A 43,953-nucleotide genomic window follows, 5' to 3' on the forward strand; every position below is an offset into this window, starting at 1 on the left:
TATATTTATTTTGTTTTAAAAAAAGAAGAGAAATTTTTATTTCTCTTCTTTTTTTAAGTTTAATTTTTGTATTTTATTGCCATTTTCAATTTATAAGGTGGTTGTTTTTGTTCTGTCGTATCTTTTATGCTGCCGACTCAAGCGAAACAACAAGTTCTTCGCCATTGTAATCTACAACAAATGTTGAAAATGGCTGAACTTCTTCTGCAATCAACTTACGTGCAATTAATGTCTCTACTTTACGTTGTAAGAATCGTTTAAGTGGTCTTGCACCAAATACAGGATCAAACCCTTGCTTTGCAATATAATGTTTTGCAGCATCCGTAAGCCTTACAGAAAGCTCTTGATCTTTAAGACGTTTGTTAAGATCTTTTGCAAGTAAGTCTACAATCTGTATAATTTCAGTTTGATGAAGTGGTTTATAAAGTACAATTTCATCTAATCGGTTTAAAAATTCTGGTCTAAAGTGTGTTTTTAATAAATTATTAACATTTTCTTCTGCTTCTGCACTAATGTTACCCTTTTCATCAATTCCCTCTAATATCATTTGTGAACCAATATTAGAAGTTAAAATAATAATTGTGTTTTTAAAGTCTACTGTACGTCCTTTAGAATCTGTAATACGTCCATCATCTAATACTTGAAGTAATACATTAAACACATCTGGATGTGCTTTTTCAACTTCATCAAATAGAATAACTGCATAAGGTTTACGTCTTACGGCTTCTGTTAATTGTCCACCTTCATCATAGCCTACATATCCTGGAGGTGCGCCAATGAGTCTTGCCACAGAATGTTTCTCCATATATTCACTCATATCAATACGAATCATACTGTGTTCATCATCAAATAATGCTTCTGAAAGTGCTTTAGCCAGCTCTGTTTTACCTACACCTGTAGGCCCTAGGAATAGGAATGAACCAATTGGCCTTCTAGGATCCTTAATACCAGCTCTTGAACGGAGGATTGCATCTGTTACCTTTTCCACTGCTTCATTTTGACCAATCACACGTTTATGCAAAATATCATCAAGATGAAGTAATTTTGTACGTTCACTTTCCATTAATTTTGTAATAGGAATCTGAGTCCATCTTGCAATAATCTTTGCAATTTCTTCTTCATTTACCTTATCACGAAGTAATTTGTCATCGCCATTAGCATGTACTTTTGCCTCTGCTTCTTCTAATTGTTTTTTTAGTGATGGAATTGTACCATATTTAAGTTCAGCAGCTTTATTATAATCATATTCTCTTTCTGCCTTTTGCATATTTGCTGTTGCTGTTTCAATTTGTTCTTTTAATGCACGCACATTAGTAATCATCTGTTTTTCATTTTCCCACTGTGCTTTCATACTTCTAAATTTCTCACGAATTTCAGCCAGTTCTTTTTGTGTTTCAGCTAAGTTTTGTTTAGAAATTGGGTCATCTTCTTTTTTTAGTGCTGCCTCCGCAATTTCAAGTTGTAATTCTTTACGTGCAATTTCATCTAATTCTGTAGGCATAGAATCAATTTCTGTACGGAGCATTGCACAGGCTTCATCCACAAGGTCAATCGCTTTATCTGGTAGGAATCGGTCTGAAATATAACGGTCTGAAAGAGTTGCTGCTGCAATAAGGGCATTATCTTGTATTTGTACCCCATGATAAATTTCGTAACGTTCTTTAATACCTCTTAAAATAGAAATAGTATCTTCCACAGTAGGTTCATCTACCATAACGGGTTGGAAACGTCTTTCAAGTGCTGCATCTTTTTCGATATATTGACGGTATTCGTTAAGTGTAGTTGCACCGATACAGTGAAGCTCACCTCTTGCAAGCATTGGCTTTAAAAGGTTACCTGCATCCATAGAACCCTCTGTTTTACCTGCACCTACAATAGTATGAAGCTCATCAATAAAAAGTATAATTTTGCCTTCACTCTTTTTAATTTCCTGAAGGACTGCTTTAAGACGTTCTTCAAATTCACCACGATATTTAGCCCCTGCTATAAGCGCTCCCATGTCTAGTGAAAAAATACGGCGATCTTTTAAGCTTTCTGGAACATCACCTTTTACAATACGTTCAGCAAGACCTTCAGCAATAGCAGTTTTACCAACCCCTGGCTCACCAATTAATACAGGATTATTTTTAGTTTTACGAGAAAGAATACGAATCACATTACGTATTTCACTATCACGCCCAATAACAGGATCTAACTTATGCGCTCTTGCACGTTCTACAAGATCATATCCATATTTATTAAGCACATCATAAGTACCTTCTGGCTCTTCACTTGTTACACGACTACTTCCTCTTACTGCACCTAAAACCTCTTTAAATCCCTTAGTTGTAATATGATAGGCCTTAAAGATACTATCTAACTGCGAATCCGCCTTTTCAATAAGGGCAAGCATGATATGCTCTACAGATATATATTCATCTTGCATTTTATCTGCAAGCTTTTCACTATAGTTTAAAGCAACATCTACGCTATTTGAAACATATATCTTATCTATCTCACGCCCAGGTCCGCTTACTCTTGGAAGTCTACTTACAACATCTGCTACAGATTGTAACATTGCCTCTAAGCTAACATTCATCTTAGTCATAAGTTGAGGGATAAGTCCCTGTTCTTGTGTTAGAAGGGCATATAAAAGATGCGCTTGTTCAATTTGATTATTTTGATGTTCTACGCCGATTTGTTGTGCACGGCTAATTGCTTCAATAGAACGTTTTGTAAATTTTTGTGTATTCATAATGTATGCCTCCTTTTATTTATTACTCTATTTTTCGCTTATTATTTTTTAACTTAAAATCTAAATGAGTATTTTAAGGGATTTACAATAACTTTCATATAAATTAACGATTTCTTCTGGTGATTCAATACCTTTTTCAATTTGTGTAAAGAAAATACGCAAGCCTTGATCTAAAAGCTTTATATAATCAGATAAGTAACCTGCTAAATATGGATAATTTTGAGGTGTCATAAAGCTTTCAAGATTTAAAGTGCGTAACCACTTTACACCTTCTTCTTGAGACCAAGAAACTGGATGTGTGCCATTTTCTAATGCTGCCCAAAAATTAAAGAATGTCTTAAGATACCCCGAAAGAACTGGACTTTGTGTACGTGACACAATTCGAAGTTGTCCTATAAGTTTCCCTTGCTGCTGATTAATATAGAAGCTATAACGAATCGTTGGATTATATTTGTAACGTAATGCACTTTTTATGCTATACATATGCTCTGCTGCTTGATTTTGAATCTGAAATTGTTCATGTGGCATTAAATATGTTGAAATTTCTTCAAAAAGCTGCTGCAAACGTTGCTGTGGTGTACGCATTGCTACCTTCTCAGCAAGTATTTCATTAATAAGTTGCGAACGACTTGTTCCCATCGAATACGCCAGTTTATCAATGGCATCTACCACTTCATCCATCAGAACTAAACTGTAAACACTTTTCTTCATCTCTTCACCTCTTTTCTAAAATTATTGTATTCCTATTTTAATAATTTGTCAACGTTGTTATATAATCTTTTTTACAAATTATTATATCATACTTACATTTTATTATTTCTCTTGCTAGTTATTTTATTCATACTTAAAGTTACTAAGGATTTTCTGATTCTCATATTTTCTAAAAAAAAGGTAACACTAAAAATAAAATCAATACAAAGGATGAGTATAATGTTTAAAAAGTTTTTTTACTTGATACTATTAGGTACATTTATATGTTTAACTTCTTACTATGCACCAACGCTTCTTGCAAATTCAAATTTAAGTAATACCAAAATCGATTGGTGGCTTGTAAGGGGAAAAAATCATCAAACACCCGGATTTAATGATAAACTAAGTTTTAAACTCTCAGATTATGATGCAATTTGCTTAGGTGATACTTCAAGGCCTGTTATCTATCTTACATTTGATGAAGGCTATGAAAATGGCTATACACCTAAAATATTAGATGCTTTAAAAGCCACTGATACGAAAGCTATGTTTTTTGTAACACTACCTTATTTAAATCAAAATCCGGATTTAATAAAACGCATGCAAGAAGAAGGACATCTTGTTTGTAATCATTCCAACCATCATAAGTCCATGCCTACTTTAACCGGAAACCCTGAACAATTTAATGCAGAATTCACAACCGTAAGTGATGCATATACTGCTATAACAGGTGCAGCTATGCCTCATTTTTTCAGACCGCCTATGGGGCATTATTCTGAACGCTCCCTTGCTATGACAAAAGCACTAGGCTATAAAACTGTCTTTTGGAGTTTTGCTTATGGCGATTGGAAGCCCGAAGCACAACCCGATCCAATAAAGGCCAAACAACTCATGATTGATAATCTTCATAACGGTGCTATTTATTTATTACATGCTGTTTCAAAAACAAATACTACCGTCCTTCCTGACTTTATTAATACTGCCAAAAGTATGGGCTATACTTTTGAACTTCTTCCTGAATAAAACAAAAGAGTGTAACTTATCTCACACATAAGTTACACCCTTTACTTCATATGAATTACATATTCTCAACAAAAAATCCAACATCCCAACTTTCAATATAACTGAAGTTAAAACCTTGGTCTTCAAATAATTCATTAACACTCTCTATAAAATCATCAATGCCACCCAAAGCTTCATCTAATGCTTCAAAAAGTCGTTTTAACCGAATACTTTTATAAGCTGCCTCTATAACATACACATAATTTTCATGCATTTCTTCAATGTATTCTATTGCTTCTTCTAAAAGTCCATCTAATGGCTTATGGAAGGTCATAGTCTTTCGTACTGCTATTATCTTGTTCATTGTAGCAATAACTTCTTCAGCCGTTTGAATAAGTATGTTACAAAACTCCTTTTCGACTTCTAAATCACCTATCTTTTTATTTTTAAGTGCGATGATGTCATTTTGTAACGTTAATAATACTTCCACACTTTGCCTCCTAAATTATACTTTTGGGCTTATTATACCCTTATTTATACTTTTAAACAACACTGCATATCTCAAGTTGTTCAGCCACAGCCATAATATATGCTGTAACAGATACCTTTTGATTAAACACAAAGAAGTGTCCACCTTCATAATGCTTATAATGACACTTCTTTCCAAGTAATGCTTCCCAGCTGGATACATCACTTACAAAATGATCTTGTGTTCCATTTAAAATGGAAACTTCACAGTCAATCATCATATCTTTAGAGGTATAAATATAACTTTCCAAAGCACGTACATCCTTACGCAATCTCTTAAATAAATGATAACTCATTTTTTCATCTTCTAAAACACTGGTACTAATGCCACCAAGTTGCACAAAATAATCCCTAAACTTTGCTTCTTCTAGTTCTGACATCTTACTATCTTTAAGGCACTCCTTAGGGGTACGATTACCTGAAAAAAATACATGGCATGGTAGTTTATAGCCATTTTCCTTGAGCTTAAAATACAATTCATATGTAAAAATACACCCCATACTATGCCCAAATAACATATATTCTTGTCCATCCTTTATATTTAAAATCACCTGCTTATAAATATCTTCTAGAAGCACATTAAAAGTTGTGGCACATGGTTCTTCACTACGCTGACCTCTTCCTGGATATTGAACAGTGATTAGTTCTAAACGATCTCCTATTAATGCTTTCCAAGATTTGAACTCATTTCCCATTCCACCCGCAAAGGGTAAAGCGATAAGTTTCATTATAATTCCTCCAAAATTTATTTCAAAATTTTAAAAAATATTTTTTGTTTTATGATATCATAATCTTTTAAGTAACCGCAAGTACATCTTAGACAAATCTCCTATAGAAAAAGCAAAAATCTCTTATAGCCATTAAAGACCATAAGAGATTTTTAAACCTTAAACACCCTCATTATTAAATTTAGGAATAAAACTTTCAAGCGCAGTCTCTCCTTCTTGAATAAAGCCATTCTCAATTCCTAATTTAATCGCATAATTTACAAGCTTTCTATAAGCTATTTTAGCTACCTTACGATTAAGTTCTGGATAAGCATTAACCTGTGCTAAAGGCGTATACTGATTCATCATACTAATATAAATTTTATCGCCATACGTCTCATATAAGTAGCGTATAATATTTTTAGAATCTTGTAAATACCCTGGTAACATAAGATGGCGTACAATAACACCTTTTTGCATTATACCCTCTTCATTAAAGCTAGGTAGCCCTACCTGACGTACCATTTCTTCAAGTGCCTTGCTTGTTACTTCAAAATAACTTGGTGCATTTGAATATTTCTTTGCTAATAATGAAGACTTGTATTTAAAATCTGGTAAATAAATATCAATTAGTCCATCTAACAGCTGCAGACTCTCTACTTTTTCATAGCCACTTGTGTTATATACAATAGGTAGATGTAAACCTTTTGCCTTTGCTATTTCTAATGCTTCTTTGATATGGAGTATGTAGTGACTCGGTGTGACCAAATTAATATTTAAAGCACCTTTATCTTGAAGCTCTAAAAAAATCTCTGCTAGTCTATTCACTGTAATCACTTTGCCCACCTTACCTGATGCAATACATTGGTTCTGACAAAAAACGCACCCCATACTGCATCCCGAGAAAAACACTGTCCCTGACCCCGAGGTACCTGATAAACAAGGTTCTTCCCAAAAATGCAGCCCAGCTCTTGCTACGATAAGCTGAGCATCTACCCTGCAATACCCCCTTTGCCCATCCCTACGATTTACTTTGCAATTTCTTGGGCATAATTTACATTCTTCTAACTTTTGCATATCTAACAAAATCTCTTGCCTCCATTATAAACTACTTAGTATGAAAACGACGTATAAATTCATTTTCTACACGTTTATCACCAAAAAGAATTGTTCCCAATAAAATAAGAGCTGAAATAATAACACTAACTGTTGCTAATAATGGCCATTCAACAACCTTACATATAATAAGTATAATCTGACCTAGACTTAAAACAGACATAGAAAGTTGATACATAATATACTCTTGCCAGTTCATTCGATTCACAATCATTAACAGCATAATAGCTAAATTGGCAATGAGACAAATACATGGTAAAACGTAATTAACTGACCATCCCGTATAGCCTATGGCATAATCAATCAGTACAATTAATACCATTGCCCCTATAGTTTGCACCAATATTTTAGCTGCCAAATTTGCTCTATGTAGCACCGAATATCTTACAGTGATTGCAAAATAAAATGCACTTGCAATCACGATGATATATCCTACTAGATTATTATACAGCAAGTAATTTCCTATACTAAAAAGTGCTACAACTACAACAAGTATAAAGCTAAAAATACGTTTTAACATATGATAACGTTCTACATTAAATTGCACTGTAGGATACATTTTTGTGCCTACTTCATCTTTATTTTCTTCTAGTACATGTAAACAAAGTGGACAAATATAAGTATCATCTAATATTTCAACTTGACATTTAGGACATCTTCTCATTTAAAACACCATTACTTTCTATTTTTACTCGTACACCTTCCTGTGTAAGCTGACGAAATACACTACGTTGTAAATAAGGTTCTTTTAAAACAGTTGCAAAACTTAAAACAAGCTCACTACCATAACTACACACGCTACATTTCATCTTCTGCTTCTTAGAAACACCTATAATGAAATGAAAACGTTCAATCTCTTCTTTAAACTCAGGTAATACATCAATAGCACCTAAATTTGAAAGTGTCGTAGTCGTAGCCTTGTTGCTTTGACTAAAAACATATTTAAGTGCTAAATATTTAAAGGGAAGCGGTGCAAAGCGCAAGTAGAATTTCTTCTCATTTGATACATTATAGGAAATTGTTTTTTCAAGTTTTTCCTTTGTAATTTTTTCATCCATTTGTGAACTTACAATTTGCAGGACCTCTTCAAATGTATAAGATGCCTTAACTGGCAAAAATTCAATCATTGATACTGCAAAAAAATTCCTTGTCGTTGTAGATTCAAAAAATTTTCTCAGATTAATAGGTATATTAATCGCAATAGGATTTTGGGATGCTTGTCCATTTAAATATTCTTTATAAATTCCCCAAATAATTAATGCCGTTAAATATTTAGTAACGCTTACACCTTGTGCCTTACAAAGTTTTTTTAAATCTTCAATGTTAATGTAACCATGAATAACACTTATTCTTTCAAACTCTAATAGTTCGCCTTGAAGCTGATAAGCTTTTTGCTTACTATATCCTTTTACTTCTAGTGACTTATAATTTTTAATATAACTATCTTCTGTATCTAAATAGCATGCACGGCTTGGTTTTTTAAAATTAATTTTCTCAGATTTCACGCCTTCATCTTGCTGTGCCTTTTTTAATTTTAAATAATGATATGTTAATTCTTTTAAGAAATTCATTGCCCCCATACCATCTGTAATGGCATGAAAAACCTCTAAATTAATACGTTTTTCATAATAACTTACACGAAATAAAAACATTTGATGACTTCGCGGATCTATATATTGACAAGGATACGTACTTTCTTCTTCAATCATAGGCTGGCGTGTATTCATTTCAAAATAATACCAAAACACACCCCTTCTAAGTCTTACACGAAATCCCTCAAACCATGGTAATACTTCTTCTAAAGCTTGCCTTAAAATTTCAGGTAGGACTTTTTCTTTGAGCGTTACGGATACCCGAAATACATTACTTAAGTTTTCATTTGCAATGACTGGGAATAACTTTGCTGTATTATCTAATCTTTTCCATCCAAGTTGTTCATTGCTTGTTGTCACCTTTATTCCTCGTTTCTTTAAGTATACTAACCTATTTAAGTATACCATATATTAGCTTTTTTTACCCTTCTTATTCTAGTATTGGTGCTGAATAATTTCTATGATTTGCATAATAGCTTGCTTAGCTTCTGGAATAGGATAGGTTGTAAAAATATGATTCATATAAGGATATTCAAAATAGTTAATTTTTACACCAATCTCCTCTAGAAGCACTTTAAGTTTTCTCACATCTGGTAAAAATATTTCATGTGTTCCCACAAATAATGTAAGCGGGGCAAGCCCCTTAAGTTCTCCATTAATAGGACTTAACATATAGTATCCTAAATCCATTCCACCAGCATAACTTTCTCCATCTGCTCTTAAAGCAGCTACACTTAACATTGGATCTAAACTTACATACTGTTTGATTTCCGGATTAGATAAGGTTAAATCTAACCAAGGTGACATAAGGATAATCTGCTCCGGCTGTGGCAAACCTTTTTCTAATAAACATTGTGCTAGCCCCAAAGCAAATCCACCACCTGCGGAATCTCCCATAAGAATAACATTTTCAGCTCCTACATCACTAATAAGCTTACGATATACTAAAAGTACCTTCGCATAAGACTGTGCATAAGTATAGCGAGGTGCTTTAGGATAAATAGGTACTGTAACAGAAAGAGGCATTTCTTCTGTTAGTTGATGTACAAAGCGCCAGTGAAACAAATTCGGCGGATGAATATATGCCCCTCCATGCAAATATAATATATGCTTAAGGGGCATTTTATCTTCTGTTTTTAAAAAATAAACAGGCATATCCGCATAGACGGTTTTCGTAATATTATATTTTTCTTGCAAAAAGTTAGGAATTTCATACGTATCTTCATTTTCTTCCATATTCTTCAATGCAGCAACTTCTGCTGCATGGCTTTTATGATGTTTAAATAACGCCATTCCTTTTTCGATAATACGACTTTGTACGCTAGGATTTTGATACGCTTTAATACCCTCTTTATTTTTACGTAGTTGACCAAGTTGTTTATGATGCATATTATGTTTCCTTTCTTTATAACAAAGGTGCCCTTTACTTTGTTAAACCTAATTTAATGAATAATTATTTGATAACATATTCGTTGACATTCACCTGGTAACAGTTTATTTCCCCACTCACGTTCTTCTAATGTGCCATTAAAATCTGTACGATCACAACGTCCATACCAAGGTTCAATACAAATAAATGGTGCTGATTTTTGTGCTGGGGACCATATACCAAAAAGTGGTGCATCAAAACTTACTGTTACATAAGGCTTTTTATCTTTATCAGCTAACCAAACCTTTTGTGCCTGATAATTTTCAATAACTAATGCATCTTTATCAAATAGCGTAGGTGTCATCTTATAATAGCCATTTTCTAAAGATAATATATGGCTTTCATTTGTTAATAAGCCTGCTTCATTAAGAAGTCTGTAGTCAATAAAACCCTTATCTGTTTCAAAACCAATATAATAATCTGTTTGCAGCTCATCACGGCGAAGCGGACAGTTAAACGCTGGATGTGCACCAATACTATAATGCATTATCTTGTTATCTAAATTCGTTATTTCCCAAACCACCTCTATTGTCTTTCCCTCTAATATATAACCAATCTCTAACTTAAACGCAAAAGGATAGCACTTATTAGTTACCTCATTGGCAGTTAAAACTTGCCAAAGACTATTATAAGTTTGTAACTTTTTTTCAAAGTTTAAGTCTCTTGCAAATCCATGTTGCCCCATAGCATACGTTTTTCCTTCGTAAATATATTCTTTATTTTTAAGGCTTCCTACAAACGGGAATAAAACAGGTGCATGTCGCTTCCAATAGGTAGGGTCCGCTTGCCATAAGTATTCCAGGTTATTCTCAAGATTAATAATTGAACTTAATTCCGCACCCAATTTATTAATTTTTACTTTTAAAAATTCATTTTTTAATTCATATATCATTATTTTCCCCTTTATCTCTATGTATTTATTCCCCTAATACTTTTAACATAATTTCCATAGAAGTTGTAAACTCTTCATCAGAAGAATTCTTAAAAGTAAGTAAGCCATCACTATTTTGTGAGTCCCCTAATAATTCTGGGATTTCAAAATTCACCCCACTAATGTATTCGTCCCAATGTTCAATTTTCCAGCTATCTCTGTCACTCGCTCTTTCAATCATACGTTGCTTGCAAATCTCAGGTGAAGTCTCTACCCATATGATAACTAACTTTGCACCTTTTTCTCTTACTTTTTCTTTTAAGTTTTGCATATATTCCGGATTTCTAATCTCCCTAGTAAAAGGTGCATTGATGAGTACTTTATCTTCATATTCAAGGGCTTCTAATGCTAAATCTACTGTAGCCATATATTCATAATCTCTGATATTCTCTTCAAAAAACTGCGAACTACGATTATAGGGTTCCCCTGCCACTTTAAAAATCTGTTTAGAAAGCACAATGAGTGTATCTTTATCTAAGTACACTACATGCTTTAATGCTTTAGCAAGTTCCTTTGAAATAAATGTTTTCCCACAAGCTGGTGGGGATGTGACTAAGATTAAGCTTTTCATTTCATATACCCCTTTTCTCAATGAATGATTGTTAAATTTTTATTAAACATTACCTCTTTATTGTAGTATCTTTTTTATCTTTTTTCAATTATATTCTTTACCAAAGTCTATCGTTAAATACAACTATTTAGAACATGGAAAAACAAAAAGAACACAAAGTAAATTCCTTTTACTTTTGTGTTCTTTGACTATAATCTATTAATCACGAAATACAACGCCGCCCTCTACGCTCATTTCATCAATGATTGCTAAGGATTCTAATCGTACACCACTTTCACGAATCATTTCCCCACCTACTTGGAAGCCTTTTTCAATGACAATTCCAGCACCTACTAATGTGGCACCAGCATCTTTTACAAGCTGACTAAGTCCAAGAAGTGCTTTACCATTTGCTAAAAAATCATCAATAATCAAAATGTGGTCTTCTGGTTTTAGAAACTCTTTTGATACAATAATATCATATACTTTTCCATGTGTAAAAGATTCTACTTTGCTTGTGTAAACATCGCCAGCAATATTTTTAGTTTGTGTCTTTTTAGCAAATACAACAGGTACATTAAAGTGTCTTGCTGCAATACAAGCAATAGCAATACCAGAAGCTTCGATTGTTAAGATTTTTGTAACCTTTTCACCTGCAAATCTTCTTTTAAACTCTTCACCAATTTGCTCAAATAAGTTAATATCTAATTGATGATTTAAGAAAGAATCTACCTTAAGCACATTCCCTTCTCTAATTTTTCCATCTTTTACAATACGTTCTTTTAAAACTTTCATAAGAGCCCCCTATGCTTTTTATATAATCTATTATTTATTTCATCAACTATTCAGTTTCCATACTTTTTGGTAAAACTAAATTTAAAATAACTGCTGTAAGAAATACTACCGCTACACAGTTTTCAGCAAATACATTCTTTATCACCTCAGGGAAGATTAGGAAGATATCTGGCACTTGTGTAAATCCAATTCCTACACTTAATGATAATGCTGCTATGAGCATATTTCTTTGATTGTAACCGCATTCCGCCATCATATGAATACCACTTACAACAATTGAACCAAACATAATCAGTGTACAACCACCAAGTACTGGTTCTGGAAGTGTTGAAAGAATATTACCAAATATAGGAAACAATCCTGCCATAATCATAATTAAGGCACCCATTAGAATCGCAAAGCGATTCACAACTTTTGTCATTGCTACGAGGCCTACATTTTGGCTAAATGATGTAATCGGCATACAACCAAATAACGCTGAAATTGAACTAATGAAACCATCACATGCGATTGAACCACTAATCTCTTCTTCAGTTGCTTCTCGGTCTAATCCTGTTGCTGCAAGAGCTGATGTATCACCAATCGTTTCTGTTGCAGATACTAAAAAAATCAGCACAACTGAAACAATTGCATTTAAATTAAACTCTGGTTTAAATGGTAAAAACTGTGGTAATGCAATAAAATTACTACTTGCTACATTGCTAAAATCTACTTTACCCATCAGTATTGCGACTATATAACCTACAATAAGTCCAAATAAAACAGCTAACTGCTTATAATGTTTCTTTGCAAAAATAGTAAATAATAAACAACTTAATAAGGTAATACTTCCTAAAATCAGATTTGAAGCTGAACCAAAGTCTGCACTACCATTTCCGCCGCCAAATGAATAAGCACCTACATTTAAAAGTGAAAATCCAATAGCTGTTACAACACTAGCTGCTACAATTGGTGAAATGAGCTTACGCCAATACTTAGCGAATAAACCAAGAACGCCCTCAATAAGACCACCAATTAATACTGCTCCTATCACAGCATTATAACCATATGTACTTCCAATAAAACATAATATAGAAACGAATGTAAAACTAATCCCCATAACTATTGGCATTTTTGATCCAATTTTCCAAACAGGATATAGTTGTATAATTGTACCAATTCCTGCAACTAACATAGCACATTGAATCAGCATAGCACTCTGAGCACTTGAAAGTCCAGATGCCCCCGCTACTATAATAATAGGTGTAATATTTGCCACAAACATGGCCAAGACATGTTGAAGTCCAAAAGGAATTGCTTGTCCTAATGGTACTCTTCCATTTAATTCATAAACATTTGTAACTTCTGCCTGCATTTTACGCTACCTCTTTCTTATACCTCTCTGATAGCATGACAGTATAAAGTGTCCCTGTAGATATGAGAAGGCCAAGCCTTCTTAAAAAAATCATATCGTAGTCAAATCCTTTAAGGTGATTTGGTAGAAACTGTCGAACCATATCTTCAACGCTATACGATGTCTGCTTTTAAATTATGTTACTTATCTTAATATAAAAATGTCGTTTTGTCTACTATAATATTTCATTTTTATGTATACATATGTAGAATTATATTGAATTATGTATTTTTTTATACATTCTGTCTAATCCTACATATTTATGGAACTAATCTAACCCTCTCAAATTATTTTTAAAACAAACTCATCTGTTCATTTTTATTAATGCTTTCTTCGGTATTTTGCTTCACTTCCTGAGTTTTTTTAACAGCTGCAATAAACTCTAATTCTGGTTCAGAAAACTTCATTTCTTTAACTGTTTTCTTTACACTTTTTTCTTCTTCATCTTGCACTAATAAACTGTTAAATTCATAACGCTTACATTGAACTCTTAGAGCTTCCTCATCAATATGCGTTTTAAAATCATCTAATGTATAATCTAATGGAATATCTCTCTTGATGCGCCCTAATGCTTTACTTTCAAAGGCTGATGCCTTACCAGACTTTTTATCTTCACTTTCCTGTTGAAGCAAGAACTTAAGTGGAGAACGCGCAATGCCTAAGTCTACCTTCCAAAACTCTTTTAAAAACTTTTCTTCTTCTGCTGTTAGCCCCTCAATATGCGCATAAAGATTTTCAATTGTTTTATACTCACGTATAAGTGGTACCGCCGACTTTTCACCTACTCCTTTTACCCCACTAATATTGTCACTTGCGTCACCACAAAGTGCTTTAAGATCTAAGCATTGCTCCGGTGTAACACCCTGATAAAGTTCCACTAAAGGTGGTGTAAGCTCTACCACCCCCTCTGGTAACACTCCCGCGCAATCAGGATAAAAGCGCTGTACAAGCTCTTTGCTTTTAGATGTTACAAGCCAAAGTCTTGTATGATTGGAAACAAGCTGTAAGTAATCGTTATCCTTTGTTAAAAGATATACTGGTATTTCTTCTTCAAACTTAGCAGCCATAGAGCCTAAATAATCATCTGCTTCAAAAACTTCTGAAATAGATGCATTGGGATCACTCATAAGTTGTTTAATCCCAATAGCACTTAACAAATCTTGCATATTTTTAAATTGCTCTTTAAGTGGTGGATCAGTTTCTTTACGTGTCCCCTTATAATCACTAGCAATCTGGCGTCTAAATGTATTACGACTCACATCCCATGCTACTGCAATATGAGACGGCTGTTGCTCTCTTATAATCTTTAAAACTGCCTTTAGCATCCCAAACATGGCATTTGTGTATACTCCATCTGAAGTATGTAAAATTTTCGGAAATAATGCTTCACGTTTAGCCATATCTGACACACCTTGAAGTTGTCTTGGCAAGTTGCCATGGTAATGGGTGCTTAGCAAACTACTACCATCTATTAATAATAACTTTCGACTCATGTTAAAACCTCACTGTGTAGAATATAGTCTTATTATACGTCTTATTATACTTTGTTGTCTACTAATCGATTTTTTGACTGCATTTTTAACTGCATTTAACTATAGTACTACTTTCAATCTTTAGTATTAAGTTTTCTTTACAGTAAAATAGGCACCAATCGGTGCCTATTTTCGTTTGCTCTAAAACTGCTCTGTGATTTCAAGTAATTTAAAGAGCATCTTAGCTGTTTCTGCTCTTGTAGCCGTTTGCTTTGGTAAGAAACTATTATTTGGTGTCCCATTGATAATCCCTAAACCGCAAGTTTCCTTAACGCTATCTTGTGCCCATAGGGCTATACTACTAGCATCTTTAAATTCCAATTCTATTTCACTACTTGAGTTTTCTTTCATCAAATAATTATACGTTCTTGCAATAAGTACAGCCATTTCTTCTCTTGTAATCTTTTGATTTGGTTTAAAGCTATTGTCATTATACCCTGTCATTAAACCTAATTCCTTAAGCTCACTGACATAACCTGCATACCAGCTATCTCCCTGAACATCTTTGAAGCTATTTTGGATATTTGTACCTTTAAGATTTAAGGCCCTGCCCAACATAGCTGCCATTTCAGCTCTTGTAACAGCGGCACTGCCATCAAACTGTTTATCTGTTTTACCTTGTAAAATATGCCTTGCAGCAAGTACTTCAATATATGTTTTCGCCCAGTGCGTGCTGCCGATATCTGTAAAGCTCTTTTCATAAACCATTAGAACATAATTTCCTGTTTGTGTGACTGTAAAGCTTATCTTATCTCCTTTTAATTTACCACCTACATACTCTAAGTTGCCAGATGCATCTACATAATAAGCCCCTAACTTTCTACTATCACTGATTTGTGCCAGTTCTTCTTTTGTAAGTGTAACTGTTACTGTAATAGGTTCTTTTGTAACCTCTGCAGTTTGTACTTTTCCAACTTGTATATATCCTTCTGGGCTTATGATATTTTGTGGTGCTTTATTTGTATCCTCTGAGGGTTTTGTCGTTGGTGTTGTACCACCCGAACTACTTCCGCTTGAAGTAGTATCATCTGAACTACCTGAGTTACTTTGAATTTCCCCTGTTAAGACAACAGTTCCCCCCTCTTTAGCAGCTGGTAATTTGGCTGTAACCATGCCATCTTTTGTAACTGTATACGTTTGTGCACTATAGGCATCTTTTACTATACTTCCAACTTTAAATGGTACTTTCAGTGTAATCTCCTTGCTCTCGCTAGTTTGATTAACTGCAATTACAACTGCTTCGTTTTGATAAGCTCTTGTAAAGGCAATAAAGCCTTCTGCATCACTACCTGCAATTTTTTCTCGGTTACCTTTTGCAAAAATCTTAGAATACTCTTTTCGGATATTCAATACTTTTTGATAGTGGGCCAAAATATCATTTTCAGCTGTTGCAAGCTGCCAATTCATATCGTATCGATTATCATACTGAGGATAATTGTTAGCACCACTTAAACCTAGTTCTTCACCATAATAAATAACAGGCTGTCCTTTTGATGTTGCTTGAAGTGTAATGGCATTTTTAAGACCACCTACATTATCTTTGCCAATTATATATAAGAAACCATCTTCATCATGGCTACCTAAGAAGTTACCATAAGTTGCACTACTACTGCCCTTTTCATTTAAAGACTCTAAAGCTGTTTCTGCACTCTCCAAATTTCCCTTTACAAAACTCTTTGCAATCTCTTTAAAGTCAAAGTTTAATACACCATCAGCAAGGCTATTATTTAAATACGCATCTAATTCACTACTTGAATACCATGCCTCTAAAATATATTTAAAATCTGGTTTTACTTTAGTTGCTGCTATTTTAAGTGCCTGTAATGTTGCTTTATCTACATGCTTTGCTGTATCGATTCTAAAGAAATCAATGGTATTGCCTTTATCGGTTTTACATTTTTCAATCCAAGCTGTTTGCCAGCTTAAAACTGTATTACGAATAGCTGGGTCTTCTGTAATAAAATCTGGAAGCCCTGACACTTCACCAGTAACTGTATCTGTACTACCATCTGTTCTAAACATACCAGCAAATCTTAATTGATCTGCAAGACTTGGAAAATTAGGATCAGTACCTGTTTCTCCTTCTTTTAAGCCATAGCCAGCGTGATTAATAACCACGTCTACCATAATTTTTATACCCTTATCATGGGCTGCATCAATAAGTTCTTTTAAATCTTCTAAAGAACCAAAGTGTGGATTAAGCTTTTCGAAATCTTTTGCCCAATAGCCATGATAAGCATAATAACAATTGGCACTATCGCCTATATTTTGACCAATCTGATCAACAATTGGTGAAATCCAAATTGTATTAATGCCTAAGTCCTTTAAATAATCAAGTTTTTGCGTAATTCCTTTAAAGTCACCACCATGATAACTACCTGATGCTGTTTTATCATAACCGATACCTAACGGATCATCATTACTGCTATCACCATTATTAAAACGGTCTGTAAGCATAAAGTAAATCACAGCTTCATCCCAATCAAAGTCTTCTGTTTTAGTAGCTGTTGTAACCTCTACTTCTGCCTCTGTCTTATACACATTCCCATATATATCATATACCTTAACAGGGATATTTTTTATACCTGCTGTAATGTCATCATTTACTGACAGTGCGATAGATTTCAGTGTTGGATCAATACTTACACTATTACTACAACCAAGTGCAGATAAATCTGCAATAATTTTCTTTATTTCAACATCTTCTTTAGCTGCTGCTGTTACTTCTAAGACACTGCTTTCTCTGTAGTTAAATAGACTTGGATTTGTCTTAGCTGTTACTGTTAAATCATACTTTTGATAAGTTATAACAGATTTGTTATTTTCTACTCTTGGATTATTTGTATCTAGACTAAAACTTGTGCTGCCATCCTTATATGTTATATGATAGCAATAATAATAGTTTCCCACTTCTAAGCCTTTATAACTATAGCTAAATCTTTCATTATCACTGTCATAAATCATATCATATAACACATTATTGATTTCAATCTGCACTTTTTCAATAGTGTCCATTGTACCTGCTTTAAATAATGCATTATTACGATAATAGAACGTAATATTATCCTCTTCTGGATTAATTACAGGTGCTGTAGCAGCTTTTAATGTTTCTATATCTTGAACCATTTCATAAATTCTTACCTTTGTAATGGTTTGATCCACCTCTGTATAAATATAACGATCTGTTGTTATATCTTGCTTACAATTGCTCCAATCTGTGCCTTTTCGTACAATGAATCCTACGCCTTGTGTATCAGGACCAATCTCAATATAAGCAAATGCCTTGCCATCTTTAATCGTTGTAAAGTCAACTTGACCATCATTAGCCCCTGTACTCCACGTCCATAAGTTCCAATCTGTGTAATCTTGATCTGCTCTGATATATTCAACTACAACATATCGCGTTTCATAAGGCTTTACATAAACAGCATACTGCGCAGTTACTTCACCAGCTGTCGCTGTAATTGTTGCTTGCCCCTCACGAATACCTGTTATTTTACCATATGCATCTACTGTCGCAACAGATAAATCACTAGATTCCCACTTTACTTTTGCATCTAGCATTTCTTTTTTAAATTGGTCATATACAAGGGCACTGAGCTGTAATGTCTTAGATTCATAAACATATGTTTTGCTGCCTGTAATTTGAATATCACTTGGAATGAGTTTATCAACCACTTGTACTTTAAGTGTTGCCACAGCCTTACCACATGTCAATATTACTTCCGCTGTCCCTTCAGCTTTTGCAGTCAGCCTGCCACTTGCAGAAACACTTACAACATCTTCATTTTTTGAAGTAAAACTTACTTTTTGATTTGAAAGTGTTGCACCATTTTGGTCTTTTACAGTAACTTTTAAAAGCTTACTTGTATTTACTGCCATACCAATATTTTCTTCTTCTAAACTAATAATTGTAGGCTCTGGACTATAACTTGTAGCTTCATCATAAAGTACCATCATAGAAAGCGGCGCTACTTCTACAGCACTTGCGTTCTCTAACGTTTGCAAAACGCTTGTTCCTGCTTTTGTATCATTTACAACAACATTCCAATTAGCTGTATTTGGTAATGATACTACTTGTTCACTATTATTGGCATTATAAATCACCACAATGTTCTTCCAACTATCACCATTTGCATAATTTTTCAAAGTAAATGCCACAATATTATTTTCCTGTATATAAGCTTCAAAGTTTTTACTAACCTCACTATTTGTTGCCATTCTAAAGGCTGGATGTGCTTTTCTAAGGGCAATTAGACCTTGATAATAATCAAAGACTGGGCTAAAAGCATCCCTATTTTCCCATCTAATTTGATTAATTTCATCACTACTCTTATAGCTATTTGAATCACCATATTTTGTACGGAGCATTTCTTCGCCTGCATGCATAAATGAAATACCTTGTGAGGTAAAGACAATACCATTTGCAAGTAAATCACGTTTCACCGATTCATTTGCCAAAAGATTTTCCTTATCAAGATGTCCATATGGATCCTTTGTATCTAAATGCATTGTTGTTAAAATTTTATCCCATAAGTTTAAGTTATCATGAGCTGTTACATAAGTTACCATCTCTGTAGGATTAGTCGCAATCGTATGAATAGCACCTTGTACGCCTTCTACAATATCTTTTTCTTGTCCTGTACTACCTGTTGCAAACCCTGCACCATCATTATCACTATCACCTTTTATAGCACTTCTGATATTATCATTAAACACACCAAAATCTGTTCCTTTTTGAGAACCTTTTAATGTTTGAGACTCAGAAGCTAAACCACTACTGCCACCTGTCCAAGGTTCACCATAAATAATAATATTAGGATTTACTTCTTCTTTAAGCTCTTTTGTAATTTGTTTCATAGTCTCTGTATCAATAAGTCCCATTAAATCAAAGCGGAAACCATCCATGCCATATTCTTTAGCCCAATATTTTACAGAGTCCTTAATAAATTTACGTACCATCGGTCTTTCAGATGCCACTTCATTGCCACAACCTGAACCATTTGTATACTCTCCATTATCATTACTACGGTAATAGTAGCCTGGTACAACCTTTTCAAAAGGTCCTGTAGTGATATCGTATGTGTGATTATATACCACATCCATAATCACTCCAATGCCAGCATCATGAAGTGCCTTAATCATAGCTTTTGCTTCTATAATACGACAAGTTGGATTCTGTGGATCCGTTGCATAAGATCCTTCTGGTACATTATAATTTTGTGGATCATAACCCCAGTTATAACTGTCTATTTTTTCTTCATCTACTGTAGCATAATCATAAATTGGTTGTAATTGCACATGTGTGATACCAAGTTCCTTTAAGTGATCTATCCCTATAGGCTTGCCATCCTTTGTCTTTAGACCAGCTTTTGTAAAAGCTAAATACTTACCTTCATATCCATCAAAATCGTTGCCAGTTTCACTAGACATATCCCTTACATGAAGTTCATACACAATAGCATCCGTTGCATTTGTAAGTTTAGGACCATCATCTGGCTCAAATCCTTCAGGATTCGTTGCCTCTAAATCTATAATAGCTGTTTTACCACCATTAACAGAAACTGCTTTTACATAAGGATCTACAACATAATTTGTCGTACCATCTGCAAAAGAAATCGCATACGCATAATACTTACCTTTTAAGTCATCATTTACAGTTAGGCACCATACCCCACTACTTAAACGTGTCATAGCTGTTTCTATACATTGTTCTTGATCTGGCATGTCATAAATCAATAGCTTTACATCAGTTGCTGTAGGTGCCCATAATTTAAAGGTACTTTGTTCTTTACTATAAGTAAGTCCTAAATCATCACCTGCATAATAATACTGCGTATCATCTAAAATACCACGCATCGTTACATCAGCTGCTTTAAATGTTGGACTTTCTACCGTATAGACACTTTGTACATCAATTGCTGTTCCGTCTGTAATAGTTAGTTTAATCCGTGTGTCTGTTATATGAGTTGTCTTTATTGGAATGGTTTTGCCTGCTTTATCCTTTAATGTTAACTCATCTAAGTTAGAAAGGGGTGCAGATAAATTCACTAAGACATCTTTTTGACTATCCATAAAAGCATTTTTTACATGTGCTGTAAGATCTGGTTTTGTATAATAAATATTCGAATCACCTTGTACCAACCATACTTCTACTTCTTTCTGACCTGTTGGCATTTGAATAGTACGGTCTGTTGCAATATCCTTTTCTGCCCAATCTCCTTTTTTAACAATAAAAAGAATCTCTTTTGATTCTGTTTGGTAACTACACTGATTATATCCTGCAATAAGCCCTTCATTAAACGTATAGGTAGCGCCATCTTTTTCCTTTTCCCAAATCCATAAACCCCAATCCGTATAATCTTCATTAGGTCTTACATAATTAATTTTATATGTATACAGTTCTTTAGAAACTGTTACAAGTAGCGTACCTATGTGTCCCCCCGCTGAAATATCTATTGAAATACTTGTTTCCTGACATTCACTAGAAACATTTAACGTCTTTCCAACTAGCGTTACATTTTGTATACTTGCTGGTAAGCTATAACTTGCGGATACAGACTCCGTTGTACCATCTTCTTTTAAGATAGCCACTTCATCTGGTAAAGTATAACTCTTGCCTACTTCTGCTGTTAGGGTTTGATGTAGAATCCCTGGTACAAAACATTTAGAATTCCCATCACTTGTCCCCTCTGCATTAAAGCTATTATCCCAATTACTTGCATTAGGTTTAAATTTATAATCATAACTCCCTGGTGGAATAGCTGCCTCAGTCGTATAGGTGAAAAGGTTACCATTTTTTATCATAACCTTCTGCTGTGCATCCCACCCAGTTAAACTACCTACGTAATATAATGTATCCCCACTATAAATTACATTGAAGGTAATCGTTCCATCAGCATTTATCACATATTTTGAAAACGATTCCGATAAAACGTTTATTTTCAAGTCTGTACTTACATTATTATAAGTTCCCTTAACAATTACCTGATTTCCTATAAAGTCATCTGTAATACTTAGTGTGCCATTTTCTAATGATACACCATTCATTTGGGCCGCTAAAGTATAAGCAATCTTAGAAGCTTCTACTGTCTCTTCTTTTTGATTTGCTTCATCATAATAAGTAGCACCCGGAAGTTCTAAGCTTTCACCTTTTACAACACTTAAGTCACTAACGTTGATTACTAGTGCCTCACGATAAACCGCATGATTAGGATCATCTTCCCAATGAGCCTGGCCATTTGCTTCGCTATAAGTCACAAACTTATACGCATTTTTGTTATTCTTAAGCATTGGAAATTCATCTGTACTTAAAGTAATCTGCCATAAATCATTTTCCTGCTTATCTAAAGCAACTGCTTTATTACCATCCTTATCATCAGGTCCTGGATTCCAACCATTAAAAGTTCCTGCCAAATACACCTTATAAGCATTTGGTGTGGTAAAGCTAAATGTTACACCCTCTTGTGAAATGATTGGTTTTCCAGCACCTGTTGCGGCTTGCAGTAAAAAACCAGTAGGACCTAAACCAGTTAATACGCTTAAAGCCATACAGAATGCTACAAAGCACGTCACCCACTTTTTCCTTCTTAAATCCATTCTTAAAATCCCCCCTTTAGTATTAGAAACGTTACCAGTAACGTTTTTTATATAAGGAGAAAAACTAAGTGTTTTTATTAACACCTTTTTCCTCCTAATATTTGTTTATATAATACATTAATATTTTATACTTTTCAATAATTTTATTTATTTTTTATAAATTACATAAAAGTCTTTTCGATTTTATATAAATTTAGCCCATAAAAAAGTGCTGAACTAAAAAATATCTAGTTCAGCACAAATAGCAGAGAGGATATTAAAATGAAATATATTTATTTCATCTATTGAGGTCTAACAGTCTTTATTTCTCCAAGTGTAATTGTTCCATCAAGTGCTACGAAGATACTTACTGTTACAATATCTACAAAGCAAGTTGGTCCAGGGACTGTTGTTTTAGCAATAAATAAATAGTTTCTTCCTGCTACCACTTGTGTAGAAACATATAAAGGTTCATATAAAACGCCTATAAGTCCTCTAATAGCCTGTTCAAATATAGCACTATCTTGTCTATTAGGTCTTCTAAATGAACTCCAACTACCTGGTGTTGTTCCTGTACATTCGCTTTCTTCTGGTGAATAATATGATGGCTTTCTACAAGTACAATGTTGTGCTACATATTCTGAATATCCTTTTCTACAAGAACATGCCATATACATTCCTCCTTTAAATTTTAAGCACTCCTCTCTTCATTTATAAGATATGACAAGTCTGGACAAATAGTGTCATAATTACTCTAAAAACTTATACACCAGAAATATAAAGTTCATCTTCATCATAGTAATAATAGCCAATCTGACTTGTACCACTATAAACATAAACCTGTATATCCTCATAATCTGTTTCACGATAAATACGTTTTGCAAAGTCCTTTAAATAACTTTTCAAATCACTATCTTTATTATAACCTGTATTTGAATTCAATGCTGTTTTCATATCATCTGTTAAATCCAAATACACATTCAACTTAATACGCTCTTTACTTTCATTCACATCAGCTGTTTTGTTGCTAATAGTGACACTACCACTATAATCATCGATTGTAATACTTGTAAGGCCGCTTAAAGTCCTTAACACATCTGATTCTGTCACATCTTCACTATCATAATCATCATCTGAACTGCATGTTAATTTATCTTTCTTAGAATAGTCAAAGTAATATTTCGTTGAATTATTGCCTGTGTATTTAATAGTCCCTTCAATGGCAATGTTATCATGACGATCTCTTACTGTTTCACAAACTTCTTCTACAAACTCTTTAATTTCTTTATTAGAAAGTCTACCAAACTCACGATTTTCTGAACTTGAGTCATATGTAATATTAACCCTTAATCGGCTAGATGAAAGCCTTACTGTAAAATCAAATTCGATATCGTCAAAGTAATCCTCATATTCCTTCACCAGAGCCTTAGCCGTTGCTGTTAATTCTGTTCCTAAGATATCCGTGCCTTCCGTTTGTTCATATGTGTCACGTATTGTACTACTTGAGCTTGTCGTAGTACTCGTTGACCCTTTCAGTGCTTCAATTTCTTTTTTTAAAGATGCAATTTCATAATCTTTGGCTTGCAACTCCATTTGTTCACTTAAATTAGTTGTACTTGTCCCATTAACTGTAAGTGTATTACTCCCTGTATTCCAGCTTAAATCCATGCCTAATGCATTCGCAAAACTTCTTGCTTGTACATAAGTTCTACCATCAATCATAATAACAGCATTATCTAAAGATTTCTGTACGCCGTTATAATAGAATATTGGTGTATAATATTGTACATTTTTATTATATGTTGCTGCTTGAATTGGCATACTACATAGTAATGCACAAAGTAGTACTTGGACGACACCTGTTTTTCCCCTCATTTATCTCGCTCCTTTATAAATATAATAACAAAATATTCTAAATTATTATAACATATATAAAACACCTTGTTCAATATAATTACATCTTCTTCTTCCTTTCGGCTATCCTATCTCCTAACTATTTTAATACACACTATTAAAACACTAAAAAAGATAAAAATAGTACCTTAAATCACATACTCAAAAATCGGCACTCCTAAGTATATTAGGTGTGCCGATTTTTAATTACATATATCTTCTGATTTATATGTAAGACCATATGATATATAAGTATGAATAACCACCATAATATTAGGATCACTTAGAACTTCAAAGCCAGAAAAACCATTCCGATCACCATAACAGCTCTGCCTTCTGCATCTCCGTCACTCCACTCATTACTGCACCTACGATTCTTGGCCATTCCTTCCTTCAAAAAATTAATAGCCTCCATAATCTTTAAATCTTTCTGCGATTTGTATCCACAGTACGGCTAATTCTTATAGACTAAATATTATTTTTATACTGATTATAGGCAAAAGATTATTTTTGCAATAAAAACGGTAATATCCATTTGTGTAGCACTAAAATTAAGTTTGTAAATTTAGAGGCTCTAACGCTTGAAAATACGTTAGAGACTTTATTTTTATTTGTAAGCATCATATCAAGCACGCCTACTTTATTTACTAATCTTTGAGTATACTGTCCTTAAAGTATTTTTAAGGAGATAGTATGCTTTTGAGCTCACGAAAGATTACAACAAAACAAGAATGTTTTGATCTCGTTTCCTGCTTTCTTAAAAGTGGGCAATCTCACATGGCCAAGAAAATGGCATCAAACCAAATACTCTCTATCGCTGGAGAATGGAATACAAAACTATGCAGCAAGATGTTTGTTTTGTACCACTTGAATCTAAATCATCTAAACGTGTTCATCCAGTACATAAAGAAGAAACTATAAATAATGTTTTGATCGAATTCGGTCCTTGTAAAGTTCATGTACCAGAACATAAAAGAAAAAAATCAAAAAGAGGTTCTAAATTCGATACACTTTCTGTGGAAACGATTGAATACAAGCTTTCAGAAGAAGAAAAAGTATGTGCCACTTGTGGTTCACCTTTGACGGAAATGAAAAAAGAGATAAGAAAAGAATTGGTCATTATACCAGCAGAGGTAAAAGTCATTGAACATATTACTTATGTATATAGTTGTAGAAATTGTGATAAAGAAGGAACAGGAATTTAAGCGTTATGATATTCACCTAACCAAACAAGACCTTTCAAACTGGACTTTAAAAGGTGCCGCACTATTAAAGCCACTTTTTGAAGAACTCAAACAAGAACTTCTTACGAATGAGTTACTTCATGCAGATGAAACCACTGTTGAAGTACTTAATGATCCAGGAAGAAAAGCGACTTCTAAATCTTACGAATGGCTTTATAGGACCACTAAGAATGCTGAAAGACCAGTGATCATTTATGATTATCAAGTAGGTCGAAGTGGTGAATATGTGAAGACATTCTTAAAGGACTGGAAAGGAACCTATCTTCACTGTGATGGATATAGTGGCTATAAAAAGCTTGAAAACGTTACATTATGTGGCTGCTTAGTTCATGCTAAACGAAATTTCCACAAGGCATGGCAGGCATGTCAGAATAATGAAGACGCTAGGAAAGGTGAAGCTTATATCCAGGAGCTTTTTACAATAGAAAGTGAAGCTGATAAGTTAAATTATATAGCTGAAAAAAGACTTGAACTTCGACAAAAGAAGTCAAAAAAGAAGTTAGATGAGTTTTATACTTGGGTAGATGAGGTCAATTCAAAAACTTTGCCACAAAGTTTATTGGGGTGTATGAAAAAATCTCTGTAAATTGCTTTCTATGATAATTATATGAGGGCAGAATGGCATACTTGACCATTTCTGCCGTGGCTATAATATAGCCTGTAGAAAATAGGCATGTCAAGGGCACCCTCGTAAGAGGGTGTTTATTTTACCCTTGATATCCTATTTTGGGAAGGCTACAGAGGGAGTCTCCCTTCAAACATAATACTCAGTTCACCGTATACTTTGCCCCAATTTCTAAGAGGCATGGACCACTTTTTAGTCGCCTCAAAGGTAGCCAAGTATAATGCTTTAAGTAAAGCTGTATCACTTGGAAATACACTTCTTTGATGATTTAGTTTACGGTAAGTGCTGTTAAGGCTTTCTATAGCATTAGTCGTATAAATAACTTTTCTCACATCAGCAGAAAACTTAAAAATCGGACTAATTACATCCCAGTTGATTTCCCAGCTTTTCATTGCATGTGGATATTGCTCAGACCATTTTTCCGTTACTTCTTGCATCATTTGATAGCCTTGTTCTTCACTAACGGCATGATAGATTTTCTTTAAGTCTGTTGCAAATGCCTTTTTATCTTTCTCAGAAACGTACTTTAAGGTATTTCTAACTTGATGCACAATACAACGTTGATATTCTGTATTTGGAAAAGCTACGTTAATGGATTCCTTGATCCCTGAAAGACCATCTGCACATAAAACTAAGATATCATTAACACCTCTATTTTTTAACTCATTGAGTACACCAAGCCAATATTTACTGCTTTCATTTTGACCTACTTGAATGCTCAGCACTTCTTTATGCCCATCCATTGTAATCCCAAGGATTACGTAAGCTGCTAACTTACGAATTACATGATTATCCTTCACTGAAAAATGTACAGCATCAATAAATACAATAGGATACACAGATGCAAGAGGGCGATGTTGCCAATCTTCAATTTCAGGTAAAAGTTTATCTGTTACATCCGATACAAAACCTTCACTTACTTCAAATCCATATATCTCTTCAATTTGATCTGAAATCTGCCTGGTTGTAAGACCTTTTGCATACATAGCAATAATCTTTTCATCTATTTGTGAGATATCCTTTTGTCTTTTACGAACAATTTGAGGTTCAAATGAGCTTTCACGATCTTGAGGTACATCAAGTTTAACTTCACCATAATGACTTCGCACTGTCTTAGATTTATATCCATTACGTGAATTAGTATTCTCAGAACGTTGATAATTCTCATAACTAAGGTGATGATCCATTTCCGTTTCCATCATTTCTTTAATGGTCTCACCAAGTAAATCTTTAAGTGCATCTTGAATGTCTTGATCACTCTTAATGTTATACTCATTAATTAGTCCTGTTATAATATTTTTCTTACCCTCACTTAATCTTTCTCTTTTTCTTCTTCCCATAAAAAACAGCCTCCTATGAATTTATTTTATCATAGAAAGCTGTGTTAGGATTTTAATTTACAGACTTTTCTTCACATCCTCAATAAGGGCTATTTCTCCCATGTATTTGGATCCATTATCTATTTCTAAAATATTTTTTAATGCATCCATATTTTCTTTTGCAAAAAATCTACAACCTCTTCATTTTTAAATGTAAATTCAATATCTCTAATTAGCTTACCTCTAAAATATACAGGTTTCACCACGTGGATTTTTTCGTTTACACTATATTTGATAGGTGCAGTAAAGACTTCTTCAGTAGGAATATTGGGTGTAAAAATCGTTCCTAATCTTGACTTTACTGTTGCACCTATCCAAACATGATTTTTAGGTAATTCAAGAGTAAAATTTGTACCAAGCGAATTACTAAATTCTAAATACCTTATCTTTAGGAAATTCAAATAATCAGTCATTTTAGTAAGAGCGTCCCTATGTGCATTCCAGATTTCAAGAGAATTATCTTTATCCAAACGATTAATATTTATAAAAATATCACATAGATTTTTATAAGCCTCCGAAGTTGATAAATCAGGAAACATTTTAGTAGCCCAGGTTTCAGATGGTAAATCAATCATAACCCATTGCAGCATGAATTTATTAATAAGATCTCGATGATTAAATAAAAACTTATTATTAGCTTTCTTAGAAAGATTTAATTTATTGCTTGAAATATCACTAAACATAAGGGAATTAGCACTATTTATTCCAATATAACAAGTATTTTTACTGTCTAGTTCATCAAAAAAAGCAACTCGCCAGTTTGGTATTTTACTAAGAACATCATCAGTACAATGCAAATATTTATAATATGAGATAAAATCATCTTCTATAAACTTCTCATAAATATCACTCATATTTAAGTTATTTTTCTTAAAATAGTATTTCTGTAATGCAATGTCTATAAGTACATCAATTTCTGGTGTTACATTTCTTCCTATTACTGGATTACCATCTTTATCTGGATTACGTGGACGCCCTACTTTGTTATTACCTAAATCTCTACTTTTCCCTCTTCCTCCACATTTCTCATATCTTGTTGCAAAAGCATCATCCCGCATTCCTTTTTGCATATATGTTGAAAATATACGTTTTATTTTATGTCTTTTTATCCCGGAAGCTGCAACAATTTTTTTCAAGGCTTCATTCTGATTGGTAGGTTCTAATAAATCGATTTCATACGTTTTCCAGTACCGATTCACTACCTGCCATTTTTCATCTATCTTAGCCTGTACCTTTTCACTTTCTTCTCTCATCGGTATACAGTCTAAATAAGGGTCAACTATTAATTTTATAACTTCTCTAAATACTTCATCTATAAAACTACTAAGTTTATATCTTACAGGCATTGCTTGATCCTTTTCTAGTTCTATAAAATATATAGCATCTATCTCTTGGCTCCACTTTAACACTCTGATTTTTAGTCCCTTATATTGACCTTCTATATATTCATACACACAATTAGGCATTAATACGTTATCCATCAGCAATACTCCTCTTCATACTTTACCCTATTAAGTGTTACAGGAATAACTTTACTTACATCTATCTCTTCTCTTAAATTAATCTTAATAATATTATTTGCAACTAAATATTTAAATAAATTTAAGCATGTATACGCTTCTAATCCTGCATCCTGATCTAATTGATGACATATATCTCGCATACTTTTGCCCTTTTTATAAATTCTGCTACAAGTTCTTTAGTCTGATTTGGTAACCAATCTGGTAGTCCTATTCTATCTATGAAATAATAGTCATATATGTTGTCTATATTCTTACATATAATAGGTTCTAATTCTTCTTCTGTAATAATTCCCCAATCATAACCATTACGTTCGCACCATACCCTCTCTATCTCAAATTTTTCAAGTACTCTTCGATTTACTAAATCGTTTTTCAGTTTAAATTCTCGTATTACTCTATCAGAAGATCCTTGATGATTCTTTACTAAAAGATAAAAATCTGGAACTAATGGCTCATATTTTTTAGTTGTTGGATGACTTGGGTGTTTAATACCTAGTTCTTCTGCAATAACAAGTGTCTCATCTAACGGTAACACAAATTGCTCTAACGGATCTGATATTATACTATTTGATAACTCAAAAATCATACTGCAAATCGATTCCTTATCCGACAGTGTTGTATGTATACGATTTGCCTCTATACCATTTTTACGCAATACTCTTCCTTTAGACGGAATATCTTGCACTGTATAGTAAGGCACATAGTCATCCCCTCTTCCTTGACATCTCCCTTGTTCTATTTTTTGTTCATAATCAGCTTTACTTCTTCTTTTACCCATAAAAAATACTCCTTGTAAAATATTGTTTTTTGAACTAATGTCCAATAAACAGTATTTCACAAAGAGTGCTATTTTATACAAACTTTATTCTAATTCTACATTTGAATATTACCGTTTTTATTAATTACTCTACAGTAACTGATTTCGCTAAGTTTCTTGGTTTATCAACATCATTACCTCTTGCAATTGATACATAATAAGAGATAAGTTGTGTTGGAATTACAGAAAGTACTGGCATTAATAAGTCTTCTGCACCTGGAATATAGATGACATCATCTGCTACTTTTGCAACTTCTGTATCACCTTCTTGTGTAATAGCAATTACGAAAGCACCTCTTGCTTTTACTTCTTTAATGTTAGAAATCATTTTTTCCTCTAATGTTTTTTGTGTCACAATGCAAAGAACTGGTGTGCCTTCTTCAATAAGTGCGATTGGACCATGTTTAAGCTCTCCAGCTGCAAATGCTTCTGTATAGATATAAGAAATTTCTTTTAATTTAAGTGCTGCTTCTCTAGCTGTTGTAAAGTCAACACCACGCCCTAAGTAGAATGCATTATTTGTATCCTTCATATCATGTGAGCACTGTTCAATTATTTCTTTATTTGCTAAGATTGCTTCTACTTTTGGTGCTAATGCTTCAATATTTTTAATGAGCTCATGATATCTTTCTAATGTTACTGTTCCTTTTTTATAAGCAAAATCTAAAGCGATCATATAGAATGCAATCATTTGTGCTGTATAAGCTTTTGTAGAAGCTACAGCAATTTCCGGCCCTGCCCATGTATAGAATACATCATGTGCTTCTCTGGCTACTGATGAACCTACCACATTAGTAATCGCAAGAACTCTTGCACCTTTTGATTTAGCAAGCTTCATAGCTGCCAATGTGTCTGCTGTTTCACCTGATTGAGAAACAACGATAAGCATTGTGTGCTCGTCAATAAATGGATTACTATATCTAAATTCTGATGCAATATCTACTTCTACTGGTACTTTTGCAATCTGTTCAATTGCAAATTTACCTACAAGCCCTGCATGATAAGCTGTACCACATGCTACAATATACATTTTTGTAATACCATCTAAGTCTTCTCTTGTAAGCTTGATATCATCTAGGTGAATCATACCTTCATCATCAAGTCTTCTTAAAAGTGTATCACGAATAGCTTGAGGCTGGTCATAAATTTCTTTCATCATGAAATGATCAAATCCACCTTTTGATGCAGCTTCAATATCCCATTCTACTGTTTTAAGCTCTTTTTCAACTACATTATTATTACCATCATAAATTGTGAGCACACCATCTTTAACATGAATCATTTCATCATTTTCCAAGTAATAAACATTACGTGTATACTTTAAGATAGCTGGTACATCAGATGCAATGAAATATTCTCCTTCACCTACACCTACAATAAGTGGACTTTCTTTGCGTACTGCAATAAGCTCATTTGGATGCTTTGCTGAAACGACACCAAGTGCATATGCACCTCTAAATACACTAACTGCTTTACGTACTGCTTCAAGTAAATCACCTTCATAGTATTTATCAATAAGATGTACAGCCACTTCTGTATCTGTTTCAGATTTAAAATGATAGCCTTCTGCTGTAAGCATTTCACGAAGTTGCATATAGTTCTCAATAATACCATTGTGAACAACTGCAAGTGTTTCTGCTTCATTTAAATGTGGATGTGAATTGACATCTGATGGCGCACCATGTGTTGCCCATCTTGTATGCCCAATTCCTACTGAACCTGCTATTGGATTTGCCGCTAAAATTTCTTCAAGACCTGCTAAACGTCCTTGTTTTTTAGCCCAACTAATCTTTTCACCGCCATTTACAATAGCAATACCTGCTGAGTCATATCCTCTGTACTCAAGTTTTGATAACCCATCTATGATGATTTCTGATGCTTGTTTGTTGCCGATATAACCTACGATTCCGCACATAGTTATATACCTCCTGATATTTTCAATTTTTAAGGTGCTAAAAATCTTAAAGCTTATACTTTAAAAATTTTTAAATCAGGGAAATTCACGATAAGCCTGTTGTCCTAAAAATCACTTTTTAGTTTTGTGAGCTTATTAAGGTTGTGATGCCTCTAGAGTATCCGCCGAATTTTCGATAACTCTAGTCCTCGTCAACTTGAAATATTCTCATCAAGTTCTGGCGCTTGCTTGTTTCTATTTCCCATTTGCTTATTATAGCATATTTTTTTCTGAATGCTAGTGCAAATTTTTAAGTCGGTATTTTTTATTGTTTTTTTAATTTTCTTTAAATGGTTAAAAAAGAGAACTCCTTTCTTAAAACCTTTAATTTTGCAAGATTTTTTCGAGTCCTCTTTTTATAATTTTATTGTATGCAATCAAATTCTTTTTGTTGCATAACTCATTTAATTATTTTTTAGGAAGCCAATTTTTAACTGTATCTTTAATAGCTTCTTTAAGTTGTGCACCTTGTTCATTAGTAAGTTCTCCTGATTTAACAGCCTCATTAATGACTCTGCAGTATTCCTTAAGTACACGTTTTTTAAATTTACGAACAGAAATATTTTCTGCCTTTAAAACATCTTCAAGTTTTTTACCTTGTTTAATATATGCAGCAAGTTCTTGTTCATCTACACCACAACTTGCAAGTGTTGCCTGAATAACTTTGAAATTATCAAGTGCAAATGGTTTTGGCTTATTTGGACATTCAGGTTTTTTATTTGGGCAGGTACTTGGTTTATTTGGGCAAGTACTTGGCTTTGGTGCTACTGGTGTGCCTGGCTTTGTACTTGGTGTTTGACTTGGCACTACTGGTTTTGGTGCTACTGGTGTACTTGGTTTTGTACTTGGTGTTTGGCTTGGCACTACTGGTTTCGTAACTGGTGGTTTTGGTGTACCTGGTGTTTGACTTGGTACTACTGGTTTTGCAACCGGTGGTTTTGGTGCTATTGGTGTACTTGGCGTAGCTGGTGCTTTACTTGGTGCCACCGGTGTACTTGGTGCAGCTGGTGCTTTACTTGGTGCCAACGGTGTACTTGGTGCAGCTGGTGCTTTGCTTGGTGCTACTGGAGTACTTGGCTTAGCCGGTGCTTTCCCTGGCGCACCTGTTGAAGGTGTTGATGAGGTTGTTGGTTCTGGCTTAGGTGTACCCTTTCGTGTGACATTTGCTGCTCCAAATATTGTACTTCCCGCCATACATACAAGTAATAAACCTGCTATACTTTGAGTCAATCTGCGTTTCATGATGTTCCTCCTTAAAATCTTTCTATATATATAGATTGTGGAAATTCTTTGATAATATACTGTCAAAATTAGGTACTTAAATTTTTTTAATGTATATTTTACCCATAAATGGACATATTAATTTTAGCCTATCTCTTTTATATTTTAGGTGTGTTTGGAGGTATAAGTATGGTAAAACATTTACTTTGTACAAACTGCGGGTATGATATGGTAGGTGCCGAATATATTGCAAATACTGTAGAGTCTTCTTTAGCTATAGATGGACCTATGTACAGCAATAACACCTTACTCGAACTCAATACAAAGCCCTATAACCAGATTGTTTGTCCTTACTGTAAGAGTGTAGGTAATTGGACAACCTAAAAAACAAGCAGTGCCACTCATTTGCTGAGTTACACTGCTTATTTTTCTTTCCTTTATTCACCCTCAAGCCATAACTTTTCATGCTTCAAACTTCATTATTTGCTTTTCCCATCTCACTTCACCTGATATCCCACAATCAACGTATCATACTTATTTTCTGTTGTATAACGAATTCCTTTTCCCAATGTACTACTAAGATTTGCAACTACCTTATCTGTTTGCCACTTATTTGAATTTAAATTTAATAATACTAGTGTGCCATTTGTCATTTTCTCACTTTTAATTTTACTTAGTGTACTACTTAATTCATTCATACTTTGTACCTTGTAAAGCCCTTTCGTTTGAAATGGTGCAAATGGTCCACAATATGTATTTTGAGAAGTTGATGGATATAGAGTATGATCCCATTGATGAGACTTTTCCATAAAACTATCTAATTCATTAAAATAACTTGGAAGCACACCAATTGTATTTTCATCTTGATCTGCCCATGTTAAATCTACATGATAATAGTCATCCTCAAGCTTTACAAGATTCCACGCATGGTCCTCTCCAGCTGCAGTTCCCATTATAATTTTATTAGGAATACCTACTATATTTAAACTATACATTAAACTTTTTGCATAGCCATCACATACAGCTTTGCCATCTACTATACCGCCCCATAGTGTATGCGATAAAGGTGTCGCATGAGTAATATAAGTTCCATTCACTAGTTTCCTTGAATATGTAATTCCTTCCATAAGCCCATTAAATAGTGCCTCCTCTCGTTCAAATGTATTCATATCATTTTTAATCTCGTTCTGAATAAGATTTTCAATAGCTATAAAAGCCTTTTCATCATAAATCAGCATATTTTCAGCTGATTTAATAGGATATTTTAACTTAACTGTTACTGTAGGGTTATTATTACCAATCTGTTCAATAGTTCCTCCTGTATAAGTTAACGCCGGATAAGTTAACATTAAATCTTGGATATGATCTTGAATAAGCTTTTGCATGGTATTAATCGTAAAATTTCCGTACTCGAAATTTAATACCACTTGTTCCTCATGGTTTTCTAAAGCATATTTTAAAATTTCATCTAATGCTCCTTCATTTTTAACTTCCCATTTATCTTGCTTAGCTGCTTTACTAATTGTAAAAGTCTGAATCTGGACACCCTGACTTGCCTCAATACAAATATAATACTTGCCAGGTAATGTAACCTTTGCACCATTTTTTACCGGCATTGCAAAGCTCCCATCTCTACTTATCGTTGCCTTGGCACCTGTAAAGTTAACTATATAGCTTATGCCTTGATCTCCTAGCTGCGTAATGTGTACGCTCCCTTTAGCATACACATTGCCTAAACTACAACACATGATAAAGCTAAATAGGATACATTTTATAGCTTTTCTTAACATAGACCTCGTCCCCTTTTCACTTTTACAGCAGTACAATTATCAGAATTTTTAACTTATTACTAATATAACACAAAATAAAAAATCGGCTCAAGCCCTTTTAGACTTTTACCGATTTTATTGTTAATCGTTATACTTATTAAACAGCTTGTACTTCTTTTTGATTTGCTACTTCTAACATATGTTCTTCAATAGCTACGATACTTTGTTCAACGCCCCAGAAGAAATATTTTTCTCCTATCTGCTCTACAAGACCACCACGTGACATCATTTCTTTAACTTTAGGTTGTACCCCTACAAATAATACTTTTGTGCCTTGTACTCTTAAGGCCATGCTCATTTCTAAAAGCATTTGTACTCCTGTTGTGTCAATAAGTGGGACCCCACGCATAGATAAAATCATATAATGTAAATTGTCTAGATTTTCTATTTCCTGTGAAATCTTTTCAGTTGTTGCAAAGAAAATTGGACCTGATAAATAAATAACTTTCGTACGACGATGATGATATTGTACACTGATTCCATTTGCTGTAAGTTTATCTACATCAATATCACTTAAATTAATTTCAATATCTGCAATACGTACAACAAATAAAACAACTGAGACAAGTACACCTACTAAAATTGCTGTTGTCAGATCAAATAATACAGTACAAATCATTGTAATTAAAAATTGTGCAATAGCTGTCTTGAGCTTTTTGGTAAATATATACTGTATACTTTCCCATTCATTCATACGCCATGCTGTTACCATTAAAACACCAGCTAAAGCTGCAAGTGGAATCTGTGACATTACGCCACCTAATAAAAACATAGAAGCTAAAAGTCCCACAGCATGAAAAATACCTGTAAGTCTTGTTTCTGCACCTGATTTAATTGCAACACTTGTACGTGCAATAGCAGCGGTAGAAGGAACGCCTCCAAAGAATGGTATTAACATATTTCCTATTCCCTGTGCTACAAGTTCACGGTCCGCATTAAGCTTTTCATTTTTCATACGTCCAGCAGATGCCCCACATAATAAACTTTCAATCATTCCTAATGCAGCAATACTAATTGCTGGGACAATGAATGGCGTTAGGCTTTGCTCTCCAAGTGTTCTAAGTCCAAGCCTTGTTTCTGGAAGTAATGTTTTAGGAATATTTCCCACTACCGCTACATCCAACTTAAATCCCATACTAATAGCTAATGCAATAATAATTCCCACAAGAGAAGAAGGGACCTTAGCATTCCACTTTTTGGGCCAAATTATCATAGTTAAAACAACAATCCCACCTAACAATACGGCTGATGCATTAGGAGAGAATCCTAAGTGCCCATAAGAAATTAGCTTCTGAACTGCACTACTTCCTTCTGAAGTAACGCCAAAGAAATTATCAACTTGTCCTAATGCAATAATAATTGCAATACCTGATGTAAATCCTGTAATAACTGGTGCTGGAATTAGGGTTACTAATTTACCTACTTTTAAAATACCTGCTATAAATAAAATAACTCCCGCAAGAAGTGTGGCAATAAATACGCCCTTCATTTCATATTGATGAACTAACCCTATTAAAATAGCTGTCATGGCACCTGTTGGTCCTGAAATCTGATAAGATGCTCCTGATAAGGTACTCATTATAAATCCTGATAAAATAGCTGTAATTAGCCCTGCTGCTGCATCTGCACCACTACTTACTCCAAATGCAAGGGCTAAAGGTAGTGCAACAGCTGTTACTGTAAGCCCGGCCAAGAGATCTTTAGAAAATCTTTTTCCATTATAACCTGCAAACTCATTTTTCATGTCTAAAATATACTGCTTAATCATGATTCTCCCACCTTATTTAATTTTTCCTTTAAAACGTTTTTTATTATACGCCTTTAAATTCATACTTTCTACATATATTGTAATATATTTTTTATTTTCGTAAAAATATACAATTAAAAATAAAAGTCCCATCTTTTTATGTGAAAAAGAATGAGACTTTTATTTTTAATTTTACCACTTACTTCCTTAAACTCAAAATAAACTTAAAATTTTATAGTATAGATAATATAAATTGTTTTGCTGTACGTCCTGAACGGCCACCATGTAAAAGTTCCCATTGAATAGCTTTTTCACGTAGCGTGTTTTCATCTAATGTTACTTTATAATGTTTAGCGATGGCATATACCATTTCTAAATATAAATTTTGATTTGGCGAAGTAAAAGTTAATGAAAGCCCAAAACGATCTGCTAAAGATAATTTTTCTTGTCTTGTATCTGTAATATTAATTTCTTGTCCCTGACGATCATCCCAAGTTTCCTTTACTAAATGACGTCTGTTTGATGTAGCACAAATAAGTACATTTTGCGGTCTCACCTCAATGCCACCTTCAATAAGGGCTTTCATATATTTATATTCTACTTCAAATTCTTCAAAAGATAAGTCATCTAAGAATAATATGAACTTCAGACCCCTTTCCCTTAAAGTATGTAAAATGCGATTAAAATATTTAAAATCTGCCTTAGAAAGCTCAACGACACGTAACCCCTCTTTACAATAAGCATTTAAAAGCGCCTTTATAGAAGAAGACTTTCCTGTTCCTCTATCACCAAAAAGTAAGACATTGTTAGCTTCCTTACCTTGTAAAAAGGCTTCTGTATTTTTTATAAGTGCCTTTTTCTGATAATCACATCCAATAAGCTGATCAAATGTAATAGGGTCACATTCACCAATCCCTACAAGCCCTATTTTTTCATCCCACTTAAAAGCTTTATATCCATTCATTATACCTGCACCAAAGCGTTTATAATAACCTACTAAGTAATCTACTATCTCTTCTGCTGAGTGTGCATTTTCAAATACTTCATATAAAGGATCTAAAAAAGTTGGCGCTCCTTTTGCAAGTTCGATATCAAATGGCGAATGATGCCATAAGTCTAAAACTTGTGCAATGTCTTTTACAGCTAATGTACGGAGCGCCTCATCAATTTTTTCCCCGTCTCGCTCACAACTTACTGAAAATGCATTTTCTGAACGAGCTACTAAATATGTTAAATACATTTTAAACAAATGTTGTTTAAGTCCAGCTGCTACTCCCACCTCTAAAAGTTCACTTAGTGTTTCCTCATAAATTTTTTCTCTTATTTCATCTGCTTGACCTAACTGATGTTTGCAACTATTTGTGCTATACCCCAATCCTTCGTTTAAAGCATATACCCCATTTAAAATCTTATTTTCATTGAAATTACGATAAAATACAAATGACATATGTTTTCCTCCTGTTGTCTCTATATAGGAGTAATTATAATATATTTTAAATTTTTTTCAATTATTATTTGTTTTTTGATGTTTTTAAACGTTTTATCAACGAATCCATACTGTTGTACCAATAGGAATATTTTTATACAGCCAAGCACTATCTTTTTCTGAAAGACGAATACATCCATGAGAAACTTTACGTCCCAAATCATATTGACCAGATTTAATATAGGTACCACTTTTGTCAAATAAAACAGAGTGATACATGTAACTTGAGAAAAAAACAAGGGCATTTTTACAGCGAAAGTTTTTATCTACACCAAAATAAGGCATGCTATATTCTATTTTAAATACGCCTGTAGGTGTTGCATTGTTTACCTTTCCTGTGGAGCAAACAAAAGTTTTCTCTAAATGCCAACCGCTAGGCGTCTTTTTCAGAACATGCGTACGCTGTCTATATAAATCTGTCCAGATTAAATAATCTGTCTCACTATGCATTTCATTTAAACTTACAAAATCCTCAACATCTTTTGAATCTACTGTCGGATTCAAACTTCCTGGGTCACCTTCTAAAATAATACTATTCCAAGGAATACGCACTTTTTTTCCATCTTTATCTTTAACAATATAATAGTACGTTTTCTCAGAACGCCAAATTTCTACCTTCTCTTTTTCTTTAAAAGGACCTACATTGTAGCGCATTGTCCCCATGACACGAAATGGTGGGAAAAGTTTAGAAAGATACTGTCTGCGCTTTTCATTTTCATAACGCTTAAGGAGTATCTCATTTTTTTGACCATATAATAAACTACTTTGACACTGCGTAGGTAATCCATTAATTTGCAAAATTAATGTTGTCATATACTCACCACTTTGTGTTAAGCTTTTAGGATATTTTTCTTTTGCTTGACCAGGATCTAAGGCATATCCCATTTCATAATGATCAATAAATGTCTTTCCATCCCAACAAATATGAAGTAAATCTAAGGAAATAGGAATTTGTGAAATATTAGTAATTTTTTCTTCATCTACTTTTACAAAATGATTCATCTTAAGCCAGCTATGATTCGTGATAAAAGCACCCTGATGCGTATCAATTTGCCACAATACTTTTAAGGCATCTAAAGGTACTAAAATTTCTCCATCTGCTTCAATAGTATACGTACGAAGTGGCCCTATATAAACAATCTGATTACTTATACTGACTGGCTGATCTTTTAATGGTAATGCTGCAACAGCTGATGTATCTAATGATTTACCATAATTTAAATAAATTATGCCATTTACTTCTTGTTTTTCAAGCCCCATTTTTTCTAAATAGGTTAAAGGAATATATTTATTTTCATGTAAACAATAAAGAGGATAAACATTTCCTCCCATAATAAATATATTATAATCTTCTTCAAGTACACCTACATAAATCTTAGGATTATATGTCATACCATAAGTACAAGATGAGACCAGAAAAAGACAACATAAAAAAATGCTAATAAGAATTTTCGGTTTAATCATTATACCTCCTCCTCTTATTAGCATTTCCCTATTTTCATTAATCTATGATACAATCAAAATATTTTTTATGCTTCTTAATTTGCTTTTTACTACCTACAACGCATAAATAAGGTGCTTCTTTAAAAGCATCAAAGAGACTTGCAAGACCTCTTATTTGTTCTAAATTTGTATTTAAAATCTCTTGCATAGCTTGTTCAAGCTGAGCCGTAGACATTCCACATAATGTATACATGAGCCCTCTTTCACTTTTTTGCTCCATACTCATAGGTGCTTGCATCGTCCCAATGGTATGAATAATATAACGTTCTAGTTCTCTATCTTCTAATTGTAAGTTTCTTAAAAGGTCACCTATTCCATCAAATACTTCAAGGGTCCCTGCAAGCTTAGGATCACAATAAGAACAAATAACTAAATTCCCATCTCGGCTGACTAAAAGATCGCAGCCATATGCCCCACCTTGCAAACGAATACGATCCCATAAATACGTACTTTCAATAATATGAGCTGCTACTTCTAATACACCATGATATGAGAAACCTGCTTCTATAAAATTAAATCCTTTTGCAATCGCTTCTACTTTTTGCATTGTACAATATGCTTCTCGCTTTGTATCTAATGCCAACTGATACTGATAATGTGATAACATGCAATCTTCTAAGCTATTTCCTAGCATGAATATTTGTTCCTGTAAAAATACCTCTTCTGATTTAGGTGCTGTAACATAAGCCATTAAGCCCTGCTTACACATAATCTTTTTATAGAGCTGCACTACCTTTCCCATTACTTCATCATATTTTATTTCAAACTGTTCATAGAATGCTTTAATAAACTGATAAAATCTAATGCCCGAAACAATATCTTCATATTGACCAGCTGGTGAAAAGAATGCAAATACACGTCTTGTTGCACGATATTCAGGTGCACCTTCAAAACTTCTTCCTAGTTCATATTGTATATTTCCAATAATCTCTTTGATTTTTCCCTTTTCTATAAAAATACTTTCAGTTAAGATTGATTGCATTAATATTCGCCACTTCTCTACCTCTTCTATAAGTACTTTACTTGTAATTTTAAAATAAGGCTTATAACTATTCGTCTCAAGATGATTATACGCTTGCAATGAACAATTCATGCCACCAGTTATACGATTAATGGCATTTTCAAGGGCTTGATAATCCATATTGGCTGTTCCAACATAAGTAAGTAAATGACCTAATAATCCCAAATAGGGCAAGTCTTCTTCTGGTACAATACGCGTATCAAACAATATATGAATATAAGCAATCCCCTTTGTCTCTTCTTCTTGGAAGTAATATTTAAAAGGTGCATCATTTATTTCCTTATGATGAATTGGTATAATTTCTAAATTTAAATCTTCCTTTTTTAAATAGGGCAAACATCTTAAATCTGCTTCTGTATTTTGCATCATTTGCATCTGTTCTAAATCCCACATCCTATTTACAATTTCTGTCTTATCATTGTCTGTCAAACTACTTTCATAGGTTGCTAAGCTTTTTTCTAAAGCGTCATGTTCTTCTTTTGCAAGTTGATGGCTTGGATTTAAAACCACGAGTACACGATGTTTATTATTTAAAAGGTACTTCTGAATTAAGGCTTCAAAGTAACCTTTTGCTTTATAGAGCTTAATCTTTTCTACAGGTTCCTTATATTTAAGGTGTATAAAAGGCTTACCACCATATAAATAACTATTTAAAATCATTTCACCATATTGAAGTCCTACAGGTTCATAAGATGCATCAACCTCTTTTAATTCAAAAGCAAGTGTATGTAGTGCTGCCTCTATAAGATCTTCATCAATACCTTCTTTTACTAACTTTTGAAGCGTTTCAAGAACTGTTTCTTCAAAAAGTCTTCCTTGATTTTTTGCTGCACCTTTTAATGAAATCGAAAAAACAGGTTGATAACGACTTGTATCATACCCTCCCTCACCTAAACTTACACCCAGATGACGATCTACCACTATAGCTTTTGCCAACGGAGATGCACTACTTCTAAGTAACATGTGTTCTAAAAGTTCAAAGGCAAGTCTAAGCTCTGCATCTAATGCTGTTCCTATTACAAAACTTAAACTCATTAGTGTTTGATTCTCTTCTAAATCTGCTGGATAAGCTTCTGTTACATAAAGTGGCTCATTAGGAGTTTTTTGACATTTTCCTTCAAAATTCCTTCTTATTGTTTGTTCTGATAGAGACGGTAGCTCCTTTAAACATGATTCCTCTAAAAGCTGTAATTGTTCTTTTAAGTCCATATTCCCATACAAATAAATCACGCTATTTTGTGGAACATAGTATTTCTCATGGAATGCTAAAAATTCATTGTAACTAAGTCCTACAATCTCTTGTGGTATGCCACCCGCATCAAATCGATAATGTGTATCTGGGAAGAGCGCCTTACTTAAAGCATGCTCAAGCCTTGTTGTTGCCTCACCATATTCACCCTGCATTTCATGATAAACAACGCCACTAATTCCTAGCTCGCCTTCGTCTAGCGTATAATGCCATCCTTCTTGGGCAAAAAGTCTCTCATCTTCCTTCATCAACGGATGAAAAACCATATCCATATAAACTTTCATGATACCACTTAAATCTTTTTCACTTAAGCTTGCACCATAATACATCGTCATATCTGGATAAGTACAAGCGTTCAATGTTGTACAAATAGACCCCTTTTCAAGGGCCATAAAAGTTTCCTTCAGTGGATACTTCTTCGATGCACAACATACTGTATGTTCTACAATATGAGGTGCACCATTATTACTTTCTGGCGGTGTATGAAAAGCTACACAAAAAACCTTATGGGGATCTTTGTTGCTAAGATTAATAATTGTGATCCCACTTCTTTCGTGTTTTAAAACACGCCCTATTCCTTCTACTTCTTCAATGTATTCTTGTTGAAGGAGTTTAAATCCCTTATATTGCTGTACACATTCTAAATCCATCCTAAATCCCTTCTATTATATCTCTCGAATTTATATTCCTACTATTCCGATTCCTCAAGCACTTCAAATTGTAACCAAATCGGTGCCGCTGAACCATTGGGAATCATATAACTTAAGGTCTTTGTTTCGTATGCCTTAAGATTCCCTAAATCAACTGCTTCCTTACAGCGTTTGAAATAATGCATACGTTCTATAGGGCATAAGTTGCCTTCTTCCCATTTGATTACACCTTTGAACACACCTGCTCTTGGTACAAATTGTACTTTTGTATCAGCTTCTGTTTGAATTGTAATATGATACATTATACCATAGTTTCCTCGGTTCATGGTAATTTCCTGCGTAATTCCATCTTTTCCTATTGCCCAATCTTCATCTTGTTCCATACACATATAATATTTTCCAAAACTAGGTAAGTGAAGTGTGTAATATTCTTCTAAAACAGAAAATGTACCTCGCGGATGACGATCTCGTTCTAAGTAAGGAAGTTTTGAAATAAATCCGCTATTTTCTGTAGGTAAAATGGCAGCTATAATCATTTCTATCTTCCCATTCGTTTCAAAATCAATAATACCCGTTAGTAACGAATGTGGGACCCATGAATTTTCTTCACTTTCAAATATAATCCTTTCTCCATAAGGAGGTACTACGATCTCTTCTTTCTCCTCTCCATTAAAATACTTTTCTAGTAATGTTTGTCCTGCTTGAACAATATACTTAGTAGGACCCACTACTTCTTTTTTTAATACTTGCACAGTCGTACTCATATCTTCTTTATTCCTTATAATCACTACAAGACGCTTATTACCACATGATGCATTTAAATGATGAAATAACAATCGTCCCCTTCCTATCACTTGCTCTTCATATAAAATGCCATGTGTTTTCACCTCTTCCGGTGAATCACTTAAAATAAGTTTTCCCTTTAAGACATCTTGAGGCGGTCTTTCAATAAGCTGATAACCTATAAAATCATTTTGCTGCTGGCCTAAGCAACTAGTTATGATTAAGCTACTCAATAAGCATATAAACAATATTTTTTTTAGTACAGATTTATGTGATGTAATCATTCTTTCACCTCATCCTAATTTGCTCCTTTCTAGTATGTACCTTTTATATCACTTCACATTCACATTTAAAAATCAAACTTTCCTAGTCTACAAAAAAAAGAGATAGGAAATCCCAATGTCATTAAGTTAAGACATTAATTAGGTATCGTCCAAAAAATAATCAAGTAC

32 protein-coding genes and 1 riboswitch are annotated in these 43,953 nt (G+C 33.7%); of the genes, 4 read left to right on the forward strand and 28 right to left on the reverse strand.

Annotated features, from left to right (window positions below):
- Window positions 1-124 precede the first annotated feature (124 nt).
- Both clpB and AC1VAQ_RS14505 read right to left on the reverse strand, forming a co-directional pair.
- The gene (gene clpB / locus AC1VAQ_RS14500) at window positions 125-2,734 is read right to left on the reverse strand and encodes an ATP-dependent chaperone ClpB (protein ID WP_302597564.1); all 2,610 of its coding nucleotides are present in this window, start codon (window positions 2,732-2,734) and stop codon (window positions 125-127) included.
- Between the two features lie 60 nt (window positions 2,735-2,794).
- Entirely contained in the window at window positions 2,795-3,445 is a 651-nt protein-coding gene (locus AC1VAQ_RS14505) for a ribbon-helix-helix domain-containing protein (RefSeq protein ID WP_302597565.1), read from the reverse strand.
- 219 nt (window positions 3,446-3,664) lie between these two features.
- On the opposite strand from AC1VAQ_RS14505, the gene AC1VAQ_RS14510 reads away from it, so the two are divergent.
- The gene (locus tag AC1VAQ_RS14510) at window positions 3,665-4,447 is read left to right on the forward strand and encodes a delta-lactam-biosynthetic de-N-acetylase (protein WP_302597567.1); all 783 of its coding nucleotides are present in this window, start codon (window positions 3,665-3,667) and stop codon (window positions 4,445-4,447) included.
- 55 nt (window positions 4,448-4,502) lie between these two features.
- Here the strand turns inward: AC1VAQ_RS14510 and AC1VAQ_RS14515 are convergent, their stop codons facing one another.
- The 14 genes from AC1VAQ_RS14515 to AC1VAQ_RS14580 form a co-directional block, all read right to left on the reverse strand.
- Window positions 4,503-4,916: a hypothetical protein gene (locus AC1VAQ_RS14515; RefSeq protein ID WP_303244054.1), complete on the reverse strand. Its 414-nt coding sequence runs from the start codon at window positions 4,914-4,916 to the stop codon at window positions 4,503-4,505.
- 52 nt (window positions 4,917-4,968) lie between these two features.
- Complete coding sequence (locus AC1VAQ_RS14520) at window positions 4,969-5,682, reverse strand: thioesterase II family protein (protein ID WP_302597570.1); 714 nt, start codon at window positions 5,680-5,682, stop codon at window positions 4,969-4,971.
- Between the two features lie 159 nt (window positions 5,683-5,841).
- Window positions 5,842-6,738: a radical SAM protein gene (locus AC1VAQ_RS14525; protein WP_302597592.1), complete on the reverse strand. Its 897-nt coding sequence runs from the start codon at window positions 6,736-6,738 to the stop codon at window positions 5,842-5,844.
- A gap of 31 nt (window positions 6,739-6,769) precedes the next feature.
- Window positions 6,770-7,441 carry a DUF6320 domain-containing protein gene (locus AC1VAQ_RS14530; RefSeq protein ID WP_302597571.1) on the reverse strand — a complete coding sequence of 224 codons (672 nt, stop codon included), beginning with the start codon at window positions 7,439-7,441 and terminating at the stop codon, window positions 6,770-6,772.
- On the reverse strand, window positions 7,425-8,729 hold the full coding sequence (locus AC1VAQ_RS14535) for a hypothetical protein (RefSeq protein ID WP_302597572.1): 1,305 nt from the start codon (window positions 8,727-8,729) through the stop codon (window positions 7,425-7,427). The genes AC1VAQ_RS14530 and AC1VAQ_RS14535 overlap by 17 nt, the downstream gene beginning before the upstream one ends.
- A gap of 75 nt (window positions 8,730-8,804) precedes the next feature.
- The gene (locus tag AC1VAQ_RS14540; RefSeq protein ID WP_303244055.1) at window positions 8,805-9,758 is read right to left on the reverse strand and encodes an alpha/beta hydrolase fold domain-containing protein; all 954 of its coding nucleotides are present in this window, start codon (window positions 9,756-9,758) and stop codon (window positions 8,805-8,807) included.
- Between the two features lie 53 nt (window positions 9,759-9,811).
- Window positions 9,812-10,690, reverse strand: a complete 879-nt coding sequence (locus AC1VAQ_RS14545; RefSeq protein ID WP_302597575.1) for an aldose 1-epimerase family protein — start codon at window positions 10,688-10,690, stop codon at window positions 9,812-9,814.
- Window positions 10,691-10,715: 25 nt separating this feature from the next.
- Window positions 10,716-11,300 (reverse strand): P-loop nucleotide/nucleoside kinase family protein, encoded by a 585-nt coding sequence (locus AC1VAQ_RS14550; protein ID WP_302597577.1) that lies wholly within the window; start codon window positions 11,298-11,300, stop codon window positions 10,716-10,718.
- Between the two features lie 198 nt (window positions 11,301-11,498).
- Window positions 11,499-12,074 (reverse strand): xanthine phosphoribosyltransferase, encoded by a 576-nt coding sequence (locus AC1VAQ_RS14555; RefSeq protein ID WP_302597579.1) that lies wholly within the window; start codon window positions 12,072-12,074, stop codon window positions 11,499-11,501.
- Window positions 12,075-12,120: 46 nt separating this feature from the next.
- Complete coding sequence (locus AC1VAQ_RS14560) at window positions 12,121-13,428, reverse strand: uracil-xanthine permease family protein (RefSeq protein ID WP_302597581.1); 1,308 nt, start codon at window positions 13,426-13,428, stop codon at window positions 12,121-12,123.
- 78 nt (window positions 13,429-13,506) lie between these two features.
- Window positions 13,507-13,608: riboswitch (purine riboswitch) on the reverse strand.
- Between the two features lie 152 nt (window positions 13,609-13,760).
- Window positions 13,761-14,960, reverse strand: a complete 1,200-nt coding sequence (locus tag AC1VAQ_RS14565) for a 5'-3' exonuclease (RefSeq protein WP_302597582.1) — start codon at window positions 14,958-14,960, stop codon at window positions 13,761-13,763.
- 180 nt (window positions 14,961-15,140) lie between these two features.
- Complete coding sequence (gene pulA / locus AC1VAQ_RS14570) at window positions 15,141-22,682, reverse strand: type I pullulanase (RefSeq protein WP_479904074.1); 7,542 nt, start codon at window positions 22,680-22,682, stop codon at window positions 15,141-15,143.
- A 197-nt stretch (window positions 22,683-22,879) separates the two neighbouring features.
- Window positions 22,880-23,248 (reverse strand): hypothetical protein, encoded by a 369-nt coding sequence (locus AC1VAQ_RS14575; RefSeq protein WP_302597584.1) that lies wholly within the window; start codon window positions 23,246-23,248, stop codon window positions 22,880-22,882.
- Between the two features lie 91 nt (window positions 23,249-23,339).
- Window positions 23,340-24,452: a stalk domain-containing protein gene (locus AC1VAQ_RS14580; protein ID WP_302597587.1), complete on the reverse strand. Its 1,113-nt coding sequence runs from the start codon at window positions 24,450-24,452 to the stop codon at window positions 23,340-23,342.
- An 842-nt stretch (window positions 24,453-25,294) separates the two neighbouring features.
- On the opposite strand from AC1VAQ_RS14580, the gene AC1VAQ_RS14585 reads away from it, so the two are divergent.
- Together AC1VAQ_RS14585 and AC1VAQ_RS14590 are read left to right on the forward strand one after the other, a co-directional pair.
- Window positions 25,295-25,675, forward strand: coding sequence for an IS66 family transposase zinc-finger binding domain-containing protein (locus AC1VAQ_RS14585; RefSeq protein ID WP_302597589.1), 381 nt, complete (start codon window positions 25,295-25,297; stop codon window positions 25,673-25,675).
- Window positions 25,629-26,300: an IS66 family transposase gene (locus AC1VAQ_RS14590; RefSeq protein ID WP_479904075.1), complete on the forward strand. Its 672-nt coding sequence runs from the start codon at window positions 25,629-25,631 to the stop codon at window positions 26,298-26,300. Before AC1VAQ_RS14585 ends, AC1VAQ_RS14590 begins: the two co-directional genes overlap by 47 nt.
- Before the next feature lie 149 nt (window positions 26,301-26,449).
- On the opposite strand, the gene AC1VAQ_RS14595 is transcribed toward AC1VAQ_RS14590, so the two are convergent.
- The 6 genes from AC1VAQ_RS14595 to AC1VAQ_RS14620 form a co-directional block, all read right to left on the reverse strand.
- Complete coding sequence (locus AC1VAQ_RS14595) at window positions 26,450-27,679, reverse strand: IS256 family transposase (protein ID WP_479904076.1); 1,230 nt, start codon at window positions 27,677-27,679, stop codon at window positions 26,450-26,452.
- A 137-nt stretch (window positions 27,680-27,816) separates the two neighbouring features.
- Window positions 27,817-29,199, reverse strand: a complete 1,383-nt coding sequence (locus AC1VAQ_RS14600) for an aminopeptidase (RefSeq protein ID WP_302599562.1) — start codon at window positions 29,197-29,199, stop codon at window positions 27,817-27,819.
- Window positions 29,199-29,381: a TnsA endonuclease C-terminal domain-containing protein gene (locus AC1VAQ_RS14605; RefSeq protein ID WP_302599561.1), complete on the reverse strand. Its 183-nt coding sequence runs from the start codon at window positions 29,379-29,381 to the stop codon at window positions 29,199-29,201. The genes AC1VAQ_RS14600 and AC1VAQ_RS14605 overlap by 1 nt, the downstream gene beginning before the upstream one ends.
- Window positions 29,357-30,019: a TnsA endonuclease N-terminal domain-containing protein gene (locus tag AC1VAQ_RS14610; protein WP_302599560.1), complete on the reverse strand. Its 663-nt coding sequence runs from the start codon at window positions 30,017-30,019 to the stop codon at window positions 29,357-29,359. Before AC1VAQ_RS14610 ends, AC1VAQ_RS14605 begins: the two co-directional genes overlap by 25 nt.
- Before the next feature lie 124 nt (window positions 30,020-30,143).
- On the reverse strand, window positions 30,144-31,973 hold the full coding sequence (gene glmS, locus AC1VAQ_RS14615; RefSeq protein WP_302599559.1) for a glutamine--fructose-6-phosphate transaminase (isomerizing): 1,830 nt from the start codon (window positions 31,971-31,973) through the stop codon (window positions 30,144-30,146).
- Between the two features lie 447 nt (window positions 31,974-32,420).
- Window positions 32,421-33,254: a hypothetical protein gene (locus AC1VAQ_RS14620; RefSeq protein WP_479904077.1), complete on the reverse strand. Its 834-nt coding sequence runs from the start codon at window positions 33,252-33,254 to the stop codon at window positions 32,421-32,423.
- A gap of 168 nt (window positions 33,255-33,422) precedes the next feature.
- Between AC1VAQ_RS14620 and AC1VAQ_RS14625 the strand changes: the two genes are divergently transcribed.
- Window positions 33,423-33,617: a hypothetical protein gene (locus tag AC1VAQ_RS14625; protein ID WP_302599556.1), complete on the forward strand. Its 195-nt coding sequence runs from the start codon at window positions 33,423-33,425 to the stop codon at window positions 33,615-33,617.
- Window positions 33,618-33,730: 113 nt separating this feature from the next.
- On the opposite strand, the gene AC1VAQ_RS14630 is transcribed toward AC1VAQ_RS14625, so the two are convergent.
- From AC1VAQ_RS14630 to AC1VAQ_RS14655, 6 genes are all read right to left on the reverse strand, one after another.
- Complete coding sequence (locus tag AC1VAQ_RS14630; RefSeq protein WP_302599555.1) at window positions 33,731-35,023, reverse strand: transglutaminase domain-containing protein; 1,293 nt, start codon at window positions 35,021-35,023, stop codon at window positions 33,731-33,733.
- A 136-nt stretch (window positions 35,024-35,159) separates the two neighbouring features.
- Entirely contained in the window at window positions 35,160-36,830 is a 1,671-nt protein-coding gene (locus tag AC1VAQ_RS14635) for a SulP family inorganic anion transporter (RefSeq protein ID WP_302599554.1), read from the reverse strand.
- A gap of 211 nt (window positions 36,831-37,041) precedes the next feature.
- Window positions 37,042-38,256 carry an ATP-binding protein gene (locus AC1VAQ_RS14640; protein WP_302599553.1) on the reverse strand — a complete coding sequence of 405 codons (1,215 nt, stop codon included), beginning with the start codon at window positions 38,254-38,256 and terminating at the stop codon, window positions 37,042-37,044.
- 96 nt (window positions 38,257-38,352) lie between these two features.
- On the reverse strand, window positions 38,353-39,759 hold the full coding sequence (locus AC1VAQ_RS14645) for a L,D-transpeptidase (RefSeq protein ID WP_302599551.1): 1,407 nt from the start codon (window positions 39,757-39,759) through the stop codon (window positions 38,353-38,355).
- A 37-nt stretch (window positions 39,760-39,796) separates the two neighbouring features.
- Window positions 39,797-42,718 carry an insulinase family protein gene (locus AC1VAQ_RS14650; protein WP_479904078.1) on the reverse strand — a complete coding sequence of 974 codons (2,922 nt, stop codon included), beginning with the start codon at window positions 42,716-42,718 and terminating at the stop codon, window positions 39,797-39,799.
- Between the two features lie 41 nt (window positions 42,719-42,759).
- Window positions 42,760-43,785 carry a hypothetical protein gene (locus tag AC1VAQ_RS14655; RefSeq protein WP_302599549.1) on the reverse strand — a complete coding sequence of 342 codons (1,026 nt, stop codon included), beginning with the start codon at window positions 43,783-43,785 and terminating at the stop codon, window positions 42,760-42,762.
- Window positions 43,786-43,953: the final 168 nt, after the last annotated feature.

It is taken from the genome of Cellulosilyticum sp. (assembly GCF_982396655.1).

Coding starts and splice junctions, on each gene's coding strand:
- clpB (WP_302597564.1), bottom strand. CDS start 2,734: ATGAATACACAAAAATTTACAAAACGTTCTATTGAAGCAATTAGCCGT.
- AC1VAQ_RS14505 (WP_302597565.1), bottom strand. CDS start 3,445: ATGAAGAAAAGTGTTTACAGTTTAGTTCTGATGGATGAAGTGGTAGAT.
- AC1VAQ_RS14510 (WP_302597567.1), top strand. CDS start 3,665: ATGTTTAAAAAGTTTTTTTACTTGATACTATTAGGTACATTTATATGT.
- AC1VAQ_RS14520 (WP_302597570.1), bottom strand. CDS start 5,682: ATGAAACTTATCGCTTTACCCTTTGCGGGTGGAATGGGAAATGAGTTC.
- AC1VAQ_RS14525 (WP_302597592.1), bottom strand. CDS start 6,738: ATGCAAAAGTTAGAAGAATGTAAATTATGCCCAAGAAATTGCAAAGTA.
- AC1VAQ_RS14530 (WP_302597571.1), bottom strand. CDS start 7,441: ATGAGAAGATGTCCTAAATGTCAAGTTGAAATATTAGATGATACTTAT.
- AC1VAQ_RS14540 (WP_303244055.1), bottom strand. CDS start 9,758: ATGCATCATAAACAACTTGGTCAACTACGTAAAAATAAAGAGGGTATT.
- AC1VAQ_RS14545 (WP_302597575.1), bottom strand. CDS start 10,690: ATGATATATGAATTAAAAAATGAATTTTTAAAAGTAAAAATTAATAAA.
- AC1VAQ_RS14550 (WP_302597577.1), bottom strand. CDS start 11,300: ATGAAAAGCTTAATCTTAGTCACATCCCCACCAGCTTGTGGGAAAACA.
- AC1VAQ_RS14555 (WP_302597579.1), bottom strand. CDS start 12,074: ATGAAAGTTTTAAAAGAACGTATTGTAAAAGATGGAAAAATTAGAGAA.
- AC1VAQ_RS14560 (WP_302597581.1), bottom strand. CDS start 13,428: ATGCAGGCAGAAGTTACAAATGTTTATGAATTAAATGGAAGAGTACCA.
- AC1VAQ_RS14565 (WP_302597582.1), bottom strand. CDS start 14,960: ATGAGTCGAAAGTTATTATTAATAGATGGTAGTAGTTTGCTAAGCACC.
- AC1VAQ_RS14575 (WP_302597584.1), bottom strand. CDS start 23,248: ATGGCATGTTCTTGTAGAAAAGGATATTCAGAATATGTAGCACAACAT.
- AC1VAQ_RS14580 (WP_302597587.1), bottom strand. CDS start 24,452: ATGAGGGGAAAAACAGGTGTCGTCCAAGTACTACTTTGTGCATTACTA.
- AC1VAQ_RS14585 (WP_302597589.1), top strand. CDS start 25,295: ATGGAATACAAAACTATGCAGCAAGATGTTTGTTTTGTACCACTTGAA.
- AC1VAQ_RS14590 (WP_479904075.1), top strand. CDS start 25,629: ATGTATATAGTTGTAGAAATTGTGATAAAGAAGGAACAGGAATTTAAG.
- AC1VAQ_RS14595 (WP_479904076.1), bottom strand. CDS start 27,679: ATGGGAAGAAGAAAAAGAGAAAGATTAAGTGAGGGTAAGAAAAATATT.
- AC1VAQ_RS14600 (WP_302599562.1), bottom strand. CDS start 29,199: ATGGATAACGTATTAATGCCTAATTGTGTGTATGAATATATAGAAGGT.
- AC1VAQ_RS14605 (WP_302599561.1), bottom strand. CDS start 29,381: ATGCGAGATATATGTCATCAATTAGATCAGGATGCAGGATTAGAAGCG.
- AC1VAQ_RS14610 (WP_302599560.1), bottom strand. CDS start 30,019: ATGGGTAAAAGAAGAAGTAAAGCTGATTATGAACAAAAAATAGAACAA.
- glmS (WP_302599559.1), bottom strand. CDS start 31,973: ATGTGCGGAATCGTAGGTTATATCGGCAACAAACAAGCATCAGAAATC.
- AC1VAQ_RS14620 (WP_479904077.1), bottom strand. CDS start 33,254: ATGAAACGCAGATTGACTCAAAGTATAGCAGGTTTATTACTTGTATGT.
- AC1VAQ_RS14625 (WP_302599556.1), top strand. CDS start 33,423: ATGGTAAAACATTTACTTTGTACAAACTGCGGGTATGATATGGTAGGT.
- AC1VAQ_RS14630 (WP_302599555.1), bottom strand. CDS start 35,023: ATGTTAAGAAAAGCTATAAAATGTATCCTATTTAGCTTTATCATGTGT.
- AC1VAQ_RS14635 (WP_302599554.1), bottom strand. CDS start 36,830: ATGATTAAGCAGTATATTTTAGACATGAAAAATGAGTTTGCAGGTTAT.
- AC1VAQ_RS14640 (WP_302599553.1), bottom strand. CDS start 38,256: ATGTCATTTGTATTTTATCGTAATTTCAATGAAAATAAGATTTTAAAT.
- AC1VAQ_RS14645 (WP_302599551.1), bottom strand. CDS start 39,759: ATGATTAAACCGAAAATTCTTATTAGCATTTTTTTATGTTGTCTTTTT.
- AC1VAQ_RS14650 (WP_479904078.1), bottom strand. CDS start 42,718: ATGGATTTAGAATGTGTACAGCAATATAAGGGATTTAAACTCCTTCAA.
- AC1VAQ_RS14655 (WP_302599549.1), bottom strand. CDS start 43,785: ATGATTACATCACATAAATCTGTACTAAAAAAAATATTGTTTATATGC.